The sequence below is a fragment of the Micromonospora sp. DT178 genome, assembly GCF_049841695.1.
In the GTDB taxonomy this organism is placed as follows: Bacteria; Actinomycetota; Actinomycetes; order Mycobacteriales; family Micromonosporaceae; genus Micromonospora.
In genome coordinates this window covers 232,728-289,572 of sequence record NZ_JBNCKV010000008.1, presented here as the reverse complement: position 1 = coordinate 289,572, position 56,845 = coordinate 232,728, and the positions used below count along the sequence as shown (strand labels likewise).

48 protein-coding genes and 2 pseudogenes (1 of these 50 running past the window's edge) are annotated in these 56,845 nt (G+C 71.5%); 23 read left to right on the top strand and 27 right to left on the bottom strand.

The genetic code is table 11. The annotated features are described in order from the left end of the window. Positions 1-1,088 carry the 5' portion of a citrate synthase gene (locus tag ACLQ22_RS17690; RefSeq protein ID WP_425693268.1) on the bottom strand. 70 nt of this gene lie to the left of the window's left edge, so 1,088 of the gene's 1,158 nt are visible here — the first part of the coding sequence; its start codon is at positions 1,086-1,088; its stop codon lies off the left edge, out of view. 68 nt (positions 1,089-1,156) lie between these two features. Here ACLQ22_RS17690 and ACLQ22_RS17685 point away from each other — a divergent pair, with 68 nt between their 5' ends. Further along, positions 1,157-2,356 (top strand): citrate synthase, encoded by a 1,200-nt coding sequence (locus ACLQ22_RS17685; protein ID WP_425693267.1) that lies wholly within the window; start codon positions 1,157-1,159, stop codon positions 2,354-2,356. A 20-nt stretch (positions 2,357-2,376) separates the two neighbouring features. Here the strand turns inward: ACLQ22_RS17685 and ACLQ22_RS17680 are convergent, their stop codons facing one another. Beyond that, positions 2,377-2,868, bottom strand: coding sequence for an FBP domain-containing protein (locus ACLQ22_RS17680; protein ID WP_425693266.1), 492 nt, complete (start codon positions 2,866-2,868; stop codon positions 2,377-2,379). Between the two features lie 71 nt (positions 2,869-2,939). On the opposite strand from ACLQ22_RS17680, the gene ACLQ22_RS17675 reads away from it, so the two are divergent. Continuing rightward, positions 2,940-3,509 (top strand): TetR/AcrR family transcriptional regulator, encoded by a 570-nt coding sequence (locus tag ACLQ22_RS17675; RefSeq protein WP_425693265.1) that lies wholly within the window; start codon positions 2,940-2,942, stop codon positions 3,507-3,509. Positions 3,510-3,524: 15 nt separating this feature from the next. Here ACLQ22_RS17675 and ACLQ22_RS17670 read toward each other — a convergent pair whose 3' ends face one another. Next, positions 3,525-4,268 (bottom strand): N-acetyltransferase, encoded by a 744-nt coding sequence (locus ACLQ22_RS17670; RefSeq protein WP_425693264.1) that lies wholly within the window; start codon positions 4,266-4,268, stop codon positions 3,525-3,527. 483 nt (positions 4,269-4,751) lie between these two features. Between ACLQ22_RS17670 and ACLQ22_RS17665 the strand changes: the two genes are divergently transcribed. After that, the gene (locus ACLQ22_RS17665) at positions 4,752-5,105 is read left to right on the top strand and encodes a hypothetical protein (RefSeq protein WP_425693263.1); all 354 of its coding nucleotides are present in this window, start codon (positions 4,752-4,754) and stop codon (positions 5,103-5,105) included. Between the two features lie 98 nt (positions 5,106-5,203). Here the strand turns inward: ACLQ22_RS17665 and ACLQ22_RS17660 are convergent, their stop codons facing one another. Both ACLQ22_RS17660 and ACLQ22_RS17655 read right to left on the bottom strand, forming a co-directional pair. Beyond that, on the bottom strand, positions 5,204-5,476 hold the full coding sequence (locus ACLQ22_RS17660; protein ID WP_121398573.1) for a GlsB/YeaQ/YmgE family stress response membrane protein: 273 nt from the start codon (positions 5,474-5,476) through the stop codon (positions 5,204-5,206). Between the two features lie 361 nt (positions 5,477-5,837). Next, positions 5,838-6,395 (bottom strand): TetR/AcrR family transcriptional regulator, encoded by a 558-nt coding sequence (locus tag ACLQ22_RS17655; protein WP_425693262.1) that lies wholly within the window; start codon positions 6,393-6,395, stop codon positions 5,838-5,840. 145 nt (positions 6,396-6,540) lie between these two features. Between ACLQ22_RS17655 and ACLQ22_RS17650 the strand changes: the two genes are divergently transcribed. Then, the gene (locus ACLQ22_RS17650) at positions 6,541-7,587 is read left to right on the top strand and encodes an aldo/keto reductase (RefSeq protein WP_425693261.1); all 1,047 of its coding nucleotides are present in this window, start codon (positions 6,541-6,543) and stop codon (positions 7,585-7,587) included. 194 nt (positions 7,588-7,781) lie between these two features. On the opposite strand, the gene ACLQ22_RS17645 is transcribed toward ACLQ22_RS17650, so the two are convergent. Further along, on the bottom strand, positions 7,782-9,044 hold the full coding sequence (locus ACLQ22_RS17645; protein ID WP_425693260.1) for an NAD(P)/FAD-dependent oxidoreductase: 1,263 nt from the start codon (positions 9,042-9,044) through the stop codon (positions 7,782-7,784). A gap of 134 nt (positions 9,045-9,178) precedes the next feature. Between ACLQ22_RS17645 and ACLQ22_RS17640 the strand changes: the two genes are divergently transcribed. After that, positions 9,179-10,756, top strand: coding sequence for a helix-turn-helix domain-containing protein (locus ACLQ22_RS17640; RefSeq protein WP_425693259.1), 1,578 nt, complete (start codon positions 9,179-9,181; stop codon positions 10,754-10,756). A gap of 46 nt (positions 10,757-10,802) precedes the next feature. Here ACLQ22_RS17640 and recD2 read toward each other — a convergent pair whose 3' ends face one another. Next, complete coding sequence (gene recD2, locus ACLQ22_RS17635) at positions 10,803-13,007, bottom strand: SF1B family DNA helicase RecD2 (RefSeq protein WP_425693258.1); 2,205 nt, start codon at positions 13,005-13,007, stop codon at positions 10,803-10,805. A gap of 290 nt (positions 13,008-13,297) precedes the next feature. Here recD2 and bla point away from each other — a divergent pair, with 290 nt between their 5' ends. The 3 genes from bla (at position 13,298) to ACLQ22_RS17620 (ending at position 17,689) form a co-directional block, all read left to right on the top strand. After that, entirely contained in the window at positions 13,298-14,242 is a 945-nt protein-coding gene (bla, locus tag ACLQ22_RS17630; protein ID WP_425693257.1) for a class A beta-lactamase, read from the top strand. 130 nt (positions 14,243-14,372) lie between these two features. Beyond that, positions 14,373-14,834 (top strand): hypothetical protein, encoded by a 462-nt coding sequence (locus ACLQ22_RS17625; protein WP_425693256.1) that lies wholly within the window; start codon positions 14,373-14,375, stop codon positions 14,832-14,834. After that, positions 14,831-17,689, top strand: a complete 2,859-nt coding sequence (locus ACLQ22_RS17620; RefSeq protein ID WP_425693255.1) for a M48 family metalloprotease — start codon at positions 14,831-14,833, stop codon at positions 17,687-17,689. Before ACLQ22_RS17625 ends, ACLQ22_RS17620 begins: the two co-directional genes overlap by 4 nt. 39 nt (positions 17,690-17,728) lie before the next feature. Here the strand turns inward: ACLQ22_RS17620 and ACLQ22_RS17615 are convergent, their stop codons facing one another. The 11 genes from ACLQ22_RS17615 to ACLQ22_RS17565 all read right to left on the bottom strand — a co-directional run bounded on the left by ACLQ22_RS17615 (position 17,729) and on the right by ACLQ22_RS17565 (position 33,375). Beyond that, positions 17,729-20,077: an AbfB domain-containing protein gene (locus tag ACLQ22_RS17615; RefSeq protein WP_425693254.1), complete on the bottom strand. Its 2,349-nt coding sequence runs from the start codon at positions 20,075-20,077 to the stop codon at positions 17,729-17,731. 144 nt (positions 20,078-20,221) lie between these two features. Continuing rightward, the gene (locus tag ACLQ22_RS17610) at positions 20,222-23,677 is read right to left on the bottom strand and encodes a discoidin domain-containing protein (protein WP_425693253.1); all 3,456 of its coding nucleotides are present in this window, start codon (positions 23,675-23,677) and stop codon (positions 20,222-20,224) included. A gap of 287 nt (positions 23,678-23,964) precedes the next feature. Then, complete coding sequence (locus ACLQ22_RS17605) at positions 23,965-25,020, bottom strand: alcohol dehydrogenase catalytic domain-containing protein (protein WP_425693252.1); 1,056 nt, start codon at positions 25,018-25,020, stop codon at positions 23,965-23,967. After that, the gene (locus ACLQ22_RS17600) at positions 25,007-25,708 is read right to left on the bottom strand and encodes a GntR family transcriptional regulator (protein ID WP_425693251.1); all 702 of its coding nucleotides are present in this window, start codon (positions 25,706-25,708) and stop codon (positions 25,007-25,009) included. The genes ACLQ22_RS17605 and ACLQ22_RS17600 overlap by 14 nt, the downstream gene beginning before the upstream one ends. A gap of 8 nt (positions 25,709-25,716) precedes the next feature. Continuing rightward, positions 25,717-26,628, bottom strand: a complete 912-nt coding sequence (locus ACLQ22_RS17595) for a 2-deoxy-5-keto-D-gluconate 6-phosphate aldolase domain-containing protein (protein ID WP_425693250.1) — start codon at positions 26,626-26,628, stop codon at positions 25,717-25,719. Continuing rightward, positions 26,625-27,626, bottom strand: coding sequence for an alcohol dehydrogenase catalytic domain-containing protein (locus tag ACLQ22_RS17590; protein ID WP_425693249.1), 1,002 nt, complete (start codon positions 27,624-27,626; stop codon positions 26,625-26,627). The genes ACLQ22_RS17595 and ACLQ22_RS17590 overlap by 4 nt, the downstream gene beginning before the upstream one ends. Beyond that, entirely contained in the window at positions 27,623-28,444 is an 822-nt protein-coding gene (locus ACLQ22_RS17585) for a carbohydrate ABC transporter permease (RefSeq protein WP_425693248.1), read from the bottom strand. Before ACLQ22_RS17585 ends, ACLQ22_RS17590 begins: the two co-directional genes overlap by 4 nt. Then, complete coding sequence (locus ACLQ22_RS17580; protein WP_425693247.1) at positions 28,441-29,391, bottom strand: carbohydrate ABC transporter permease; 951 nt, start codon at positions 29,389-29,391, stop codon at positions 28,441-28,443. The genes ACLQ22_RS17585 and ACLQ22_RS17580 overlap by 4 nt, the downstream gene beginning before the upstream one ends. A gap of 7 nt (positions 29,392-29,398) precedes the next feature. Beyond that, a complete protein-coding gene (locus ACLQ22_RS17575) occupies positions 29,399-30,694 on the bottom strand; it encodes an ABC transporter substrate-binding protein (protein WP_425693246.1) in 1,296 nt (431 codons plus the stop codon). Positions 30,695-30,721: 27 nt separating this feature from the next. Beyond that, a complete protein-coding gene (locus ACLQ22_RS17570) occupies positions 30,722-31,828 on the bottom strand; it encodes a diphosphate--fructose-6-phosphate 1-phosphotransferase (RefSeq protein WP_425693245.1) in 1,107 nt (368 codons plus the stop codon). Between the two features lie 5 nt (positions 31,829-31,833). Further along, a complete protein-coding gene (locus tag ACLQ22_RS17565) occupies positions 31,834-33,375 on the bottom strand; it encodes an aldehyde dehydrogenase family protein (RefSeq protein WP_425693244.1) in 1,542 nt (513 codons plus the stop codon). On the opposite strand from ACLQ22_RS17565, the gene ACLQ22_RS17560 reads away from it, so the two are divergent. Continuing rightward, positions 33,326-34,612, top strand: a complete 1,287-nt coding sequence (locus ACLQ22_RS17560; RefSeq protein ID WP_425693243.1) for an RNA-guided endonuclease InsQ/TnpB family protein — start codon at positions 33,326-33,328, stop codon at positions 34,610-34,612. The genes ACLQ22_RS17565 and ACLQ22_RS17560 overlap by 50 nt on opposite strands. 14 nt (positions 34,613-34,626) lie before the next feature. Here the strand turns inward: ACLQ22_RS17560 and ACLQ22_RS17555 are convergent, their stop codons facing one another. Next, positions 34,627-35,847: a mandelate racemase/muconate lactonizing enzyme family protein gene (locus tag ACLQ22_RS17555; protein WP_425693242.1), complete on the bottom strand. Its 1,221-nt coding sequence runs from the start codon at positions 35,845-35,847 to the stop codon at positions 34,627-34,629. Between the two features lie 188 nt (positions 35,848-36,035). Continuing rightward, positions 36,036-36,818 (bottom strand): DeoR/GlpR family DNA-binding transcription regulator, encoded by a 783-nt coding sequence (locus ACLQ22_RS17550; protein WP_425693241.1) that lies wholly within the window; start codon positions 36,816-36,818, stop codon positions 36,036-36,038. 126 nt (positions 36,819-36,944) lie between these two features. Between ACLQ22_RS17550 and ACLQ22_RS17545 the strand changes: the two genes are divergently transcribed. From ACLQ22_RS17545 to ACLQ22_RS17500, 10 genes are all read left to right on the top strand, one after another. Continuing rightward, positions 36,945-37,820 carry a hypothetical protein gene (locus ACLQ22_RS17545; RefSeq protein WP_425693240.1) on the top strand — a complete coding sequence of 292 codons (876 nt, stop codon included), beginning with the start codon at positions 36,945-36,947 and terminating at the stop codon, positions 37,818-37,820. A gap of 2 nt (positions 37,821-37,822) precedes the next feature. Further along, positions 37,823-38,551 carry a TSUP family transporter gene (locus ACLQ22_RS17540; protein ID WP_425693239.1) on the top strand — a complete coding sequence of 243 codons (729 nt, stop codon included), beginning with the start codon at positions 37,823-37,825 and terminating at the stop codon, positions 38,549-38,551. Further along, on the top strand, positions 38,545-38,943 hold the full coding sequence (locus ACLQ22_RS17535; protein ID WP_425693238.1) for a YidH family protein: 399 nt from the start codon (positions 38,545-38,547) through the stop codon (positions 38,941-38,943). The genes ACLQ22_RS17540 and ACLQ22_RS17535 overlap by 7 nt, the downstream gene beginning before the upstream one ends. 53 nt (positions 38,944-38,996) lie before the next feature. Further along, the gene (locus ACLQ22_RS17530; RefSeq protein ID WP_425693237.1) at positions 38,997-39,383 is read left to right on the top strand and encodes a DUF202 domain-containing protein; all 387 of its coding nucleotides are present in this window, start codon (positions 38,997-38,999) and stop codon (positions 39,381-39,383) included. An 86-nt stretch (positions 39,384-39,469) separates the two neighbouring features. Further along, positions 39,470-40,090 carry an L-threonylcarbamoyladenylate synthase gene (locus tag ACLQ22_RS17525; RefSeq protein ID WP_425693236.1) on the top strand — a complete coding sequence of 207 codons (621 nt, stop codon included), beginning with the start codon at positions 39,470-39,472 and terminating at the stop codon, positions 40,088-40,090. Between the two features lie 369 nt (positions 40,091-40,459). After that, complete coding sequence (locus ACLQ22_RS17520; RefSeq protein WP_425693235.1) at positions 40,460-41,029, top strand: TetR/AcrR family transcriptional regulator; 570 nt, start codon at positions 40,460-40,462, stop codon at positions 41,027-41,029. A gap of 10 nt (positions 41,030-41,039) precedes the next feature. Further along, positions 41,040-41,396 carry a hypothetical protein gene (locus tag ACLQ22_RS17515; RefSeq protein WP_425693234.1) on the top strand — a complete coding sequence of 119 codons (357 nt, stop codon included), beginning with the start codon at positions 41,040-41,042 and terminating at the stop codon, positions 41,394-41,396. A 72-nt stretch (positions 41,397-41,468) separates the two neighbouring features. Beyond that, positions 41,469-42,458 (top strand): ABC transporter ATP-binding protein, encoded by a 990-nt coding sequence (locus ACLQ22_RS17510; RefSeq protein ID WP_425693233.1) that lies wholly within the window; start codon positions 41,469-41,471, stop codon positions 42,456-42,458. Then, entirely contained in the window at positions 42,455-43,249 is a 795-nt protein-coding gene (locus tag ACLQ22_RS17505; protein ID WP_425693232.1) for an ABC transporter permease, read from the top strand. Before ACLQ22_RS17510 ends, ACLQ22_RS17505 begins: the two co-directional genes overlap by 4 nt. Before the next feature lie 408 nt (positions 43,250-43,657). Further along, on the top strand, positions 43,658-44,026 hold the full coding sequence (locus tag ACLQ22_RS17500) for a HEAT repeat domain-containing protein (RefSeq protein ID WP_425693231.1): 369 nt from the start codon (positions 43,658-43,660) through the stop codon (positions 44,024-44,026). Positions 44,027-44,130: 104 nt separating this feature from the next. Here the strand turns inward: ACLQ22_RS17500 and ACLQ22_RS17495 are convergent, their stop codons facing one another. Both ACLQ22_RS17495 and ACLQ22_RS17490 read right to left on the bottom strand, forming a co-directional pair. Next, positions 44,131-44,442 (bottom strand): hypothetical protein, encoded by a 312-nt coding sequence (locus tag ACLQ22_RS17495; protein WP_425693230.1) that lies wholly within the window; start codon positions 44,440-44,442, stop codon positions 44,131-44,133. Beyond that, positions 44,439-44,678, bottom strand: coding sequence for a hypothetical protein (locus ACLQ22_RS17490; RefSeq protein WP_425693229.1), 240 nt, complete (start codon positions 44,676-44,678; stop codon positions 44,439-44,441). The genes ACLQ22_RS17495 and ACLQ22_RS17490 overlap by 4 nt, the downstream gene beginning before the upstream one ends. Positions 44,679-44,776: 98 nt before the next feature. Between ACLQ22_RS17490 and ACLQ22_RS17485 the strand changes: the two genes are divergently transcribed. After that, positions 44,777-46,165, top strand: coding sequence for an alkaline phosphatase PhoX (locus ACLQ22_RS17485; RefSeq protein WP_425693228.1), 1,389 nt, complete (start codon positions 44,777-44,779; stop codon positions 46,163-46,165). A gap of 165 nt (positions 46,166-46,330) precedes the next feature. On the opposite strand, the gene ACLQ22_RS17480 is transcribed toward ACLQ22_RS17485, so the two are convergent. Together ACLQ22_RS17480 and ACLQ22_RS17475 are read right to left on the bottom strand one after the other, a co-directional pair. Beyond that, entirely contained in the window at positions 46,331-47,092 is a 762-nt protein-coding gene (locus tag ACLQ22_RS17480) for a hypothetical protein (RefSeq protein ID WP_425693227.1), read from the bottom strand. 829 nt (positions 47,093-47,921) lie between these two features. Continuing rightward, a complete protein-coding gene (locus ACLQ22_RS17475) occupies positions 47,922-48,875 on the bottom strand; it encodes a hypothetical protein (protein ID WP_425693226.1) in 954 nt (317 codons plus the stop codon). A gap of 1,405 nt (positions 48,876-50,280) precedes the next feature. Here ACLQ22_RS17475 and ACLQ22_RS17470 point away from each other — a divergent pair. Beyond that, entirely contained in the window at positions 50,281-53,187 is a 2,907-nt protein-coding gene (locus ACLQ22_RS17470; protein ID WP_425693225.1) for a beta-N-acetylglucosaminidase domain-containing protein, read from the top strand. Positions 53,188-53,889: 702 nt separating this feature from the next. On the opposite strand, the pseudogene ACLQ22_RS17465 reads toward ACLQ22_RS17470, so the two are convergent. Then, positions 53,890-54,171, bottom strand: a pseudogene (locus tag ACLQ22_RS17465) (IS5/IS1182 family transposase); the annotation flags it as partial. On the opposite strand from ACLQ22_RS17465, the pseudogene ACLQ22_RS17460 reads away from it, so the two are divergent. Continuing rightward, positions 54,169-54,266 (top strand): annotated as a pseudogene (locus ACLQ22_RS17460) (IS5 family transposase); the annotation flags it as partial. The pseudogenes ACLQ22_RS17465 and ACLQ22_RS17460 overlap by 3 nt on opposite strands. A gap of 29 nt (positions 54,267-54,295) precedes the next feature. Here ACLQ22_RS17460 and ACLQ22_RS17455 read toward each other — a convergent pair. Further along, a complete protein-coding gene (locus tag ACLQ22_RS17455; protein WP_425693224.1) occupies positions 54,296-54,994 on the bottom strand; it encodes an MFS transporter in 699 nt (232 codons plus the stop codon). A gap of 189 nt (positions 54,995-55,183) precedes the next feature. Between ACLQ22_RS17455 and ACLQ22_RS17450 the strand changes: the two genes are divergently transcribed. Further along, positions 55,184-55,924: a hypothetical protein gene (locus ACLQ22_RS17450; RefSeq protein WP_425693223.1), complete on the top strand. Its 741-nt coding sequence runs from the start codon at positions 55,184-55,186 to the stop codon at positions 55,922-55,924. A gap of 278 nt (positions 55,925-56,202) precedes the next feature. On the opposite strand, the gene ACLQ22_RS17445 is transcribed toward ACLQ22_RS17450, so the two are convergent. After that, on the bottom strand, positions 56,203-56,592 hold the full coding sequence (locus tag ACLQ22_RS17445) for a hypothetical protein (protein WP_425693222.1): 390 nt from the start codon (positions 56,590-56,592) through the stop codon (positions 56,203-56,205). Between the last annotated feature and the right edge of the window lie 253 nt (positions 56,593-56,845).

Here is a 56,845-nt window from a genome sequence, read left to right as displayed (position 1 = left end):
GGCCGGATGATCTTCGAGTCCTCGGCCTGTTCCAGCACGTTGGCGCACCATCCGATCACCCGGCTGGTGGCGAACGTCGGCGTGAACATCTCCCTGGGCAGCCCGCACAGGTGCATGACCACACCGGCGTAGTACTCCACGTTGGTGTGCAGTTCCCGGCCCGGCTTCAGTTCCGCCAGCAGCGACAGGACCTGCTCCTCGACGGCCACGGCGAAGTCCACCAGATCGCCGCCGAGGGACCGGGCGATCCCCTTGAGCAGGCGCGAGCGGGGGTCCTCGGTGCGGTAGACGGGGTGCCCGAATCCCATGATCCGCTCGCCCTTCAGGATCCGCTCGCGCAGCCACGCGTCGGCCCGGTCCAGGGAGCCGATGGCGTCGAGGGTGTCGAGGGCCCGGCTGGGCGCGCCGCCGTGCAGCGGACCGGAGAGCGCGCCGAGGGCGCCGCCGACGCAGGCGTAGATGTCGGCGCCGGTGGAAGCGACGACGCGGGCGGTGAAGGTGGAGGCGTTGAAGCCGTGGTCGACGGTCGCGATCAGGTAGCGCTCGATCGCGCGGGCGTGCGCGGCGGACGGTTCCTCGCCGGTGATCATGTACAGGTAGTTCGCCGCGTGCGACAGGTCGTCGCGCGACTCGACCGGCTCCAGCCCCGCCCGCAGCCGGAACAGCGCGGCCAGCAGGCTGGGCGTGAGCGCGCAGAGCGCCATGGCCTGGGCCCGGCGCTGCGCCGGCGAGGTGTCGTACAGCGGGCGGGCCCCGGCGGCGAGGCCGGCGACGGCCAGCGCGGCGCGTAGCCCGCCCATCGGGTCCGGCGACGTCGACGCCGCGGCGATGTGGGGCAGCGCGGCGGCGACGGCGGGCGGGATGTGGCGCAGCGGCGCGATCTCGCGGCGCAGCGCCGTGGGATCGGCGGGCAGGCGACCGTCGAGGAGCAGCGCCCAGACGTCCTCCAGGGTGCGCTGCTCGGCCAGGTCGATCGCGGAGTACTGCCGGTAGTGGTAGAAGCCCTCGGCGCCGCGGACGCGGCCGATCGTGGTGTCGGTGACCACGACGCCGGCGAGCCCGCGCGGAACGGTGATGGTGTCAGGCATGCGGGCAGCGTCACGTCGTCGAACGGGCACAGTCAACGTTGATTCAGTCAATGTGAGACCATGCCCACATGTCCGGGGAACAGCTGCTGACGACCGCCGAGGCGGCGCTTCGCCTGCGCGTCAAGCCGGAGACGATCTACGCGTACGTCAGTCGCGGGTTGATTCCCCGGGTCAAGGTTCCCGGCGAGCGGATCAGCCGGTTCCGGCTGGCCGACGTCGAGCGGCTGGCCGCCCGGACGCAGGCGACCCGGCCGGACCGCGACGCGGCCCCCGCGATGCGGACCGCCACCACGTTGATCGCCTACGGGCGGCTGCACTACCGGGGGCTGGACGCCGGCACGCTCGCGCCGACGACCGCGTTCGAGGAGGTCGCGCACTGGCTGTGGACGGGGGAACGGCACCGGGGCGCCTTCGCGGCGTCCGCCGAGACCCTCGACAGGGCCAGGCTGGCGAGCGCCCACCTGCCCGCCCGGGCGCGGCTGTTCGACCGCCTGCCGGTGGTCGTCGCCGTCGCGGCCGCGATGGACCCGCTGCGCTTCGACCTGGCGCCCGCGACCGTGACGGCCCTCGCGCCGGCGCTGCTGTCCACCATGGTCGACGCCCTGCCCCTGGCCGGGCGGGCGCCCGCCGACGAGGGCCTCGCGGCCCGGCTGTGGTCGCGGCTGACGGGCACGCCACCGTCCGCGGCCGGTCTCCGGGCGCTCAACGCCGCGCTCGTCCTGCTCGCCGACCACGACCTGGCCGCGTCGACCATCGCGGTACGCGTCGCGGCCTCGACCCGGGCGAACCCCTACGCGGCGGTGCTGGCGGGCCTCGGGGCGCTGGACGGGCCGATGCACGGAGCCATCGGCAGCGGCGTCCACCGGATGATCGAGGCCGCCCGGCGGGACGGGGCGTCGGCCGCGATCGCCGAGTGGCTGCGGGCCGGCGACCTGCCCGGGTTCGGGCATCCGCTGTACCCGGCCGGCGACCCGCGTGGCGCGACCCTGCTCGACCTCGTCGCGGACCTGCCGATCGAGGGGGAGCTGCGGCGGGCCGTGGACGACCTGACGGCCACGGCGCAGCGGCGGGGCGCCCCGCCCAACGTCGACTTCGCGCTCGCCGTGCTGTCGCACGCGGCCGGCATGGGGCCCGGCGCCGCCGAGGTGATCTTCTCGGTCGCCCGGACGGCGGGTTGGCTCGCGCACGTCAACGAGGAGTACGCCCAGCCACCCAACCGGTTCCGCTGGAACAGCGGCTACACCGGGCCGCCCCCCGCCGCGCTGTGAGTGTGGATCGCCGCACCGGATCAGGCGGTCACGTTGGCGACGAACGCGGCGACGTTCGCCACGGTCCGCTGGATCTTCTCCTCCAGGGTGAGGGACTCCTGCAGCCGTGCGCCGGCGCCCGCGTCCTTCTTGCCCCGCACGTAGAGCGAGCAGGCGAGGTCGCTGCACACGTAGGTGCCGACCGTGTTGCCCTGCTGCCCGGCCTTGCCCGCCCTGGGCGCGACCATCAGGGAGACGCCCCCGCTCGGGGCGGTCAGGCACATCGAGCACATGCCGCGCCGTGGCTGCGCGGGGGTGGGGCTGGGGCAGCGCAGCGCGAGGGCTCTCGGCCGGCCGTCCAGCTCGGCGACGAGGTAGGCGCGGTGGGGGGACCGGGGATCTCGCCAGCCGAGGTAGTCCAGGTCGGCCCAGGGCCGGTCGGCCAGGTCGCGCGGGACGACCAGGCGCTCCGCCTCGCCCTTGCTGCAGTTCACGAAGGCGGCGCGGATCTCCTGCTCGGTCAGCGGCTTCATGCGGAGCAGGCTAATTTGCCTAAAGGTATTAGGCAAATGCATAATCGGTTATGCCTAGCGGGTGGAGGAGCATGGCACGGGCAGGACTGACCACGGAACGCCTGACCCTGGCGGGGGCGGAGCTCGCCGACGAGGTCGGCTTCGACCAGGTGACCGTCTCGGCGATCGCCAGGCGGTTCGACGTCAAGGTCGCGAGCCTGTACTCGCACCTGAAGAGCTCCCAGGACCTGAGGACCAGGATCGCCCTGCTGGCCCTTGAGGAGCTCGCCGACCGGGCCGCCGACGCCCTGGCGGGGCGCGCCGGCAAGGACGCCCTGACCGCCCTCGCGAACGTCTACCGCGACTACGCCCGGGAGCATCCCGGCCGCTACGCCGCGGCCCAGCTCAGGCTCGACCCGCAGATGGCGGCCGCCAGCGCCGGCGGCAGGCACGCGCAGATGACCCGGGCGTTGCTGCGCGGCTACGACCTGACGGAGCCGGACCAGACGCACGCGGTCCGGCTGCTGGGCAGCGTCTTCCACGGCTACGTCAGCCTGGAGTTGGGCGGCGGGTTCAGCCACAGCGCACCCGACACCGAGGAGACCTGGACACGGGTCCTGGACGCCCTCGACGCCCTGCTGCACAACTGGCCCGCGCCCTGAGCGCGGCGCGACGACCTAGAGCCGGTGACTGACCCAGACGTTGGGCTCGACGTAGACGGCGTGGTCGTGCGCCACGTCGCAGTGCACCGGCACGAGGGCTCCGGGCACGTGGACCGGCCCGCTGGTGTCGAACGGCAGGCCCGTCCAGCGACGCCAGTCGGCGAGGGTCCCGGCGATCGTCATCGACCGGGTGGCGACGCGTTCGATACGTCCGCCCGCGCGGACGTGCACCCGCAGCCAGGGGTCGACCGGCAGGCCGTCCTCGCGGACCTGTGCCGCGTACTCCGTCATCGGCAGTTCGGGCCGGGTGTGCTTGCCGCTCGGTCGGACGGGCGCGACCAGCGTGTCGTAGCCCAGTTTCGCGACGGCCTCTCGCATCGCGGCGAGCATCACGGCGGACAGCCCGGTGCCGCGCCGGTCGGGCCGGATGCAGATCTCCAACGCCGAGACGATGTTCGTGTCGGCGCCGGTCAGGCGGTTGAGGGTGGACCGCTGGACCACCCGGTCCCAACCACCGTCGGGAAGCTCGGGTTCCGTCCAGCGCAGCGGCACCGCGTACGCCCGCGCGACCGCGCGTGCGGGATCGGCGGGGTCGACGGCGGCGAACACGAACTCGGGATACAGGTCGTGGGCGACGCCGTAGTACAGCGCGCCCATCGGGTCCCACAGCATGAACGGTGGCCACGCCCCGTCGAAGTCCTCGTCGAGCGAACGGGCGAGGTCGGGGCGGTCCGCCAGGCTGACGATGTCGAGGGTCACGGTGGAACCGTAGAGCGCCAGGGCTGGCGCGCGCACGTCGGTTTCGGGTGCCTGTGCGACGGGTCACGGCCGCCGCAGCCGCCCCGGCAACCCACGACGGGGCCCTGAGGCTCCGGACGCTGGCCGGTGCGCGGGCGTTCGGTCTATGGTGACGCCGTGATCGCCCCCGGCCCCTCCCGGCAGCCCCGCACCGCGGCGCACCAGGACCTTTCCGCGCCGTCGCGCACGGCCGCGACGGTCGGGCGGCGGACCCGCCTCGTCGCGGGCGCGATCACCCGTCGCCTCGTCGTGCCGTCGGTCGTCCGCGCCCGCCGGGGCGCCGTCGCGCCGATCGTCGCGCCGCCGACCCGGCGGGCGCCTCGCCAGGGCCGCCCGCCGCCACCCGGTCGAGATCCACAGGACCGGCACACGGCGGGCGGAGCGCATCAGCGCTCCGCCCTTTCTTTTCGTTGCGAGCAGGGAGAAGGACCGATCGTGTACGTCGTGAACAGGCAGGACGAGCTGGGAGTGCTCCGGATCGTCCTGGAGGAGCAGTACGAGCGGCACAGCACCCAGTTGGCGCTGCTGGACCGGCAGGCCCGCCAGGTGCGCTCCGACGGCGCCGATCTCGAGGCCGCCGCCGCGTTGACCGCCGCCACGCGACGGGCCCTCGGTGACATCGCCCGGGCGCTGCACTACCTGGAACAGGGCCGCTACGGCACCTGCAAGGGGTGCGACCGCGACATCCCGATCGAGGAGCTGGCGCACCGCCCGTCGGCCCGGTACTGCGCCACCTGCCGGCCCGCGCCCCACCGGCGCGCCGCCCACGGCCGCACCAGCTGCGACTGTCGTAGCTAGGCGCGCCACCCGTCTTCGCCGGCGCGGTCCTTCGGGCAGCGCGGCGGACAGGACGGCGCCGGCCCGCCGCGAGGGTGGGCCGGCGCCGGGCGCGCAGGTCAGCGGATACGTCGGCGACCGTAGGCGCCGGCGGCGATGGCGACGCCGATCGCGGCGAAGACGACCTGGAGGGCCAGCTCGATCCAGTCGATCCCCCGGGTATCGTCGACGCCCAGGGCCCCGGCGACGAGTGTGCCGAGGATCGCCGCCACCACACCGATGAGTAGCGTGAGCCAGATCGGGATGTTCTGCTTGCCCGGTACGACCAGGCGGCCCAACGCCCCGATGATCAGACCGATGATGATGGCAGTGAAGAAACCGGTGACTTCCACTGGAGCCGTCCTTCCGGAGAGTTGTCGTCGAGCGGGGTGTTGCCCCCGCCGGAAGGGCGGCGAAACCACTCACCGTCACTTCCACGGCTTCTTCACACAACTGTCATGAAGCTGCGAACGAACCGTCATCGGTGTCACCGGACGGCTCGCAGCCGAGCTGGCCTGGCCGGGAACCGCGCCGACCGCGCGCCCACAGTGCGGAGGGGGACCGCCGTCCACCGGAGCCGCGGTACCGGGCCGACTGCGGAGCGTAGGCGGATGTCTCGTCGCGCCGGGCGTAGCTCAGGCGAAGGCGGCCTCTTCCCGTTCGTGCCACCTCGGGCCCAGCGATGAGCGCGGCAGGCGAGGATGTGGTGCGTCGTCAGTCGCGACCGTTGGCTGGCGTGTAGACGCCGGCCCGGGCGGCTGCCGCTGCCCCTTCGGCAGCCCGGTCCGCCGCGGCCTCGTCGACGGGATCTCCGCTGACGAGCAGGCGGTAGTAGAGCGGGGCCGAGACGGCGCGGATGACTTCGGCCGCATCCGTGCCCGCCGGCAGCTCCGCTCGCTGCACGGCCTGCTCGACGCAGGGAGCCCACTCGGCGATGCGCACGGCATAGAAGCGATGTAGCGCTTCGGCGGCACGAGGGTCGCAGGTCGCGGCGACGATGACCGCCCGGAACAGCGCGCCCTGGCGCGGATCGACCAGGGTGCGCTGCACGAGCCGGGCATTGGCGCGCAGGTCCCCGATCAGCGAGCCGGTGTCGGCCCGGGGCGAGGACTGCTCCGCCATGTCCGCCAGCAGGTCGGCGACGAGGCCGGCGACCGTACCCCAGCGGCGGTAGACCGTCGTCTTGCCCACCTCGGCGCGGCGCGCCACATCGGCGAGGTCGAGACGGTCGAAGCCGTGCTCGATGAGCGCGTCACTGGCGGCTCGGAGCACGGCGGCGCGTACCCGGGCGGTCCGTCCTCCGGGCCGGATGGCACCGACGGTCATAACGGGTCTCCAGTTCCCTTAACTGCGGATGGCTGCTATCGTACTCAACAGCTTAAAGGAACCGCAGTTCCGTTAACAAAGGGGTGTGATCGTGGAGTACCGACGACTGGGGGCATCCGGCCTCACCGTGCCCGCGCTGAGCTTCGGCGCCGGCACCTTCGGCGGTTCCGGACCGCTCTTCGGCGCCTGGGGCAACACGGACGCGCGCGAGGCCAAGCGCCTCGTGGACATCTGCCTGGACGCCGGGATAACAATGTTCGACACCGCGGACGTGTACTCCGACGGCGCGTCCGAGGAGGTGCTGGGGCAGGCGATCAGAGGCCGACGCGACGCCGTCCTGATCTCCACCAAGAGCGGCCTGCCGACCGGCGACGGACCGAACGACGCGGGGACCTCACGGGCCCGGCTCATCCGATCGGTCGACGCAGCGCTGCGCCGACTCGGCACCGACTACATCGACCTGTTCCAGCTCCACGCCTTCGACGCCGCAACGCCCGTCGAAGAGGTCGTAGCGACACTGGATGACCTGGTGCGGGCCGGCAAGATCCGCTACGTCGGCGCATCCAACTTCGCCGGCTGGCAACTCATGAAGTCCCTCTCCGCCGCCGACCGGGACCACCGTTGCCGGTACGTGGCGCACCAGGTCTACTACTCCCTGGTCGGCCGGGACTACGAATGGGAACTGCTGCCCCTGGGCCTCGACCAGGGCGTCGGAGCCGTCGTGTGGAGCCCGCTCGGCTGGGGACGACTCACCGGCAAGATCCGCCGCGACACCCCGCCACCGCCCGCGAGCCGGCTGCACGCCACCGCCGCCTACGGCCCGCCGGTCGACGACGAGCACCTCTTCCGCATCGTGGACGTCCTCGACGAGCTGTCCCGCGAGACCGGCCGGGCAGTGCCGCAGATCGCGGTCAACTGGCTGCTGCAACGACCCACCGTGGCCACCGTCATCATCGGCGCCCGCAACGAGGAGCAACTGCGGCAGAACATCGAAGCCGTCGGCTGGTCACTCACACCCGAACAGATCGCCCGGCTCGACACCGCCAGCGCCCGCACCGCGCCCTACCCGTACTTCCCTTACCAGCGGCAGGAGGGCTTCGCCAGGCTCAACCCCTCGCCGATCGCGACCGCCTCCTGATCTCTGCGACTCGCCGACCACCAGGTCTTCCTCGACGGGGGCCGGAAGCCCGGGGCTGCTGGCGCGTCCGGCTGTGCTGATCCGGTGGCCGCAGGCGGGAGACGGGCGGCTCGCCCGTCTCCCGCCTGCCTGCGGCATTCGTCCGGCGCTCAGCGAGGCCCAGCCGGCGGCTCGTCGGTCCCGGGCGGAGCCCGTCAGCGCAGCGGGTCGAAGGGGCGCAACTCCACGGGCTGCCCGCCGCCGGTGATCTGCTCGGCGAGCAGTTCGCCGGTGAGCGGGCCGAGGGTGATGCCCCACATGCCGTGGCCACCGGCGGCGTAGACGCGCGGCGACCTGGTCCGGCCGATCAGGGGAAGGCCGTCGGGGGTGCAGGGCCGCGAGCCGACCCACTCGTCGGTGCGGGCATCCAGGTCGGCGCCCCGCAGCAGCGGTCGGGCGGCCTCGGCGATGGCCGAGATGCGGCGCCGGTCCAGCGGCGCCTCGGCGCTGCGGAACTCCATCATCCCGGCGACGCGCAGCCGGTCGCCCAGCGGCGTGCAGGCCACGCGCTGCGCGGGGAAGTAGACCGGGCCGGCCGGCAGGTGCTCGATCGCGACGCTGAAGCTGTAGCCGCGGCCGGCCTGCACGAGGGTGCGGACGCCGAAGCGCCGGGCCAGCTGGCCGAGCCAGGCGCCGGTCGCCAGCACCACCGCGTCGTAGCGCTCGTCCGTGCCAGCGGAGGTCAGCACCCGGACCCCGGTCGCCTCGTCGCGGACGTCCACGACGTCCACCCCGGTCTCGATGGCCCCGCCCCGCGCGCGGACGGAGTCGGCCAGCGCGTGTACGTACTGCCCCGGGTTGACGTAGCGCTGGTCGTGCAGGCGGATGGCGGCGCCGACCGCGTCCGACAGGGAGGGCTCCACCTCCCGTGCCTCGGCCCCGGTCAGGACGTCGAACTCGATCCCCTGGCCGGCGGAGTGGATGTGCGCCAGCTCGTCGAGCAGGACCGACCGTTCGGCCTCGGTCCGGTACGCGGCGAGGAACGACTTCGCCTCGTGCGTCGGCGCCGCGACCCCACCGGCCGTCAGCGCGTCGAACGCCGCCAGCGCCCGCCGGTTCACCGGGATGAGGGCCCGCATCGCGCTCTGCCACCTCGACGCGGTGCTGTGCCGCGCGAAGCCGGCCAGGAACCGCAGCAGCCGGGCGTCGGCGCGCGGCGGGACGTAGACGGGCGAGGACGGGCTCAGCACGGCGCGCACCCCGTACCGCAGCACCGCCGGCTCCGGCAGGGGAGTGGTGATGCCGGGGGTGAGCCAGCCCGCGTTGCCCCACGACGCGCCCGCCGCGACCCCCGTACGGTCCAGCACGGTGACCCGGACCCCCCGCTCCTGCAGGAACCAGGCGGTGGCCAGCCCGACCATCCCCGCGCCGACGACGGCGACGTGCTGGGGGGCGGGCACTGACTCGGCGGGGGACATGGCGTCTTCTCCTTCGGGCGCGACAGGGATCGCGGCAATCCTGTCCCCGCCGGGCCGGGAGGTCATTGTCCGTTCCGGCCAACGATCGCCCAGGTCATTGGCCCTGGCGCACAAGGTCGGGGCACAATCGCGGCATGCTCACCGTGGCTGGCGTGGTGGAGGCGGCCGGCGCCGCGTTGCTCAAGGTCGTCGTCGCCGCCGACGAGGCGGAGGTACGCGACGTGACCCTCGCCGAACCCGACGACGCCACGACCGGCCAGAGCGGCGACCTCGTCCTCGGCGCGGGCGTCGCGACCCCGGAACAGGCCCTCGCCGTCGTCGCCCGGTGCCAGGAGGCCGGGGCGGCCGGCCTGGTGCTCAAGCCCCCGCTGGCCGCGCACCCCGACGTGACGTCGGCCGCCGCCGAACGGCGCCTGACCCTGGTCGAGCTTCAGCGCCACGGCTCCTGGGCCCAGCTCGTCTGGCTGCTCCGCGGGATGATCGACCGGGCCGTCGCGCCCGGCTCGCCGGAGACCGGGGAGCCCGGCGTGTACGACGAGCTGTTCGCCCTCGCCGACGCGACCGCCGCCGTGGTCGACGCGCCGGTGACGATCGAGGACGCCCGGTCCCGGGTGCTCGCCTACTCCTCGCGCCAGGACCGCACCGACCCGGCGCGCGTGTCGACGATCGTCGGTCGTCGCGCCCCAGGCAACGTGATCGCCCACTTCCGCTCCCGGGGCGTCTTCCGCAAGCTCGCGACGGGCAGTGAGCTGATCTTCGTACCGCAGGGCCCGGACGGGACGTTGCCCCGCCTCGTCATCCCGATCCGCGCCGGAGGCGAGCTGCTGGGCTCGATCTGGGCCGTCGTCGAGGGCCCGGTGCCGCAGGGGCGGCTGCGCGACCTCCAGGGCACCGCGTCCGTGCTGGCCCTGCACCTGCTCCGCCTGCGCGTGCAGGCCGACGTCGCGCGCCGGGTGTCGGCCGACCGCCTGCGGGCAGTCCTGCGGGCCCCCGGGAGGACGGGCCGGGAGGAGCTGGCCATCCCCGAGGGGCCGTGGCGGGTCGTCGCCCTCGGCGCGCACGGCGGGACGGGGGAGATGGTCGACAACCTCGCCCTGTGGGAGTCGATCACCCGCCGGCACGGCTGGCGTCAGCCGCTGCTCGCGGACGTCGGGGACGTCCTGTTCGCCGTCCTGGTCGACGAGGGGGCCTCGCCCGGGTCCCGGCGGTGGATGGAGAAGCTGATCCACGACGTCGCCGTGCAGGACCCCGGGCTGTACGCCGCGTCCGGCGGTGTCGCCCGGAGCCTGACGGACCTGCCGCGCTCCCGCGCCGAGGCGGCGGAGCTGCTCGCGTTGCGCGGTCCGACCGGGCAGCGGGGCCCGGTGCTGCGGTTCGAGGACCACTGGGCGGAGGTGGTCGTGCACCGGGTGGTCGGCGCCGTGCCGAGCGCCGACCTGCTGGTGGGCGGTCCGCTGCCCGATCTCGTGGCCCACGACCGGCAGCACGGCACCGACTACGTCGCCACGGTGGCCGCCTGGCTCGACCAGCAGGGTGACCCGCAGCGGGCCGCCCGGCAGCTGCACGTGCATCCCAACACGCTCCGGTACCGGTTGCGTCGCCTCACCGAGGTCGTCCCCGTGGATCTCGACTCGCCGCGCGCGCGGCTGGCGTTGCAGATCCAGCTCGCGGCGCTGCGCCCCGCGCCGACCGCGCCCCGTCCCGTGGCGTAGGGGGCAGGCGGCCCCGGAGCCGGACGCTGCGGAGGCGGCGAGGCGCTCAGGCGAGGCGGTGGTCGAGGGCGGTGTGGCGGCGTCCGGCGCCGACGGTACGGACGGCGGCGGCGAGGGCGCGGCGGGAACCGACCAGGACGACGAGCTTCTTGGCGCGGGTGACGGCGGTGTAGAGCAGGTTGCGTTGCAGCATCATCCACGCGCTGGTGGTCAGCGGGATGACGACGGCCGGGTACTCGGAGCCCTGCGAGCGGTGGATGGTCATGGCGTACGCGTGGGCGAGTTCGTCGAGTTCGTCGAAGTCGTAGTCGATGCTCTCGTCCTCGTCGGTGCGTACCGTCAGGGTCTGCTCGTCGGTGCTCAGCGCCGTGACGATGCCGATGGTGCCGTTGAAGACGCCGGCCTGGCCCTTGTCGTAGTTGTTGCGGATCTGGGTGACCTTGTCGCCGACGCGGAACACCCGTCCACCCAGGCGGCGCTCGGGTTGGCCCTCGCGCGCCGGGGTGAGCCGCTGCTGGAGCAGCGTGTTCAGGGCCGCCGCGCCGGCGGGCCCGCGGTGCATGGGGGTGAGGACCTGGACGTCGCGGCGCGGGTCGAGGCCGAAGCGGGCGGGGATCCGGGTGCAGGCGACGTCGACGGCCAGGGCGGCGGTGGCGTCGGTGTCGTCGCTGGCGAACAGGAAGAAGTCGCTGAGGCCTTGGAGCAGGGGCGGCTTGCCGGCGTTGATGCGGTGGGCGTTGGTGACGACGCCGGACTCCGCGGCCTGGCGGAACACCTGCGTCAGCCGGACCCGGGGGATGGCCGGGGCGGCGAGCAGGTCCCGCAGGACCTCGCCGGCGCCGACGGAGGGGAGCTGGTCGACGTCGCCGACGAGCAGCAGGTGCGCGCCGGGCGGGACGGCCTTGACGAGCTTGTTGGCCAGGATGAGGTCCAGCATGGACGCCTCGTCGACCACGAGGAGGTCGACATCGAGGGGGTTGTCCCGGTCGTGGCTGGCCTCCCCGCCGGGGCGCAGCTGCAACAGCCGGTGCACGGTGGCCGACGGGTGCCCGGTCAGCTCCGACAGCCGCTTGGCGGCGCGGCCCGTCGGCGCGACGAGGGTGACCTTGGCCTTCTTCGCGGCGGCGAGTTCGACGATCGAGCGTACGGTGAAGCTCTTGCCGCAGCCGGGCCCGCCGGTCAGCACGGCGACCCTGGAGGTGAGGGCGAGGCGGACCGCCTGTTCCTGCTCGGGGGCCAGCTCGGTGCCGGTGCGTGCCTTCAGCCAGGCCAGCGCCCTGCCCCAGTCGACGCCGGTGAAGTGGGGCAGCCGGTCGGCGCGGTCGCGCAGCAGCCGCAGCAGGGATCCGGCGAGGGACTGCTCGGCGCGGTGGAACGGCACCAGGTACACCGCCGACGCCGGCTCGCCGTCCGGCCCGGGCAGCGTCTCGCGGACCACCCCCTCCTCGCCGACGAGCTCGTCCAGGCAGGTGGCGACGAGGTCGGCGGGCACGTTGAGGATCTTGGTGGCGTCGGCGACCAACTGCCCGTCGGGCAGATAGCAGTGCCCGTTGTCGGTAGCCTCGGACAGGGTGTACTGCAGGCCGGCCTTGACCCGCTGAGGGCTGTCGTGCGGGATCCCGACGGCCTGCGCGATGGTGTCGGCGGTCTTGAAGCCGATGCCCCACACGTCGGCCGCCAGCCGGTACGGCTCGTTCCTGACCACCGTGATGGAGGCGTCGCCGTACTGCTTGAAGATCCGTACGGCCAGGGAGGTCGACACGCCGACGCCCTGGAGGAAGACCATCACCTCCTTGATGGCCTTCTGCTCCTCCCACGCCGCGGTGATCTTGGCGGTGCGCTTCGGCCCCAGGCCGGGCACCTCGACCAGGCGGGCGGGCTCCTCCTCGATCACGCGGAGGGTGTCGAGGCCGAAGTGGGCGACGATCCGCTCGGCGAACACCGGACCGATGCCCTTGACCAGCCCGGAACCGAGGTAACGGCGGATGCCCTGGATCGTGGCCGGCAGGACGGTCGTGTACGAGTGCACCTCGAACTGCCGGCCGTACTGCGGGTGCGACGACCACCGACCGGACAGGCGCAGGCTTTCCCCCGGCTGGGCTCCCAGCAGCGCACCGACCACTGTGAGCAGGTCACTGCCGTGGTCGGTGGCCACCCGGGCGACGGTGTAGCCGGTTTCCTCGTTGACGTACGTCAACCGCTCGAGCACCGCGTCCAACACGGCAGACGGCGGGCGGGTGGGGGCAGTCACCCGCCCATCCTGCCTCCTGCCGACGCGGGGGTGCCGCCGGCCCGGTCACGCGCCACGGCAGGCGGCCGGATCCGTCCCGCGCGGCCGGATCGTCGATCCCTGCCGTGGACGCAACCGCGGGCGGTGGGCGGCGCGTTGACTCATCGGGCGGCCGGGTCGCGAAGCGCTCCGGGCTGGTTCAGGCAGCGCCCGTCGACGTCGCGTCGCCGCCGGGGGTGCCCGGCGTCGAGGGCCGGCGTCGCCGGACGCGACCCCGCCCATCCTCGTGACCTGACAACGGAGGGAAGACCATGCCTTCGACGCATCCGACCGTCACCCGTCGCGCTCTGCTGGGGGCGGTGGCGGCGCTGCCGCTGGCCGGCTGCGCGAACGACAGGACGCCTTCCGCCGCCACCTCCTCGGCTGTCCCCGCTTCCCCCTCCGCCGAGACGGGTGGTCACCACGATCGCCTGGCGGAGCTGGAGCGCAAGTTCGACGCGCGCCTGGGCGTGTACGCCCTGGCCACCGGCACCGGCGACACCATCGTCCACCGCGCGGACGAGCGCTTCGCGTTCTGTTCCACGTTCAAAGGGCTGGCGGCCGCAGCGGTCCTGCACCGCCACCCGCTGTCCCACCTGGACACCGTCGTCAGGTACACCGCCGACGACCTCATGAAGAGCTCCGTCATCACGAGGCGGCACGTGGCCTCGGGGATGACGATCCGCCAACTGTGCGACGCCGCGGTGCGCCACAGCGACGGTACGGCCGGCAACCTCCTGCTCCGCGATCTGGGCGGGCCGGCCCAACTGACGGCGTACGCCCGTAGCCTCGGCGACGCGGTCACCCGGATGGACCGGACGGAGCCGGCGATCACGACCGCCATCCCGGGAGACCTCCGCGACACGTCTTCTCCGCGAGCACTCGGCACCACCTACCAGCGGATCGTGCTGGGCGACGCCCTGCCGCCCGAGAAGCGCGCCGTCCTCCGCGACCTGCTGGAACGCAACGCCACCCGCGCCGGCACCCAACGCGTCCGCGCCGGGGTGCCCCGGGGCTGGACCGTGGCCGACAAGACCGGGACCGGCGACTACGGCACCGTCAACGACATCGCCGTCGTGTGGCCCCCGACGTCCGCGCCCCTCGTCATCGCGATCCTGTCGAGCAGGGCCACCAGGGACGCGGAATACCAGCAGGCCCTCATCGCCGAAGCCGCCGCGTACGTGGCAGCCACTCTCACCCAGGGGCGTACGTCATGAGGGGAACTCGCCCGGGACCTTCACGTGGCGTGGCGCGCCGGTCTCGAACTCCGTGACGGGCGACAGATCCTGGTGCCGGAAACCTTACTGTCGGGTCTGCGGGCTGGCGCCGTAGCGGCACGATGGCATCGTGACCGAGCCCCAGAACGTCGCCGCCGATCTGGTCGTGGGCGCTGCCCACGCGGCGGTGCGTCGAATCGCCCCCGAGGAACTTCCGGTCTTCGACGAGGTGGCCGCCGGCTGGCGGCGGAAGCTGTCGAAGGGACGCGTCAGCTGGTCCGTCCCGCAGGGTGGGGTCGGCTTCGGCATCGACGTCACCCTGCTCACCGAGCTCGTGCTCCAGGTGGTGGCCGCCGCCGTGGGCGAGGTGCTGGTCATCGGTGCCACCACCGTCCGGGCCGGCCTGCTGCGTCGCCGCCGCCGGGAGCTGCCCGCCCCGCCCGACGCCCGACCGGGGCTGGACCCCGAACAGGCACGCCGCCTGCGGGAGGCGTGCCACCGGCACGCGGTGGCGCTGGGCCTGGACGCCGGTCGGGCGGAGCTGCTCGCCGACGCCGCGGTCGGCGCGATGGTCGATCCGCCGGACGCATGACCGGGCCCGGTGCCGGCGGGGCCCACCACGACGGCGGTACGGCCGCGGACGGCACGACCGGCGGCGATCGTGGCGTCGGCGCCGCCGGCCCCGGCGCCGGCCCACCCCTGCCTCCGGAGCGGCTCGGCTGGCTCTACGCACTCGTGCTGGCGTCCCTGATCAGCGTCGGGATCAGCGCGGGTGGCCTCTACTTCGTCGCCGACCGCTCGCTCTCCCGGCCCTGGGCGGCCGCCGTCGACGCCTGCACCCGGGCCCATCCGGTGGCGGCGGAGCAGTCGGCCGCCCGCGACCGCTGCCTGGCCGGGCAGTTCGGCCGGCGTGGAGTGGTCATGCTCGCCGGGGCGGGGATCGCGCTGGGTGCGGCGGCGGCGCTCGTCCTGGTCCTGCCGCTGGCCGACCGGCATCGGCTTCGTCGCCGGCTCACCGTGCCGGGCGCGCAGGAACGCTTCGGCGATCTCTGCGACCGCAACGGGTTGGTCGGGCGACGCCGACCGAGGTTGGTCGTCGCCGCCCCGCCCGTACGGCAGGCGTACACCACCGGTGGTGTGCTCGGCCGGCCGACGGTGGTGCTCCCGGCGGCCGTCGCGGTGGCCCACGCCGACCCGGCGCGGTTCGACCCCGTGGTGGCGCACGAACTCGCGCACGTCCTCGCCCGGGACGTGGCCTGGGCGTCGGCCGTGCGTGCCCTGATCTGGCTGCCGGTGCCGGCGGTGCTCGCCGCCGGCCTGCTCGAGGTGGCCCTCTTCGGGCCGAACGTCACCTACCTGACGGCGCTCGGCCGGGCGACGGTCGTCGCGGTGCTGACCGCGCTGCTGGCGGCCGGGCTGCTGCGGAGGCGCGAGCGGGAAGCCGACCGGTACGCCGCCGGCGCCGGCCACGCCGAGCGCCTGGTCGCGCTGCTGCGCGCCGGGACCGCGGGGGGTCCCACGCGACGGCGTCGGCTGCTCGCCCGGCATCCGGATCCGGCGACCCGGGCGGCGGCGCTCGGCCGGCCGGCGGACCCGCCGGGCGGCCTGACCCACGGGCTGGCGGTCGGCGCGGTCGCGATGCTGGCGACGGGCGCCGCCGACGCCCTCGCGCGCGACCTCTTCCTGACCGCGCAGGCGGCCGTCGGCCCGCCCGTCGCGGTCTGTGTCGGCGCCGTCCTGCTGAGCCTCGGACTGCTGCCCGCGCTGGTCCGCCGGGCCGCCGCCGGCGCGGGCGGCTGGTGGCGACCCGTTCTCGGCGCGGCCATCGGCTTCGCGGTGACGGCGTTCATCGCCACCGCACTGCCGGTTCCGGGAAGCTCGGGCGTCTCCGCCCGGCCGGACGTCTCCGTCGCGTTGCTCGTCGCCGCGCTCGGGGGGCCACTCGCCGCGTCGGTGGCCGGGCTCTGCGTGCTGCTGGCGCGACTGGTGGTCGCCCGCCGGCCCGGGTCGGTCGGCTGGCGTTCGGCCACGTACCTGGTGGCGGCGGCGGCCGGTGTCGCGCTCCTCTGGCCGTTGCCGGCGGTGGCGTCCGTGCCGACCGACGGCCACGCGGCCCGCAACTGGCTGGTCTTCGCGCTGCCCCGCAGCGGTTGGCCGCTGCTCGCGCTGCTGGTACCCGTGCTGGTCGGCCTGCTGCTGCGCGGGGCCGGGGAGGGGCACCGACGCCCGCCGCGCCGGTGGGACCGGGGGGTCGTGGCGGCGGTCCTGACCGCCGTGCTGATCGGTGCGGGGGCCGCGGTGTGGCGGACCGAGCTGTTCCCGCCGGGCACCCTGGCCGAGGCGGGCCGGCAGGCCCAACAGCGCTGGCTGCTCTGCGCGCTCACCGGCTGGGCGGTCCTGGTGGTGCTCGCGGTCGGCCGTCGTGCCGGTGTCGGCCGGGCGCTGACCGCGGGCTGGGCGGCCGGCGCGGCGGCGGCGCTGCTGCAGTACGCACACGCCCTGCTGACCGGACGGGCGGACGGGCTGGACACCGCCGAGGCGCACCTGCTGGCCCCGCTGGCCTGGCTGGGCTACCTCGTCGCGTTCACCCTGCCGTTCCTGGTGTCCCGGCCGACCGTGCCCGGACCGGCCCCGTCCGCTCCGGCCGGCGTCCGGGGGCCCGTGGCGGCGGTCGCGGTGCTGGCGGCCCTGCTCGCGGTGGCGGTACTCGGTCCGGGGATCCCCGGGGCGTACGCCCCGCTTCCGGTGGCGGAGCCGGCCAGGCTCTCCGCGCCGTCGACCGCTCCGGTCGTCCCGCCGGTGCCCGACGAGACCCCGGGGCCCACGCGGTCCGCTCCGGGACGACCCGACCCCGGTCGGCCGCTCACCCACCCGCAGGCCCGCCGGGCGGCCGGCGCGGTCAGGGCGGTGCTGCCCCCGGGCTGGCGGGTGCCGCCCGACCGGGCTGAGGGCGGCGGCTCCCGGATAGACCCGTCGGCCTGCCGGCCCCTGGCCGAGGACTCCTACCTGGACCGGCTCGGCGGAGTCGAACGGGTCCGGGAGCGGGCCCGCTTCGCCACGGTGCCTGGCCCCACCGCCACCGCGTCGGCCGAACTGGTGGTCGAGATCAGGTCCCACGCCGAACCGGTGCCCGCCTCGGTGCTCGCCGAGGCGGAGTCGGCGCGCCGGGCCTGCCCCCGCTTCACCGCCCGGGGCTCGGGCGGCCCGGCGGTGCGGTTCACGGTCGACGCGCAGCCGCCACCCGCGCTCGGCGAGCAGTCCTGGCGGGTGGACTACCGGCTCAGCGCGGGCAGCGGGCGGGCCCGGATCACCGGGCGGTCGGCCTTCGTGATCGTCAGGGCGGGGCACAACCTGGTGACCGTCTACGCCAGCGCCGTCTCGGAGCCCCTGGACGAGCGGCTGCTCGGTGCGGCGGTCGAGGTCGCGGTGGCGGGCCTGGGCGGCTGACCGACGTGGACGGCGGCGCGGCCGGCTCGCGTCCGGTCCTCACGGCGCCCAGGGCGCGGCGACGTTCCAGGTGCTGTCCGCGCTCCAGAGGGTGGGCGTGTCGTACGCCGCGCCGCCGGCGCCGTTGCTGAGCCACACCTCGGAGTTGAAGTGGCGCAGGAACGAGCCCCGGAAGTTGTACGACTCCAGCGAGACCCCGCTGCCGGTCAGCCCGGTGCGGGCGCACCAGGTGGCGTCGGCGCGCATCAGCGCCGAGCCGTCGTTCGGCGAGTTGCGGACCCGGGACCCGGCGTGCCGGAGGTACTGCCCCGGGAAGTTGACCGACTCGAAGGAGTAGCAGCTCGCGTCGGCCAGCCCCGCCCGGATCGTGTAGGTGGCGTCGTTCTTGAGCAGCGCCGTGCTGCCCGCGTCGACGATCGCGGTGTAGGCGAGGCTGTCCTGGTGCCGCAGGTATCTCCCCGTGTGTCCGGGCGTGGTCACCTGCAACGACCGTCGCGTGTTCAGCGGCAGCGCCACCGGCTGGTTGTCGCCGAGCGACCTGGACGCGTCGATGAGCGCCTGGTTCGCCGCCCGGACCCGGGACTCGACCATCTTGACGACGCGGCGGTCGTAGGTGAGGAAGCCGTTCAACTCGCCTTCGAGGTCGGTGATCTCGGTGTACACGGAGGCGCTGAGGCCCTTGCCGAGCATCAGGTTCCGGGTGCCCTGCACCAGCCCGACGTACCGGTCGGTGAGGGCGGTGGAGTTCGGCTGCCACTCGTAGGCGAAGAAGCTGCCGCTGGGGCTGTACTCGTGCCCCGGCGTCCGCAGGCCCAGGCCGCCGAACTCACCGAGCACGGCGATCCGGGAGGCCGACGGGCTCGGCGACGCGGGGCCGAGGTAGACGTGCCAGTCGTCGATGTCACCGTTGCCCGGGTCGCCCAGCGACTGGCAGCAGTTGTGGCCGCTGTGCACGTTCACCAGGCGGGTCGGGTCCTGGTTCTTCACGTTCTGCCCGACCCGCCGGGTGTCGGCGAGCGCGCGCTCGCCCCAACCCTCGTTGTAGACGGTGTACGCGACCACCGCCGGGCTGCTGCGGTGTTCGTCGACGACCTCCCGCGTCTCGGCCTCGAACTGCGCCTGCTGGGCGTCGTCGGCGTTGACGTCCTGCGCGGTCAGGGACGGGACGTCCTGCCACACCAGCAGGCCGAGGCGGTCGGCGTGGTAGAACCACCGCTGCGGTTCGACCTTGATGTGCTTGCGGACCATGTTGAACCCGAGGTCCTTGTGTTTCTGCAGGTCGAAGGCGAGTGCCGCGTCGGTGGGGGCGGTGTAGAGCCCGTCCGGCCAGTACCCCTGGTCGAGGGTGCCCGCCTGGAACACGAACTGGCCGTTGAGCTTCGGGCGCAGCACCCCGCCGACCATCCCGGTGGTGATCTCCCGCATCCCGAAGTAGTGCGTCGTCCGGTCCGTCCGGGCGCCGTCCGGGTCGCGCAGCGTCACCCGCAGGCCGTAGAGGAACGGATCGTCCGGGGACCACCGGCGGGCGTTCGGCACCGGCACGCTGAAGTCGGTGAAGCCACCGGTGGCCGACCCGACCACCGCGGTCCCGTTCAGCGCCTCGGCCAGCACGCTGTGCCCGGCGACGTTCCCCCGGGTGAACACCCGCACCCGCAGCGTGTTGCTGGACAGGTTCGGGTACACGTCGACGCTGCTGATCGACGCGGCCGGCACCGGCTCCAACCAGACGGTCTGCCAGATGCCGGAGTTGGGGGTGTAGAAGATCCCGCCTGGGCTCTTGGTCTGCTTGCCGATCGGCGGCAGGCTGCCGTCCTGACGGCTGTCCGTCGGATCCCACACCTTCACCACGATCTCGTTCGTGCCGCCGTTGAGATGCGGCGTGACGTCGAACGTGAAGGCGTCGTAGCCCCCGGTGTGCCCGCCGACCTGAGCGCCGTTGACCCACACGGTGGCCTGCCAGTCGACCGCCCCGAAGTGCAGCAGCGTGCGGCGGCCGGACCAGTCGGCCGGCACGGTGAAGGTGCGTCGGTAGAACAGGTGGTGGCGGTTGTCGTTCGCGGCGCGCTGCACGCCGGACAGGGCGCTCTCCACCGGGAACGGCACGTTCACCCGCTCCGGGAGGTTCGTGCCGAACTGCGGGGCGTCGTCGGTGGCGGACTGGCGGAGCTGCCACTCGCCGTTGAGGTTGAGCCAGTCGGGCCGGGTCATCTGCGGTCGCGGGTATTCCGGCAGGGGCGTGCCGGTGAGGGCCTGGCTGGTCCACGGCGTGGTCAGTGGGGGCGTCTTCGCGGGGGCCGCCGGGGCCGGGGACACCGGCGCGAGCAGGGCGGCCAGCAGGGTGAGGGCGGCCGTGAGCGGCAGGGTGCGGATGCGGGCGCGACGTGTCATGCCGTCTCCGATGTGGACGGGTCGGCGCGGGCGCGGGGACGCGCCCGGGCGACGGGACGGGGGTTCTCCGGGATCGGGCGTACGGCGGCGGTGCTGGGCCGGGGCAGGACGACCCGCGCGGCCGCCCTGCCCCGGGTGGCGCGGTCAGCTCAGCGGCTCGACCCAGATGTTGCGGTAGTGGACGTTGAGGCCGGGGTCGCCGTGGTCCTGCAACCGGATCGGCCCCACGGAGGGTCCCTCCGGGGCACCGTTGCCCGTGGGCCCGTTGATCACCGCGTTGTCGTGGACGGTGACGCCGTTCCACACGACCGTGACCCGGGCGTTCTCCGTCTTGACCCCGGCGCTGTCGAAGCGGGCCGCCCGGAAGGTGACGTCGTAGGTCTGCCACGTCTCCGGCGCGCCGGCCGCGTTGACCGACGGCGCGATCTTTCCGTAGATGGCGCCGCCCTCGTCGTTGGCCGGGGTGGTGTCGCCGAAGGAGTCCAGGACCTGGAGCTCGTAGCGGTCCTGTAGGTAGATCCCGCTGTTGGCGCGGGCCTGGCCGGTGACGTCCGGCGGAAGGTTGGGCAGCCAGAACTCGACGTGCAGCCGGAAGTCACCGAAAGCGCGCCTGCTGCGGATGTCGCCGCCGAGGACCTCCACCCCGCCCTTGGCCAGCGGCCACGTCGCCGGTGTGCCGTTGGTGTACTCGAAGTTGTCGAGGTGGGACCCGTCGAGGAGCGTGACCCGGCCGGTGTCGCCGCCGGGGCCGTGGGCCTCGAACTCGTAGATGCGTGCCGCGTTGTCCGAGGTGTTGGTGGCCTTGGTGACGTTCAGTCGGACGTGTCTGGCCTGGGTGGGGGAGATGTCGTGGGTGGTGGTGTTCGCCGTGTTGGCGGTGACGGTCGCCGCTGTCGTCCAGGAGGTGCCGTTGGTGCTGGTCTGGATGGTGAAGTCGCGGGTGTTCCAGGCGGTGTTCTCGCCGCCGGCGCCCGCGTGCCGTACGACGAAGCGGCTCACGCTCCGGGTGGTGCCCAGGTCGACCTGGAGCCACTTGTTGGCGCCCGTCGAACACCATTTGTCGCTGTTCCCGCCGGACACGCTGCCGTTGACGGCCCTGGCCGGGCCCTCGGTGGCCGAACAGGAACTGTCGGCCGTCGCCGCCCTGCCCAGCGCGACGTTCTCGGTGGCGGCCTGCCCACCGTAGGCCTCGAACTCATAGATGCGTGCCGCGTTGTCCGAGGTGTTGGTGGCCTTGGTGACGTTCAGTCGGACGTATCTGGCCTGGGTGGGGGAGATGTCGTGGGTGGTGGTGTTCGCCGTGTTGGCGGTGACGGTCGCCGCCGTCGTCCAGGAGGTGCCGTTGGTGCTGGTCTGGATGGTGAAGTCGCGGGTGTTCCAGGCGGTGTTCTCGCCGCCGGCGCCCGCGTGCCGTACGACGAAGCGGCTCACGCTCTGGGCGGTGCCCAGGTCGACCTGGAGCCACTTGTTCGTGCCCGTCGAACACCACTTGTCGAGGTTGCCGCTGGTGACCGTTCCGTTGATGGCCCTGGCCGGGCCCTCGACGACGGAGCAGGAACTGTCGGCGGTCGCCGCCCTGCCGAGCGCGAGGTTCACGGGCGGCTGCTGACCGGGGATGGCGTTGAGCGTGTACCACACCTCGGTGCTCCAGAGCGACTGACCGTTGCTGGCCGCGAACGGCCGGGGCGACCGGACGTGCACCACCCGACCGGCCTTGAGGCCGTTGATCACCAGCGTGACCGTCTTTCCGTCCTGCGACAACGTGGCCGACGAGACCGACAGGGTCTCCTCGTCGACCTTCGGCCCGCCGTACGCGGCCGTCGCCACGTAACGCCACTGCTTGACCCGGTACTTGGAGGCCAGTGCCGCGGCGGTCGTCGCCGACAGCGGCTGGGTGTATTCGATCTCGAAGCCGTTGGGCAGCGCCCGCATCGCCCGCATGTCGAAGTTGTTGCTACCGTTCGGGGCGATCTTCTGCAGGCCGTAGCTGAGCTTGCCCTCCTGCCCCCAGTTGCCGCCGCCGTGCAGGCCGCCGGTGTAGATGGCGCCGTCGGGCCCGACGCTGACCTCGGACACTCCCGCCTCCAGGCCCTGGGTCAGTCTGAACAACGCCCCCTGGTACTCGCCGTTGACCTTCTCCAGGAAGGCGCGCTGGAGCCCGCCGTAGGTCACGTCGCCGATGAGCATCTGTCCGGCGAAGGTGCCCTGGGTCAACATGACCGGGGTGCTCGGCGAGTTGCCGATCTCGTTCTGCGGCATCCAGAGGACCGGCTGGACCACCGGGTTGTTGTCGAACGGCCCGGGCGGGTTCATGTAGTGGTTGAAGAAGCGGCCCTGCTTGACGTGCACGAGCTTCGACGACGGCAGCCAGCCACCCTGGTTATCGGTGACGAAGATGTCGCCCTCCGGGCCCCAGCCGATGCCGTGCGGGGTGCGCAGGCCGCCGGCCACGTAGTCGACCGCGCCGGTGCTGCGGTTCACCCTGATGGTCGTGCCCCGGTTCGGGGCCGGTTGCGGGTCGGTCGTGGCCCCGCCGTAGTTGATGGACACCGAGAGGTTCAGGTAGAAGTACCCGTCCCGGTACAGCAGGCCGAACCCGAACTCGTGGAAGTTGCTGCCGAACGGCCAGGTGGCCACGGTGCGGTACTGGTCGGTCACCCCGTCGCCGTTGGTGTCGTTGAGTTCGGTGAGCTTCGCCTTCTCCGCGACGTAGATCTTCCCGTCGACGATCTTGATCCCCATCGGCTCCTGAAGCCCCGTCGCCACCCGCTGCCGGGTCACCTGGCCGGCACTGGTGCTGCCGGTGACGTTGCCCAGGATCCACACCTCGCCCACGCTGGTCAGGGAGCCACCCCAGGTGGACACGGCCAGCCGGCCGTCGGGGAACCAGTCGAACCCGGTGACCTGCGGCTGGAAACCACTCGGGCGCAGGTCGGTCAGGGTGTAGTTCGGGTGCACCGACGTGAGCGGCAGCCCGTCGCCGGGGGAGTCCCCACTGGCCTCGCACTCCTTGCGGCCGGGTGCGGTCACCCGCACGACGCCGGCGTCGGTGCTCAGCGCCGAGTTCGGCACGTCCACGAACGTGCCGGAGCCCGGCGTCTGCCACTGCAACGTGAGCTGCTGGCCGCCCGTACGCTCGAAGTGCTCGATGCGCAGGGAGTGGTATCCGGCGGTCAGGTCGACCGCGCCGTCCTTGGCCTCCGGGCCGTGCACGCCGTCGTGGTCGACGATCAGGGTGTCGTCGATCAGCAGACGCGACCCGTCGTCGCTGATGAGTCGGAAGGTGTAGCGCCCGGCCTGGGTGATGTTGACGTTGCCGAGGGCGTGGACCAGGAAGTGGTCCTCGATGCCGAAGTCCGCCGCGCTCGTCCAGTTGACCGTCGGCATGAGCTTGTCGACGTTCGGGGTCTGGCCGGCCTTCAGGGTGCAGAGGTTGTTCAGCGGCACCTGCAGGTCGAACACGCGCAGGGTGACGCCGGGTTCCTGCGGGGGCGGAGCGGCAGCCGCGCTCGGCGGGGACAGCCACAGGCCGGCGACCGCCATGACGGTGGTGATGGCGCTCGCGATGGGCACGCGTGCTCGTCGGGACGATCCGAGCATTCTTCTCCTCCAGGGGAGCGGGACAACGACGTACGTCGTCGCGCGGCGCTCGGGCTCAGCGGCGGGCCCGGACATCGAACGGACATCGTTGTCATGTCCTGATGGTTGGCCTGGCACGCCGCTGCCTGGTGAGGCAACACTAGGATTCTTAAATATAAATGTCTAGATGTTCGTGCGAGATCGTCTGAACTTTCGTCCGGACGGGCAAAAGTCGTCGACGCCGTGCGGCGCCACCGTGGACCGGCCACGGTGACGCCGGACGGGGTGAACCCGGTCGGATCCCCGGGCTACCGGAGGGCGGCGTCGACGCCGTGCGGGGCGACGAAGACCTTGTCGGCCTGTCCGACGGCCTGGGCCTCGAGCGCCTGCGAGACCTCCTCGAGCGGGAAGAACGCCGGCCGCAGCCGGTCCAGGCCGAGCGTCGGCAGCATGCCCACCGCGCGGTGATGGGTGTACGGGTTGATGACCGCCCCCACGATGGTCAGCTCGCGCGCGAAGACCTCGTTGGGGCGCACCCGTGCCTCCTCGTCCGGCCGGGCGACACCGAAGACCAGGATCCGGCCGCCGCGGCTGGCCATGCCGATCGCGGACTCCAGCAGGCGCGCCGAGCCGACGGCGTCGACGACGTACGGGAAGCCGAGGCCGTCGGTCAGGGCCCGGGCCGCCGCCCCGCTGGCCGGGTCGGTCGGGTCGAGGGCGGCGTCGGCTCCCATGCGCAGCGCGAGGTCGCGGCGGTCCGGGCGGGGATCCATGACGACGACGGGGGCGAGCCCCCGGGAGCGGGCCAGCGCCACCATCATCGCGCCCGCCGGGCCGGCGCCGTAGACCAGCACGGGCAGGCCGGAGCGGGGCGCGAGCTGGTCCATGCCGTGGATACAGCACGCGAGCGGCTCGGTGAGGGCGCCGATCCACGGTGGCGTGTCCGGGGGCAGCCGGTAGGCGATCCGTGCCGGCACCACCATGCGCTCGGCCATCCCGCCGTCGAGCCGTACGCCGTAGCCCCGCTTGGCGTCGCAGAGATGCTCCTGCCCCAGCCGGCAGTACGCGCAGGCGGTGCAGTAGTCGTGGGGCTCGACGGTCACGAGGTCGCCGGGCGCGAGCCGGTCGACCCCGGGGCCGACCTCCCGCACCCGTCCGCAGACCTCGTGACCCAGCACGACCGGGGCCGCCGCGGGGAAGCTGCCGCCGACGATGTGACTGTCCGTGCCGCAGACCCCGACGGCCAGGGGTTCGATGGCCACCTCGCCGGGGCCCGGGGCGCGCTCGGGCAGGCGCTCGACGCGTACGTCGCCCGGACCGTGGCACCGGACGGCGGTGATCGTGCGGGTTTCAGTAAGCGGCACGAAGCAGCTCCTTGAGTCGGCGGATGTGCGCCCGGGCGGCCTCACCCGCGGCGTCGGGATCACCCGAGCAGAGCGCCTCGAAGATGGCCTGGTGGTCGGCGACGGCCTGGGCCATGCCTCCGGTGAGGCTGGTCGAGCGCATCGCGATCAGGACCCGACTCTGGACGCCGTCGAGCATCCGGGTCAGCACCGGACTCTGCGCGGCCTGCCGGATCTCCCGGTGGAACGCGGCGTCGAGTTCGATGTGGCGGGCGAAGTCGCCGTCCGCCGCGACCTGCCGGTGCTCGGTGAGCAGGGCGAGCAGGCGGCGGCGCAGCGCCGGGCTGTACCGCTGCGCCGCCAGCCGCGCCACCGCCCATTCCAGAGCCTCGCGGGCCTCGTAGAGACTGACCAGCTCCTCGCCCTCGATGCGGGCGACGACCGCGCCGCGGTTGAGGGTCTCGCGCGCCAGCTCGTCCTGCACCAGGCGGATCACCGCGTCGCGCACGGGGCTGCGGCTCACCCGGAACTCCTCGGCCAGCGCCGGGACGCTCAGCCGGGTGCCGGGTCGCAGCTCGCCCGAGATGATCCGGTCTCGCAGCGTCCGGTAGAGCAGCTCGCCGACCCGCTCACCGGTCTGGGGATCCGCTTCCTGCGCGGGCACCGGCAGCGTCGCGGCGGGGGGCCGGGGCGTGGAGGGTGGCGTCACTGGTGTCCTCACTCGTGCGGCTCGGGCCCGACCGGCACCGCGGCGAGGAACGCGGCGGCGAATCCGCGATAGTTCGCGGCGACCGCCGCCACCGCCTGAGGGCGGGCCAGGTCCCCGGCGAGCAGCCCGCGCAGCGCGTCCCACCAGATGCTACGCCCGATAGCGAAGCCGGTGAATCCGGCGGTGGCGGCGTCGGCGAGCCACCCCTCGACCCGTGCCGCCGGTGCGTTGGCGCCGAGCAGGATGCACTCGCCGCCGGCCTCGGCCGCGATCCGGGCCGCGGTGCGGTAGTGCTCCTGCCGGTCGAGGTGCTCCAGCTTCCAGACGTCCACCGGCACCTCCTCGAGCAGCTCGGTCATCGCGCGGTGCACCAGCGCGGGACGCAGTTCCCGCTCGAACCGTCCCGGGTCGCCGCCGACGGCGTCCAGCTGCGCGGGCGTGGGGGGCACGAGCAGCTCGAACAGGAAACGGCCACCGGCGTCACGCACCGCCGCCGAGACCTCGGCCAGCCGGGCGCGCTGGACCCGGTTGCCGTCGACGTCGCCCTCGACGTTGTAGCGGACCAGGACCTTGGGCAGCTCGGGCTGGTGGTGCTCCAGGTGGGACTTCAGGTCGGCCGGTTCGGACTCGTAGATCTCGCAGCCGCCGCGCTCCAGCGGCATGCTCACGGTCACGCCGTTGGCGTGTGCCCGCTCGGCCACGCCGGGGCCGAGCGTCGCGTCGACGAGGATGCCGGCGTGCGCGGCCAGCCCCGGCTCGTCGGCGAGCGCCGCGAGGAGCCCCTCGACCACCATGTGCTTGCCGTCGGTGATCGCCGCGCGTTGGCCGCGCGTGGCGGTGCCGGTGTGGCCGTAGAGCGCCTGGGTGAGCCAGGGCCGCTGGTCGACCGCGAGGATGAGCAGGTGCTGCGGCTGGTTCATCGGGCGTCCTCCGACACGATGCAGGGTTTGAAGTAGTCGCCGGCGACGAAGCGGGCGAAGGCGTCGGGCAGTTCGGCGAGGGTCACCGGCACCGTCAACCGGTCCCGCAGCGCGGCGCCGTGGTCGCGCAGCAGGTCCCAGTTCGCCTCGACCTCGCTGGTGGGGAAGTAGAAGGAACGCACCGTGTAGCAGTCGGTGCGCCGCCAGCGGGGCGTCGCGGGCATCGTGTAGGGCTCGTCGGACTCGCCGAGGGCGATCACCGCGCCGCCGGGCGCGACCACCCGTTGCGCGGTCTCCCGGGCCGCCGCAGCGCCGCTGACCTCGACCACCAGGTCGTACTGGTTCTCCGCCGCCAGGTCGCCCGCGGCGCGGGCGCCCAGCTCGACGGCGGTGGACAGGCGACCCTCGTGCGGGTCGAAGGCGTCGACCTCGCCGACGCCGAAGGCGCCGGCCACGGCGATGACGCCGAGGCCCAACGGTCCGGCGCCGATGACCAGCGCCCGGTCCACGCCGTCGGGTTGGGTGCGCTGCCACAGCCGCAGGGCGTGCGCGGCGGTGCCGACGGTGTCCAGGCCCAGCACCGCCGTGTCCAGCGGCACGTCGTCGGGCACCGGCAGCAGGCAGCGGGCGGGCACGTCGACGTGCTCGGCGAACCCGCCGTCGCGCTGCCAGCCGATCAGCTCCCGAAGGTGCAGGCACTGGTTGGTGCGCCCGGCGGCGCAGCGCCGGCACGTACCGCAGAAGACCGGGATGTAGACGATGCCGCGCGTCCCGACGGGCACGGCGACGTCCGCGCCGACGTCGATCACGGTGCCGGCGATCTCGTGTCCCGGCACCACGGGCGAACCCGACCGCAGCAGCCGCTTGTCCGAGCCGCAGAGGGCGCAGACGTCGACGCGGACGCGTACCTGCCCGTCCGCGACCGGGCCGAGCATGGCCCGCTCGAAGTCGATCCGACCGTCGCCCAGGAAGCGGGCTCGAAGACTGGTGGTCGTCACTTGACGGCACCTCCGGTGATTCCACGCACCAGCCACCGCTGCGCGAAGATCGTCAGCAGCAGGGCCGGCGCTGAGATGAGCGTGCTGGCGGCCATCAGCCCGCCGAAGTCGTTCGATCCCTGGCCGATGAAGTTGAAGGCGATGACCGTCAGCGGCAGCGTCCGGTCGTTGGCGAGCGCCAGGGCGAACAGGAAGTAGTTCCAGGAGAAGACGAAGCTGAGCGTCAGTGCCACCGAGACGCCGGGCAGGGCCAGCGGCAGCACCACCATGCGGAACCGCTGCCAGGTGGAGGCCCCGTCGATGAGCGTGGACTCCTCGATGCTGATCGGGATCTCCTCGAAGAACGGGATCAGTAGCCAGATGCACAGCGGCAGGGTGACGATCAGGTGCGCCACGACGAGCAGGGCGTAGTTGAGCCCGGTGTTCGACGGGGCGTCGATGCGGATGGAGAGCACGAACAGCGGAAGGACGAACAGCACGCCGGGCGCCATCCGGGCGAGCAGGGTGACGAAGCCCAGCGTGTTCAGCTGCCGCCGGACGATCACGTACGCGGCCGGGGCGCCCAGCACCAGGCCGAGCAGGGTGGAGCCGCCGGCGACGATGAAGCTGTTGGCGATGTAGCGGCCGAACTCGAACCGCTCGAACAGGTTGGTGAAGTTCTCCAGCGTCAGCGGCGAGGCCACGTCGAACAGGGAACCGGTGATGTCGACGTTGCGCCGCAGCGACGACCAGAGCATGAACAGCACCGGGCCGAAGAAGACCACGGCGAACAGGAAGTACGCGGTGTAGACGCCGACCAGCCGCTTGCCCGCGCTCATTTCGCGGCCCTCCTTCGTACCAGGGTGAAGACGGCGGCGATCAGCACGACGAGCACCAGCAGGGCGATCTGCAGGGTGGCGGCGTAGCTGGGTTCCTGGTCGATGAACGCCTCGTTGTAGCCGTACACGTTGAGGCTGTTCGTCGAGTCGACCGGCCCGCCCTGGGTCATGATGTAGATGGTGTCGAAGAACCGGACCAGGTCGACCGTGCGCAGCAGCATCGCGACGATGAGCACCGGCCGCAGCAGGGGCAGTCCGATGTTCCACGCCGTACGCCAGCCGCTGGCCCCGTCGATGGCCGCCGCCTCGAAGGGCTCCTCCGGCAGCGACCGGATGCCCGCGGAGATGATCAGCGCCATGAACGGCGTCCACTGCCAGATGTCCACCAGCGCGATCGACCAGGGAGCGATCGACGGGTCGCCGAGCCAGACCACGGGGTCGATCCCGACGACGGCCAGCAGCTCGTTGGCCGCGCCCAGCGACGGATCCATGATCAGCAGCCAGAGCAGGCCGACCGCCACCGACGCGGTGATCGCCGGGATGAGCATCATGCCCTGGAAGACGCGCCGACCCGGCACGTCGAGGCTCATCACGTAGCCGAGCGCGAGGCCCAGCACGGTCTCCACGGCGAGGCACACCACGAAGAGGAAGAGCGTCACCTTCAGGGAGTTGTAGAAGGCCGGGTCGGCGAACATCCGGGCGTAGTTGTCGAACCCGAGGAAGCCCGCGTTCGTACCGTCGGAGAGCCGGTCGGTCACCGACAACCAGACGGTGTACGCGATCGGCAGCAGGACCAGCAGGGCGGTGACCACCGCGGCCGGCACCACGAAGGGCCAGATTCCCCGGGCCGTCGGATGCACCGTCCTTCTCGGCCGGCGCCCCGCCCCCCGCCCCGTGGCGGCGGGGCGGGGGCCGGTGGGGCGTTTCGTCATCGTGTCGGTGCTCATGAGGCTCCTACTCGCGGTTCTTCGCCAGCAGCGGGGTGAGGCCGTCCTGGATCTGCTTGGCCGCTTCCTCGGCGCTCGCCCGGCCGAGGATCACCGTGCCCACCGCGTCGCCGATGACCTTGCGCATCTCGGCGGCCGCGACACCCACCGGGCCGACCTCGGTGTCACCGTCGGTCTGGGCCTTCGTTAGCACGGTGTTCCACTGCTTGAGCGTCTCGGTGTTGAGGGTGGCGGTGTAGGCGGGATCCTTGCTGACCGAGGTGCGCGGCGGGGCGATGCCGGACTTGGTCAGCTCCAGCTGGGTCTTCGCGCTGGTGGCCCACTGCACGAACTTCCACGCCGCGTCCTTGTTCTTCGAGAACGAGGAGACCGCCAGGCCCCAGGAGAGCACGGTGGTCTTCGAGCCGGCGGCGCCGGCCGGGAAGTCGAGGACGCCGATATTGTCGGCGACCTTGGAGGTCTTGGGGTCGATGATGCTGCTGACCTCGTTGCTCGACTCCAGCTCCATGGCGGCGTTGCCGGCGGCGAAGAGGGCCGAGGACTGGGTGAAGGTGTTGTTGACGACGCCGGGCGGGCCGTAGTCGCGGGCCAGGGTGGCGTAGCGGTTGATCGCCTCGACCGCCTTGGGGTCGTCGAAGTTGGGCGTGCCGTCGGGCTTGGTCCAGCTCACGCCCTGCGAGTGCAGGAACGGGCCGAAGGTGAACGGCAGCGCCGCGGACTGTCCGCGCAACGCGATGGGGGTGACGCTGCCGCCGGACTTCTGCTTGATCGTCTCGGCGGCGGTGGTCAGCTCGTCGAGCGTCTTCGGCGGCGTGACGCCGTACTGCTCGAACAGGTCGGTGCGGTAGTACAGCACCACGCCCTCGACGTTGATCGGCGCCGCGATCAGCTTGTCGTCCACGGTCATGCCGGCCCGCACGGCGGTCGGGAAGTCGTCGACGGCGTAGTCCGCGCCCGCCTTGCTGACGTGCTCGTCGAGCGGCTCGTAGTAGTTGGACTTGGCGAACTGCGGGCCCTCGCGGGAGGGCAGCGTCATGAACACGTCCATCGAGGAGCTGCGCGACTGGAGGTTGAGCTGCACCTTGTCGCGCATCTGCTGCTCGGCGAACGTCTGGACCTTCACCGTGACGCCCGACTCCTTCTCGAAGTCGTCGATCAACGGCTCGATGGCCCGCTGCCAGGGGTGGTTGGACATGATCAGGTTGATCTCGTTGGCGGAGCCGGCGGAGTCCGAGCCGCAGCCGGCGGTGAGCCCGCCGACCAGGGCCAGGGCGAGCGCCGCGCTCAGGTACCTGTGCCGCATGTGCCTGCCTTTCGATGGAGGGGTCACTCAGGCGATGAGAGGGGTGAGCCAGTCGTGGAAGTCGTCGAGGTCGGCGGGATCGGTCGTGCGCCACCGCGCGGGCACCGGTCGGGTCCGACCGGCGACCTCGGCCAGCGGCACCGGGTCGTACCCGGCGGTGTAGGGCTCGGTGCCGACGCGGTGCAGGCCGACCATGAGCCCGCTCCGCCGGTCCGCGAGCAGCCGCGCGGCCTGCCGTCCGGCCTCGGCCGCCTCCCGGCGGTCGACGTCGCCGGCCAGGGCGCCCGCCGAGCGCTGCACCATGCCGAGGACCTCGCCGCGGGCGGCGACCCCGAGTTCGGCGGTGACCAGCGCGGCGAGCCGGCGGGACACCCCGCCCAGCAGGATCCGGGTGTGGTTGGCCGCCTCGAAGGGCTCGTCGGTCAGCTCGCGGGCGGCGCCCTCGCTGGTCACCACGAACGCGCGACCGTGCGCGTCGATGGCGTCGGCGACCCGGCGCAGGAAGTCCGCCCGGTCGAACGGCACCTCCGGCAGCAGGACGAGGTGCGGTGCGTGGGCCGGGTCCTCCCGGTGCCACGTCGCGGCCAGCGCCAGCCAGCCCACCGACCGGCCCAGGGTCTCCACGATGCGCACCGGCTCGATCGCCCGCATCGCCGCGTGGTCGCGGGCGAGGTCGGGCACGACCCGGGTCAGGTAGCGCGCGGCGGAGCCGAAGCCGGGGCAGTGGTCGACGCCGACCAGGTCGTTGTCGACGGTCTTGGGGATGCCGGCGGTGCACAGGGGTAACCCGGACTGCTCGGCGCGTTCGGTGAGGGCCCGCAGCAGCGCCATCGTGCCGTTGCCGCCGATCAGGGCGACCCCGTCGACGCGGTGCGCGGCGAGTGTCGCGACCGCCGCGTCGAGGTCGTCGCCGGTGACCGCCCGGCGGCCGGCGCCGAGCCATGATCCGCCGCGGCTGGTCCACGCGGGCGGGACGTCGGCGAGGGTGACCGGGGTGAGCCGGCCGTCGACGAGGCCGTCGGGGCCCCCGCGCAGGGCGAGGACCTCGTGCCCCTCGGCGCCCTCCAGGAAGCCGCGCAGGCTCGCGTTGACGACGGCGGTCGGCGCGCCGGTCTGGCCGATGAGCAGGCGCATGACGCTCAGGCCCCCGCCGGCCGGGAGGCGACGCTGAGGTAGGTCTGGAACGCCTCCAGGCCCGGCCGGCCGCCCTCGTAGCCGATGCCCGAGTCGCCGAGTCCGCCGAAGGGCACCCACGGCGTGTTCGGTGTGCCCGTGTTGATCCCGACGATGCCGGCGTGCAGCCGGTTGGCGACCGCCCGCGCGGCGTCCAGGTCAGTGCCGCACACGTAGCCGGCGAGCCCGTAGCCCGTGGCGTGGTGCACCGCCAACGCCTCGTCGAGGTCGTCGTAGACGTGCACCGGCGCGACCGGTCCGAAGATCTCGCCGGTCATGGCGCGGCTGTCCACGGGCGCGTCGAGCAGCACCGTCGGGGTGGCGTAGTGCCCGGCGGCCGGTGCCGCGCCGCCCGGCGCGACGGCGCGGGCGCCCTTGGCGACGGCCTCGTCGACCAGGTCGGCCATGCGCGCCGGGTCGCCGGCCGGGGCGAGCGGGCCGATGTCGGTGTCGGGGTCCCGGGGGTCGCCGACGCGCAGGGCGCGGCTGGCCGCGACGAACGCCTCGACGAAGTCGCCGGCCACCTCCCGGGCGACCAGGATCTGGTTCGCCGCGATGCAGGACTGGCCGTTGTTGCGGTACTTCGCCACCATCAGCGTCTGCGCCGCGGCCTGCGGGTCGGCGTCCGGGAGGACGACGAACGGCGCGCAACCACCCAGCTCCATGACGGTACGCAGGAACCGCGGCGCCGCCTGGGCGGCGACCAGGCGACCGACCCGGGTCGACCCGGTGAACGAGACCGCCCGCACCGCCGGGGCCGCGAGCCACGGGGAGACCACGTCGGCCGGGGTGCCGAGAACGGTGCCGAGCACCCCGTCGGGCAGGTGCCGCTCGCACACGGCGGCGAGCACCATCGACGACAGGGGAGCCAGCTCGGAGGGCTTGAACAGCACCGGGCAGCCGGCGGCGAGTGCCGGGGCGATCTTCCGGGCGGGGATCGAGACCGGGAAGTTCCACGGGGTGAGCACGGCCGCGACTCCGACCGGCCGGGCGGCGACCCGGTGCTCGTGCTGCGGCACCACCGTCAGCCGCTGCTCGTCCTGCCGTTCGACGAGGTCGGCCATGACCCGGAAGTACGTCACGGTCAGCCCCAGCTCGGCGGTGGACTCGGCCAGCCGCTTGCCGGTCTCCCGGGTGATGAGCGCGGCCCAGTCCGCTCGGGTGGCCAGGGCCTCGATGTCGTCGGCGATGGCCCGCAGGGCGGCGGCGCGCTGCGTCACCGGGGTGGCCGCCCAGGCCGGCAGCGCCCCGGTGGCGGCGGTGAGCGCGTCGGCGGCGTCGGCCGGGCCACCCGTGGCGACCTCGGCGAAGGCCGTACCGGTGGAGGGGTCGACGACGGGCAGCGCGGGCGCCCGCGTGGCGGCGTCCGGGACCGCCCGGCCGCCGATGCGCACCGCGCTCCGGGTTGCCAGGACCTCGTCGACGATCGGGGAATCGGTCACCAGATCACCGGCCAGGATGGCCCATCCTTCAGGGCGGGGAGGAATGGCGAATGCGCTGTCAGCCATGACTGTCCTTTCTGGTAGGACTGGTCCTGTGCGAACGGCGTACAGGTGTCGGGCGTACCCGACGCCAGAGCAGGCGGCGGTGCTGAACCGCACGTTCGGGTGTGTACGCGTCGTCTGGAACCGCACCCTCGCCGCCCGCCATGCCCGCTATCACGCTGAAGGCAAATCGACCTCGTACGCGGAGACGGATCGGGCGCTGACCGAAATGAAGAAGCAGCCCGACCTGACGTTTCTGGGTGAGGTGTCGTCGGTACCGTTGCAGCAGACCCTGCGGCACCAGCACACCGCCATGACCGCCTTCTTCGCCAAGCGGGCCCGGTATCCGCGGTACAAATCGCGGCGCGGCCGCCAGTCCGCGAGTTTCACCCGGTCGGCGTTCCGCCTGCGGGGCGGGAACCTGTCGCTGGGAAAGACACCCGGTGTGCTGCGGTTCGTGTGGTCGTGGCCGAACATCGACCCGGCTGGGTTGGCCCCGACGATGGTGACGGTGTCGCGTGACCCGGATGGCCGCTGGTTCGTGACCCTCGCCGTCGACGTCGACACACCCACCGCTCCCGAACCGACGGGCGAGGTGGTGGGCGTGGACCTCGGCCTGACCGATTTCGCGGTGCTGTCCACCGGCGAGCGCATCAGGCATCCGAGGCACATGGAACGCCGGGAACGGCGGTTGAGGCGCTACCAGCGGATGATGGCCCGCCGACAGAGGGGCTCGGCCAACCGCGCCAAGGCCAAGCAAAGGGTGGCCCGTGCGCATTCGCGGGTACGCGACGCCCGCCGGGACTTCCTGCAGCAGCAGTCCACGGCCCTGGTGCGCCGCTTTTCCGCCATCGCCGTGGAGGATCTGGCGGTGGCGAACATGGTCCGCAACCGATCCCTGGCCAGGGCCATCTCCCGTACCGGCTGGGCCGAGTTCCGCGCTCTGCTCGCCTACAAGGCGCACCGCGACGGCCGCGCCCTCGCCGTCGTTGACCGCTGGTATCCATCGAGTAAGACGTGTTCGGCGTGCGGGCATCTGCTCGCCGAGCTTTCTCTCGGCACACGCTGTTGGACGTGTCCGAGTTGCGGCATCCGGCATGACCGGGACGTCAACGCCGCCAAGAACATCGCCGTCGCGGCCGGGCTGGTCGAGACGCAAAACGCCTGCGGAGCGGACGTGAGACACGAGGGACCTCCTTCCGTGCGGTCTGCCGTGAACCAGGAACCCCAACCCGTGAGGGTGGGACTCACCCGCCTTTAGGCGGGGGGAGGATGTCAAGACAGCTGCTCCTCGTACGGGTCGAGCTGGTCCGGATCGAGGTCGATACCGAGACCGGGGCGGTGGGGCACGGTGACCGTGCCGTGTGCGGTCAGGAACTCGTCGGCGGCCCGGCGCAGCGGGTTGGAACGGACGTCCCACTCGACGAGGGACGTCGCCGCGCTGCTGGCGGCCACCTGCACGGTCGCGGCGGTCGCGATCGCGCCGTTGTACAGATGCGGGTTGACGGTCTTGCCGGAGGCCTCGGCGGCTGCGAGCACCGTCAGGTACTCGCTGATCCCGCCGACCTTGGTGAGGTCCGGTTGCAGGATGGTGACGCCGCTGCCCCGCAGGTACGGGGTGAAGGCCGCAGCGCCGTAGAGGTTCTCGCCGGTGGCCAGGGCCATGCCGGTGCGGGCGGCGAGTTCGTCGAGTTCCTCCGGGCGGTCGCCGGCGAGCGGCTCCTCGACCCAGGCGACACCCAGGTCGGCCAGCGCCGGCAGCATCCGCAGCGCCTCGGGCAGCGACCACGCCTGGTTGGCGTCGGCGAAGATCTGTGCCCGGTCGCCGAGGACGCGCCGCGCGGTGCGGACGTTGTCCAGGTCCCGGTCGCGGCCGAAGCCGACCTTGACCTTCACGGCGGTCAGCCCGAGTGCCCCGCAGTGCGCTGCGGTTTCCGCGACCCCGGCGGGGCCGAGGCTGGAGCCGTAGACGGGCAGCTCGGTGCGGGGGTGCGTGCTGAGCAGCGACGCCAGGCTCCGTCCGGCGTGCCGGGCGGCCAGGTCCCACAGCGCGATGTCGACGGCGCTCACGGCCTGGTGGATCGGGCCGGGGGCGCCCCACTGGCGGCCCAGCGGACCCAGCTTCGCCATGAGCGCCCGCTGCGCGTCGGCGGGGTCGGCCGGCCGCGTGCCGAGCAGCAGCGGCGCCACGCCCTCCCTGAGCGTGGCGACGCGTTCGCGCCAGGCCCAGGACGGGTAGTTGGCCCAGCTCTCGCCGACGCCGACCGAACCGTCGGCCAGCTCGACCTCGACCAGCACCATCACCCGGTGGGTCAGGGGGGCGAAGGACATCGCGATCTGCTCGGCGGGCCGGGCGCGGAACACCCGGCAGCGCACGTCGGCGACGGGGACGTCCGGCAGCCGCACGGTGTCCACCGGGCGGCCGGCCCGGTCGGCGCAGGGGCCGGCCTGGTGGACGGCGTCCGGGGCGTGCTGCAGATCTCCGCTGAGTCCCATGAGGCCTCTCTCACACTTGTGAAGAACTGCATGCAGTTCTAGCCGCCGTTCATCAGCCCGTCAAGGGCTGGAAACAAACTGGGTCGACCCGGCGGCGGGCGGTGGAGGGCGAAAAAGGACGACGCGCCCCGCAACGGGACGCGTCGCCGCGCGGTGTGGCGGCCGGTGGCGAGGGTGGGGCCGGGAGATCAGGCGGTGATGACGCGGATGCCGTTGCGCCGCACCGTCGCCGCGACCGCCTCGGGCAGCGGCGCGTCGACGACCATGCTGTCGATCCGGTCGAGCCCGCAGACCTGCACCGGGGCGGTGGCGGTCAACTTGCTCGCGTCGACCACCAGGACGATCTCGTCGGCGATCTCCATCAGGGCGTGCTTGGCGCTGAGCTCGATCTCCGAGCGCACGTAGACGCCGCGCTCGTCGACGGCGCCGGCGCCGAGGAACAGCATCCGGATCCGCAGGCGGCGGGTCAGGTCGAGGGCCGCGAAGCCGACCAGCGCCTGGTTGTCGTGCAGCAGTTCGCCGCCGATCCCGATGACGCGGGCCCGCGGACGCGACAGCATGTGCCCCAGCACCGGCACCGAGTGGGTGACCACGCATCCCTCGAACTCGGCGGGCAGGGCGTGCGCCACCTCGGCGGCGGTGGTTCCGCTGTCGATGCCGATGGTGTCGCCGGGCTGCACCAGGCCGGCGGCGGCCGCCCCGATCGCCAGTTTGGCCTGCGTGTGGGTCTGGGCCCGGGAGGCGAAACCGGGACCGGCCACACCGCCGGGCGGCAGGCTCACCCCGCCGTGCACCAGGGTCACCTCGTGCGACTCGGCGAGCTGGCGCAGGTCGCGGCGGACGGTCATCTGCGAGACGCCGAGCTGGGCGCTGAGGTCCGCCACGGAGAGGAAGCCCGCCCGCCGCAGCGCCGCCATGATCTGCGTGCGGCGCCGGGGGGCGCTCTCGTAACGGGACGTCTGCACGCTCACGCCGGGCCCTCCTGCCGGATGTCACCCCACGGGGTTCGGTGGAGAGTTTAGAGCAACCGAGGGATGTTATTTTTCTACCATCCGGTGGTACGTTGCCAACGTCCTTTGGTAATTCTGGGAGGTACCATGACCGTCGCCACCGTGTCGCCCACCGTCCTGGCCCGCCCCTCCGGCGGCTACGCCATGCTCGCCGTCGACCAGCGGGAGGCCCTGCGGGCGATGTTCGCCGCACACCAGAGCCAGCCGGTGACCGACGCGCAGATCACCGACTTCAAGGTCGCCGCGGCCCGCGCGCTGAGCCCGTACGCCTCGGCGATCCTCGTCGACAAGCAGTTCGGCTGGGACGCCGTCATCGCCCAGGAGGCCGTCGCCGCCGAGTGCGCCCTGATCGCCGCCGCCGACCGCTTCACCGCCAGCGCCACCGAGTTCGTCGCCGACGTCGCCATCGACGACGACGTCGACCCCGCCGCCGTACGCGCCCAGGGCGCCAAGGCGCTCAAGCTGCTCGTGCTCTGGCGCCCCGACGAGGACCCCGCCCCCCGGATCGCCCTGGTGACGGACTTCGTGCGGCGGTGCCGCGACAACGGACTCGTCAGCATCATCGAGCCGGTGTCCCGCGCCCCCCGCCAGGGCGGCGCCTTCGACCACGACGCCGGCATCCTCGCCGCCGCCAGGGAACTCGGCTCGCTCGGCGCCGACCTCTACAAGGCCGAGGTCCCCACCGCCGGGCAGGGCACCCCGGCGGAGATCGTCGCCGGCTGCTCCCGGCTGAGCGAGTCCGTCACCGGGCCCTGGGTGGTGCTGTCGTCGGGCGTACCCGCCGAACTCTTCCCCGACGCCGTCCGCCTCGCCTGCCAGGCCGGCGCGTCGGGCTTCCTGGCGGGCCGGGCGATCTGGGCGTCGGTCGTCGGCAGCCCGACGATGGCCGACGACCTGCGGACCATCTCCGTGGACCGGCTGCGCCGCCTCTGCGACGTGGTTGACGACGCCGTGTCCCGCTGACGGTGGCCCTCCTCGGCGCCGCCCTCGCGGTGGTGGCGGTCGCCCTCGGGGCGGCCATGCAGCGGGTCACCGGGCTCGGTTTCGCGCTGGTCGCGGCGCCGTTCCTGGTCATCATCCTCGGCCCGTTCACCGGTGTCGTGCTGGCGAACCTGCTCTCCGCCGCGATCAACCTCGTCGTCCTGGCCTCGACCTTCCGGGCCCTGCACCGCAGGCTGGCCGTGGAGATGATCGTCGGCGTCGTGGCCGCCGTCCCCCTCGGCGCCTGGGTGGTGGCGTCCCTGCCGGGCCCGCTGCTGCTCATCGGCGTCGGCTCGATCACGGCGATCTCCGTCGCCTGGGTCGCCCGGGGCAACCCGCTGCGGTTCCTCCGCAGCCGTGGCGGGCCGGTGCTGTCGGGCTTCACCTCGGGGTTCTTCAACACCACCGCGGGCACCGGCGGGCCGCCCCTGGCCGTCTACGCGGTGAGTACCGACTGGGGCCAGCGCAGCTTCGTGCCGACCGTGCAGATCGTCGGCCTGGTCACCAACGTGCTGTCGCTGGCGGCCAAGGGCACGCCGGCGCTGTCCTGGCCCCTGCTGCTGGCCTGCGGCGTGGCGATGACGGTCGGCATCGCCGCAGGCCAGGTCCTGTCCCGCTGGCTGCCAGAGGAGCGGGCCCGGCGGTCGGTCATCGGCCTGGCGCTGATCGGCAGCATCATCGCCGTCGGAAAGGGAGTGACCGCTCTGTGGTAGCCGACACCGGCGACGACACCTCCTCGCGGACGGACCGGCGACGCCGGTGGCCCGGCCGGGTCTTCGACACCGGCGTCGACCCCGACCCCCGGTTCAGCCTCGCCAACGAGCGGACCTTCCTGGCCTGGATCCGTACGTCGCTGGCGCTCTTCGCGGCCGGGATCGCCCTGGAGGCGCTGGCCCTGCCCATCGCGCCCGGCCTGCGCCGGGCTGCGGCCGTAGTCCTGATCGCGCTCGGCGCCGCGGCGCCGGTGCAGGCGTGGATCGGTTGGCTGCGCACGGAGGCGGCGCTGCGCCTCGGCCGGAGCCTGCCGCCACCCGCGTTGGCGATGCCGCTCGGCCTGGGCCTGGTCGTGGCGGCCGGACTGATCCTGATCGGCCTCGTCCGGTGAGCCGTCCCGCCGGCTCCCGGGACGTGGAACCGTCGGCGCCGGCAGGTCCACCCATGACGTCCCCTCGCCTGGACGGCGACCCCGGCCTGCAACTCGAGCGGACCATGCTGGCCTGGCGGCGCACGGCGGCGGCGTTCCTGGTGGCCGGTGCCGTCGGCGCGCGACTGCTCACCCCGCTGCTCGGCGGCTGGGCCTATCCGGCCGTGGCGGCACCGGCGCTGTGCGTGGGCGCGGTCGCCCTTGCCAGGTGCGTCCCATCGCGCCGCACCACTGGGTGGCGGCCGGCCACGACGGCGCGCGGGAAGCCGATGCCACCGGGGCCGACGGTCGTCACCCCGGGGGCGGGCTGGATGGCCGGCGTCGCGGCCCTGACCTGCCTCCTCGGCCTCGCCGCGGCGGCGGCCGTGCTGACCGCCACGACGCCGCCGTCGACCCCCTGACCGTGCGAACCGCGGCGACCGCGTCGAGGTGGCCGTACCAGAACTGGGGGAGGCGCGCCGTCCGGGCAACACCTAGTCTCGGGCGTATGGCGAGGTACTACGACGTGCACCCGGACAACCCACAGCCCCGGGTCCTCCGGCAGGTCGTCGACCTGATCCGCAGCGGCGGCTTGATCGCCTACCCGACGGACTCGTGCTTCGCATTCGGCTGCCAGCCGGGCAACCGGTCCGGTCTGGATCGGATCCGGGAGATCCGTCGGCTGGACGAACGGCATCACTTCACTTTGGTGTGCCGTGACTTCGCCCAACTCGGCCAGTTCGTGCAGGTCAGCAACTCGGTTTTCCGGATGGTAAAGGCGTGCACCCCGGGCAGCTACACCTTTATCCTGCCGGCGACCCGCGAGGTGCCGCGCCGGCTGCTGCACCCCAAGAAGCGCACCGTGGGCGTACGGGTCCCCAGGCACACGGTCGTCCAGGCGCTGCTGGCCGAACTCGGCGAGCCGTTGGTGTCGAGCACCCTGATGCTGCCTGGCGAGGACGAGCCGATGACCCAGGGGTGGGAGATCAAGGAACGGCTGGACCATCTCCTCGACGCGGTGATCGACGCTGGCGACTGTGGAAAGGAGCCGACCACCGTGGTCGACCTGTCGCAATCTGAGCCCGAGATCCTGCGCTACGGGGCCGGAGACCCGGGCTGCTTCGAGTAGCCGCATCGTTGGGGCGACGGTCGTTCGGGGAAATTCTCATCACAGCGCACCGATCCCGACCGGCGGCTGGCCGGGGTGTCGGCCCGTCTCCGGCAGGTGACCGACTGGCAGCGGGGACCTGCGTGGCGTCCGGGTGACAGGGCTGCGGCGGTGTCCGCGACACGGGTGGGACTTGGCGGCTGTGCGGGTGTCGGACTCGGTGTGCGGGACGCATCGCGGGGGTGGCGGGGCCCGCTGGCGTCGTCGGGGCGCGGGCGCGGGTTGCCCACGGTCACCTGCCGCTTACCTTCCGTCATCAGACATCTCTTGGCGGAATTTAGGAACGACTGTTCTTGACTGACCGTTCCTAAACCGGCTACCGTGGTTGACATGGGAAGACCACGCGGGTTCGACGAGGAACAGGCTGTTCAGGCGGCTGTGGAGGTGTTCGCCGACCAGGGATACGACGGCACGTCCGTCGATGACCTGGTGGCCAAACTCGGCGTCCATCGCAACAGCCTGTACAAGACCTTCGGCAGCAAGCGTGGGCTCTACACAAGGGCGCTGCGCTGGCACGTGGAGCACCAGGTGCGACCACTCGTCATGGCCGTCTCGGCGGCCGACGACATCACCGAGGCGCTGCATCGCGCACTTGCCGCCGACGCGGCGCAAACCGGCTTCGACCTGCTCCTGAGGGCCGCGGTTGAACGCGCGCCCATCGACGCCGAGGTCGCCGAAATTGTCGCCGGCTGCTTGCAAGAGTTCGACGAGGCCCTCGGCCGGGTTCTGATCGCCACGTATCAGGGCGCTGACGAGACCGCTCGCGTCGCGGCGCCGGCCACCGAGCTGACCGCCGCTGTGCTGGGTCTGCGCCTGCGGGCCAGGGCCGGCGCGTCCGGAACGCACACCACCGAAGCCGGCGGCGCTGTGGCCGACCAGCTCAGCCGGCACGAGATCTGAGGAGAGAGACATGGCACGCGTGCACATTGACGGCGAGGCCCTCGTCGTGGAGATCGAAGGTTTGGACAAGCTCTGGGCATTGAAGAGCCGACTCACGATTCCGCTGGTCAACGTCAGGGGCGCGACCGCAGACCCGGGGATCGTCAAGGAGTCGAAGGGGCTGCGAGCGCCGGGAGCGCACCTTCCCGGGGTCATCGTCGCGGGCACCTTCCACCTCGACGGCGAGCGGGTGTTCTGGGACGTTCGCGACCCGGCCCAGGCCGTCGTCATCGAACTGACCGACGAACGCTACAACCGCCTCGTCATCCAGGTCGGCGACCCCCGCGCGACGGTCCGGCTCATCGAAGAGGCCACCCGGAAGTCCTAACCGGTTCGTCCGTCCTTCCCCGGCCGGTGGCCACACCGGCCCCCGCCGACCCACCACGAATGGCGATGCCTCATGCCCGCGATCCGGAAACTGATTCCCGATGACCACGACGAGCCGCTCACCGGCATCACGAAGACGTCCGACGGTGTAAGGGTGCAGGTGCGCAACCTCACCAAGCGGTTCGGTGCCGTCCCTGCGGTCACCGACCTGAGCTTCACCGTGGAGCCTGGGCGGGTGACTGGTTTCCTCGGACCGAACGGCGCCGGGAAGTCGACCACCCTGCGGATGATCCTGGGATTGATCCGGCCCACCTCTGGCGACGCCCTCATCGGTGGCCGACGCTACGTCAATCTGCCGCAGCCGGCTCGTACCGTCGGCGCGGCTCTGGACGCATCGAGCTGTCACCCAGGAATCAGCGCCCGGGACCACCTGCGGATCTACTGCGACATGGCCGGGCTGCCGGTACGGCGCGCGGACGAGGTCATCGAGGCCCTGGGCATGTCCGGATTCGCAGGCCGGAAGACCGGCGAGTTCTCCACGGGTATGCGCCAGCGGCTCGCCCTCGCCACGGCCCTGCTTGGCGATGCTCCCGTGCTACTCCTGGACGAGCCGACCAACGGGCTCGATCCCGGGGGGATCGCCTGGCTACGCCGGTTCCTGCGCCAGTTCGCCAACGAGGGGCGCACCGTCCTGGTCTCCAGTCATGTGCTCAGCGAGGTGGAGCAGATGGTGGATCGCGTGGTTGTGCTCGACGGCGGGCGCCTGATGGCCGAAGGCACCCTCGACGAACTCGCTGCGGTAACCGTTCCCGCCGTCGTGGTCCAGTCTCCGGACGCTGACCTCCTCGCCGTGCTATTGGGCGACGTCGGGACGACCGACGGTCGCCTGCCCCAGATCGAGAACACCGGTCCGGGCACCCTCCGAGTCCATGGCCTCAACGCCGAACGGGTGGCTGACACCGCGGCGGGCGCGGGCCTGCGGGTGTACGGACTGACTCCGTACCGCACCGACCTGGAACAGGCATTTCTGCAGTTGACCGGGGAAAAGAGGACCACCAGATGAGCCACCTCGTCCGAGCCGAGTTCCGCCGGCTGGTCGCCACCCGCCTCTGGATTTGGGCGGTGGTCGCCGCGGTCGTCTTCGGAGGCGGCCTGGTCGGGCTGCTCACCGTAATCGGCCCGGAGAACGTCAACCCGCCACTGCCCGGGATGGACACTGAGGCCGGCATCCGGGCGGTACTCGGCCTCGCCGGGTTCGGAGTGATCGTCCCTGCGCTGTTCGGCGCAACGGCGGTCACCTCCGAGTACCGGCACCGCACCATATCGACCGCATTCCTGTTCGCACCTCGACGCTGGAGCGTGCTGGCCGCGAAACTCCTCGTCTACCTCGTCGCCGGAGTGGCCTATGGGCTGATCACCACGACCACGGCCGGCATCGCGCTTTACGCCGGGATGGCTGTCCGGGACATCCCCGCCGGCGCAACACTCGATGTCGTCGTCGGTTTGCTGCTGCGCCTGGTCGTGGCGATGGCCGCCTACACGGTACTGGGCGTGGGCATCGGCGCACTGGTCCGCAACCAGGTGATCGCGTTGGCCGGCCTGGGCGCGTATCTCTACATGGGGGAAAACCTGCTGCTCTTCATTCCCGAGGTGAACACGGCTTACCCGTTCCTGCCTGGCGGCGCCACCGCCGCGCTGACCAATTTCACCGCGCTCACCCAGGCGGCCCAGGGCGCGGCCGGGGCCGCACCGCAGCTCCTCTCCCCGCCGGCCGGGGCCGGGCTGCTGATCGCCTACGCGTTTGCCGCCGCGCTACTGGCCATCGTCCTGCCCCAACGTAGGGACGTTGCCTGACCGGGGCGGACCACGGGGTCCTCCGAAGAGGGCACATGAGCGGGGGCCACCGTGCCGCCGCGTCCGGCGGGGAGCCCCGGCGGCTCGGGCTGCTCCGGGACCGTGACGGTGGCCGCAGGAAAACTGCCGTAGGCCGTTTTTCCCGGGTAGATATTATCTTGACCTATCGTCGTACGACTACCTCGGCTTTCCGCTTCCGATGCGGGCTGTTGGGTGGCTGGGGCGCCGTTACGGGGTGCAGGGCGGCGGCGCGCCGATGACTGGTGCCGAGATGGAGCGCCTGCGGGTTACCTCCCGGCGGCTCGGCAGCGTCACGCTCGGCTGGCACGACTGTGACTTCTGCGGGCCTTCGAGGGCAACGGCGAGTACCGCTACTACCTGCCCGACGGGCAGATCTACGTCGCGCCGATGATGATCTTGCATTACGTTGAAGAACACGGATACCGACCGCCCGGGCAACTGCGCGACGGTTTGCGGGCGGCCGGGCGGCCGCGGTGGGACTGGCGCGCCGAGCGCCTGCACGCGGTGCTGCTGGACCAGTCGGAGGACCCGGACCTCCGGTGCCAGGCCGCGATCGACTTCGCGAACTGGGACGACCCGCGCGCGTTGGACGCGTTGCGGCGTGCCGCACACGATGAGGACCTGGCTGATGTGGCGGGAGACGAGATCGGCCGATCGTTGGCAGCATTCGTGGATCGTGGCCTCGCAAGGGATCTACTCGCCGAGGACTTGCACGTCATGGTGCGGTACGGCGTCAACGAAGCATCGGGCCGTTGACCCGCATTGCTGCGGTGCTGGCGCAGGATGGGTGCGGCCCGAAGTGGAGGGAACCCGTCGCCGCGGTGCTGCTGTGGCGGGCGGACCGGACCGAGTTCTCCCAGTCAGTTGACCGGCGGACGGTCGAGGACCTCGACGAACATGATCATGTTGTCGACCACGTCAAGGACGAGTATGCCCGCCCGGTGAGGGCTGAGACCGACGTTCCGGTGGCCCGGACCGTAGGCGCCGGCCGGTGGTGGTTGCGTATAGAAGCTCTGGCAGAAGTCGTCGCCGCAACGGCACTCCTGGAGCACTCGGAGACTGTCGACCTGGTCGACCAGGTCGCTCTCGTCCGCCTCGTGAAGCGCGGTCGCAAGCTCCGCAGCCAAGCGTGGCCATTTGTTGGCCAGAAGTGGTGGTTGCTCAAGCGTCATCGTTGACGACGGTAGCCAACGACGGAGGTTCGCAATTGCACGTGCTCATCGGGCGCGGCGTGGAGCCCGGGGACGGCCGAGCGAGCGTCACCGTCGCCAGTGGCCTGCGACCGGAACATCCGGGTGCGCATCTCCGGCGTGAGCAGCACGCCGCGCTCGATCGAATCCACTGTCGATGCCACTGCCTCGGGGTGACTGCCGATGTCATCCTGCCCGGTCCACTGTCTAACCGTCATCTACTTGACGGTTGGGTCGGGATGTGACGTAGTGGATCGAGCGATTCGGGTCGATGTCGGCCGGACGCGACGGTCCGTGACGTCTAGGAGGCTTGTCCGTGTCTTTGTCTCGCCGCCAGTTCCTGTCCCGCTCGGCCGGAGTCGGTCTCGCCGTGGCCGTGGCCGGTTCGGTCGACGCCCTGTTCACCGCGGCACCCGCGCTGGGGGTGTCCGGCCCGGAGGCCGGGTACGGTCCGCTCGTGCCTGACCCGGCCGGCATGCTCGACCTGCCGGTGGGCTTTCGCTACACGGTGCTGTCGCGCGAAGGCACCGTCCGGCCCGACGGTGGCATCGTGCCGAGCCGGTTCGACGGTATGGGTTCCTTCGCCGACAAGGCGCGCGGCACCCGCTTGGTCCGTAACCATGAGTGCTCCCCGACCGCGAAGATCACGGTCGTGGCTCCGCCGGAACGCACGTACGACCCGGCCGCCGGGGGCGGGACCAGCACCCTCGCCGTCGACGCGTCGAACCGCGCCGTCTCTGAGCACGTCAGCCTTGGCGGCACGGCCATCAACTGTTCCGGCGGCCGGACGCCGTGGCGCACGTGGCTGACCTGTGAGGAGACCGAAGACAAGGCGGGTGCCCGCGGGTACGCGAAGGACCACGGGTTCATCTTCGAGGTTGACCCGTACGACGATGCTCGCAACATCGATCCGACACCGCTGACCGGGATGGGTCGGTTCCAGCACGAGGCGGTCGCGGTCGACCCGCAGACCGGCATCGTCTACGAGACCGAGGACGCGTTCGTGGCGCCGCTGGGCAGCTTCTACCGTTTCCTGCCGAACCGGCCGCTCGGCGGTCACGGGAGCCTGCGGGCAGGCGGCGTGCTGCAGGCCCTGCACGTCCCGGATCTGCCGGACCTGTCGGTGGTGACGACGGCGGGCACGTCCTTCTCTGGCGTCGAGTGGCTTGACGTGCCTGACCCGCTGGCGACGACGGAGTCGGTCCGTGCCCAGGACTACGGCAAGCCGATCACCGGTGGGTACAAGATCGAGGGCGCCTGGTGGGGGGAGAACGACGGCTGCGCCTACTTCGTCTCGTCGTTCGCCCGGCGCGCGCAGGGCTCGGCCCGCGACCACGACGGTCAGGTCTGGCGGTACGACCCGCGAGCCAACACGTTGCGCCTGGAGACCATCTTCACCCGCCCCACCCCGGCACCGGAGAACCCGGAGTTCGACGCCCCGGACAACATCTGTATGTCGCCGTACGGAGGCCTCATGATGTGCGAGGACGGGATCGGGGACCAGCACATCCTTGGTACGACTGCCGCCGGGGAGGTGTTCGTTTTCGCACGTAACCGGGTCGATGTCGGCACCGCCGGTGACCCGGAGTTCGGCGAGTTGGCCGGCGCGACGTTCTCCGCCGACGGCCGGACCATGTTCTTCAACGTCTACAACCCGGGCATCACGTACGCCGTCACCGGCCCCTGGAACCGCCGCCAGCGCTGACCCCGCAGCCACGTGCGGTGCTTGCGTGGTCCCCGTGTGATCGGGGCGCCCCGCCCCGCCTCGCCAGGGCCTCGGGGCGCCCACGACCGTGCGGCTGATTCACGGGTGGCTGCGCCGACCTCCCCTGCTCCTGACCCGGTCTTTCGCCCTTGCGGTGGACGCGTTTCAGACCAGGCCGGCGACGGCGCCTATCGCGGTGATGGCGACTGCGACCTGCTCGGTAGGGGCACCGTCGACCGGCCACGAGCCGTCCGGGCGCTGGGTGGCGGTGAGCCGCCGGACCACGACGCGGAACACTGGATGCTCCGGAGGCAGCAACGTCGCCCGTAGCGCGCATCCGGCGCGGGCGATGTCGGCCGGCGGGGCGTCGAGCAGCCGCCGCGCCAGGATGTCCAGCCCTCGGTCTGCCTCCTCGCGCAGCCCCGCCGCCCACAGCAGGGCGGCGGCGAGCCAGGTGGTGGTGAGGCACGACGGCCAGACCCCTGAGGCCTCGACGGCGTCGCGCACCGCCCGGGCGGCCGGCCCGGCCGCCTCGGGCCGGTCCAGGACCGCCAGGCACCAGCCGACCTTGGCGGTCAGGTAGAGCGGGTCCCGCGACGGCAGGTGCCCGGTGTCCACGGCGGAGCGCACCGCGCCGTCCGGCGCGACCAGCGCGGCGAGCCAGTCGGCGCAACGATCCACCCGTGAGCTGTACCGCAGGTCCAACTCGATGATCCGGTCGAGCCGTTCGCACGTCGCCGCCACCGAGGGGGTGCCGGGTGACCAGGGCGCCGGGAAACCGCCCTCGGGAGACTGGTCGGCGAACAGGGCGTCCGCCACATCCAGCGGCGCCGGCCACACCCCGGTCAGCACCGTCGCCAGTCGGTGCCTGTCGGACTCGTCGCCGTGCGCGATCACCCACTCGACCGCCGCAGCAGTGTCGATCATGTGCGGAATTTAGCAAGCGCGAAGCGACGAGCAGAGGCGCACCTTCGGAGATCCTCGCCGGTGGCCAGCGGAACGAGCGCACCGGCCCTGCGGAGCGCGGCCTGCATCTGACCGTGGTGCCGGCCAGGCCGGCCGGCCACGCGGCGACCAGCGGTACCAGCACGGTGTCCGGGTTCGGCTCGACGAGGGTCGTCGCGGTCCACAACTGCGGGAAGCCGTGACGGCCGTGTCCGCCGCGACGTCGGGCCAGCGGGCCAGCGGCCTGGTCGGTCTTGATCGGGATGCCACTCCGGCGTAGTTCCGCCCGCGAACAGACCGAAACGAAGATCCACGACCTGTGGGTCTCCGCCTGAGGTACGGATGGCGATGCTGGCCGCCGCGCCGACATCGCGGTACGGCCCAGGCGACGACGGTGCGGGCGGCCTCGTGCTGGGCCTGCCGCACCCGCCGCCGGTGCCGACCGTCCACCACCCGCGTCCGGGCCCGGTATCGGCCCACGATCGAACATCCCAAGCCCGAGCCCGACGGTCCCACTACCAGAGCAGACTCAGTCACCAAGCCAGCCGAAAGATCAAGTGACGTTGGTGTACTACATGAACTGGTCGAGGCACGACAGCAGAGCGGCCATGTCCTCATGTTCGGCCGTGGTGAATCCAGCGTCTGAGTGGTGGCCGCGAACAGGTCCAGGTTAGCGATTGGCACGCCGAGCAGGGCGCAGATTCTACGGGTGGAAGTGGCACAGCGCCAAGCTACGCCCGCTCGGCAGCCGTTCTACCGAGGTGCGTCATCAGAACAATACTCTCGCCCTTGGCATCGACGTCCATCGCGGCTACGGGCAGTCGTAGAATAGTACCGTCTCGTCAATGACGCCTCCACGGTTGATGGAAGGTTCATGGCGCTGGAAGGGGCGAGCAAAATAGGCCTCCATCAACTGCATGTCCTGGCTGCTCAAATATTTCGCATAGAAGTTCTCTGGAGTGCCGAGCCATTCTGGCCGAAGGGCGCGATTGACAATGATGTCTTGGCAAAGCACCATGAAGTGATATGCGCGCTCGGCTGGCGACGCGGAGGGGGGCGACTGAAGATCCCCTTCCTCCAGTATCACCACAGTTCCTCCGGGGGCGACACGTCTCAGGAAAGCCCCTATCTCGGACCACCGATATTCAGGAAAGACGTGGTGCAGTGTCCAGAAGGCCAGAACTATATCGAATTTCGTGCCGCCCATCCCTTCCATCTCGGTGGATTGCAGGTCATTGATGTCGGGATGCTGGAGGCTGCTAAAAGGATTGTAGCGAAAAATGGTGGCCTCCTTGCAGATCCCCCGCCTGATGAGTCTCTCGGCGATCCGACGTTCATCCGCACACGAGTCAGCTCCATAACCGAGAATATTGATCGAATCCCGAGGGGGTCGAGCTGAGAGGTGTCGCATCATAGTGGCGTTAAGGGCGCGGTCGCGGGCGGCCGTTATCTCAAAAAAATTCTTGGCCGACACTTGTGACGGATAGTTGAGATAGTTTCGAATGAGTACGTGGATCACCTCCTCCTCGACGGCTTCGCCAGAGAGGAGTCGCGTCATCAACTCGCCATGCGCGGCGACAAACTCCCTTGCCATGACGCAGTATTCATCGCCAATGATCGGATATGATCGGAAGATTCCAAGCTTGCGACACCTGCTTGCCATGTCCGGCGCCGAGAGCATTTCGATAACCTGGCGAGACGTGATGCTGTTAGAGCCAAAAATCAGTTCCGAATTGCTCGTTGTTCTTCGCACAACTCTGACCACCTGCTCCTTGTCATCCTCTAGGTCCTGGCGTAACAGGGACTGCGCCCTCCTGGACCCTTGCCGGGGTCGACCAGGAGCGGGCATTGCCTGTCCTGTTCATGAACAGTCGTAAACTACCGACACCTGATCGGTTCGCGATTCCGCAATTGGCAGCTGTTGCACCTCCTACTCAAGCTTCGCTAACTGCAGTGGGCTTACAGCGGTGATCAGTGCCTAAGCAAATACTTTCCCTGGCCTCGCCCACGTGTGTCAATCCCCTGGAATTGTGGAGGGCGTCGTTATGCGGCCCAGGCCTCCGGTGCGCGGGTCTCTGACCGTTCTCAGTCGATGGGTGATCGCCGGTCGCAGACGGAGTGCCGGCGGCGCCGGTTGTAGAAGTCGGTGATTCAGGTCGCGATCTTGCGGCATGGAGTACGCCGACTGGAAATCGTTGCCCACCGACGTCGGGCTTCGAGATCGCCCCCGCGAGCGGAGCGTCCCGCAACGACTGGGTCGTCACCAACCGTCTCGCCCCGGTGGTCGCCCTCAGCACCCCGGCCGGCGAGCCGCTGGACTGGCTGGTCACCCACGTGCGCCTGGTCGCCCGCGTCCGGTCAACACCTGACGCTCGGTAGCCCGGTCGGGGGAGGACCGCGATGTCGGCGGTCGGCCCAGTGCCGACCACCTTCGCGTGCCGTCGGCTCGCGGAGATCGTCAGCCGCTTCGCCGAGGCTCACAGGTGGGTTCCGCCGGTGGCGTCGATGGTCTGGCCCGTGATCCATCTGCCGGCGTCGCTTGCGAGGAAGCGGACCGCGTCGGCCAGGGCGGCGGCGACATCATCGCGTACGCCCGGCGCCCGGCGCCCGGCGCCCGGCGCCCGGCGCCCGGCGACCCGAGGTCCACTGGGCCCGGGCGGTGGTGGACGGCACGTCCCCGCGAACAGCACGTGCGGTGTGGGGGCGATGAGCGTGCCGCTGCCTCTCGGCCCGGTGGCTTCGTGCATCGATGAGACATCATGATCGCCGTGGACAGATCGTTGGGACGACGGTCGGCGCGCTTCTCGCGGCGGTATGGGCGACCGGCGCCGCCTTCCTGCTCTGGACCGTGGCGGTGTTGTACCTGGTCGCCGCGACCGGCTTGGGCCCCGCCGCCAGGGACACGCTTCGACTCGGCGGACTCCTGCACGAATACGCAAAACGCCGTCTGACCAGCGCGGACGAGGTTTTCGGCACCCGCAGGGCCCCGGGGCGCCCGCTGCGTGCGGGGTCCGTCACCCAACGGACCCCGCGGATCCAGTCTGATCCAAGATCATGACTGCTTGGCGGCCGCAGCCATTGACGAGGCCGTCTGGTCTAGTCCAGTATCTCCCTGAGTCGCTAGTGCCACCGGCTCCAGTCATGATCCTCAAATGCCTAGGAGTACGCCCATGCGAAGCAGTTACCGTCAGGGACGCTGGCGCTTTTCAGGCCCAGTGGCCGCCTACGCGTTAGCCTCGCTCCTCGGTGCGGTCACGCTGATCGGCTCACCGCCCACGGCCAGTGGCGCTGCAGCCACCCCATCTCTCAGTCCCAAGCCACGGGAATTGTCCGTTACCGGAACCGCACTTGACCTGCCGGCCGCTCTGACAGTTGTTCGTGGCACGGCTGCGGACCAGCCGGCCGTTGACGCCGTGGTGGCTGCATTCACCGCGCACAACACGAGCGTCACCATCACCGGCACCGATCCGGGCGCCGGAACGACCGTTTACGTCGGGGGCGAGCAGGAGACACCCGCCAGCGCGGCGGCCCTGAACGCGATCGGTGTCACAGCGCCGAGCACCTTGCCGGATCAGGGCTATCTGCTGGCCACCGGTACGGACTCTGCCGGCAGGCAGCGAGTCGTGCTCTCCGGCGGCCAGAAGGTGGGCACCTTCTACGCCGCACAGACCCTGAAACAGCTCCTGACGTCGGACTCTTCTGGCGCGAAGATCGCGCGGGTCACGATCAAGGACTGGCCAGCCTTCACATTCCGCGGTGGGATGGACTCGGCCAACCCCCCACCCCCAGGGGTGGCCCGGTGGACGAAGGCTGACCGGCTGGAACAGGTGGAGGTCCTCGCTCGGAACAAGATGAACCGCTTCTTCTACGGGCCCGCGGCTGACCCGCGCACGGGCGGTAGCGGAAGCAACAACTGGCGCACCCCGTACACGAACGCGGAACTTGGCGACCTGCGTGAAGTCGTCACCAAGGCCAACAGCCTGCATGTCGCGTTCGTCTACCGGATCTCACCCGAAATGCCGCTGGACCAGGCCAGCGGCATCTGCCACTCCTCCGCCTCGGAGCGCAACACCCTCCTCTCCCGGCTCGATCAGATGTACCAGATCGGGGTCAGGCACTTCGTCATCGCCTGGGACGACGTCTTCCCGACGCGGCCGTTCTCCTGCGTCAGCGACGGCCAAACGTACGGAACCGGGGTCACGGCGTGGGCCCGGGCGCAGGCCGACGTCACGAATTTCGTCCAGACGAAGTTCGTCCGAGCCCACGCCGACATGGGCCAGCTGTACACGGTCAGCAGCGAGTACGCCGGGATGGCGGTGAGCAGTTACCGGACCGAGTTCGACACTCGGCTCGACACCGCCGTGGGCGTGTACTGGACCGGTCCCGAGGTGCTGTCGCCGAGTATCACCCGGAAGAACCTCGACGACGCACAGTTGGCGTTCCCCAGGCACCGCCTCGCCATCTGGGACAACTTCCCGGTCAATGACCAGGTCTGGGATCGGCTCCAGATGGGCCCGCTGGCCGGGCGCGAGGCTGCGCTTTCCGCTGCTCCGGGAATCCTGTTCAACGAGATGACCCAGCAGGGCCCTTCCCAGCTGCCCCTGCTCACTGCCGCCGACTTCGCCTGGAATCCGGGACACTATCAGCCAGAGGACTCCTGGTCCCGCGCCATCAACACCCTGGGTGGATCGATGGCCAGCCAGCTGCGAACCTTCGCCGAGATCAACCGTTCGTCCGTCGTCGACCACACCGACTCGGTGGCGCTGGCCGATGCCATCAGGAGCTTCCGCAATGCCCTCCGTACCGGAAGCGGGGTGGACAACGCCGCCGCCGCACTCAAACAGAGGCTCTCTGGTCTCAGGACGGCCAGTACGGCCCTGCAGACCATGAACACCAGCCTGACGACCGAGGCGGGACCGTGGTTGCAGCAGACGGTGCGCCTCGTGGACGCGGCGACTCGCGCCGTGGATCTCCTGACCGCCGAGCGCGCCGGACAGACCACTGTGGCAAACAACCTTCGCCAGGAGATTCGTGACCTTCTTCCCGCCATCGCCGCCCATCCGGAGTCGGTGGCCCACGGCGTGCTCCACCCGCTGGTGACCTTTGCGCTGCGCCGGGGCGTCGACAGCGTGGATCTGAGCGGAGACGGGCGCTCCGATGTGCTGGCTGTCAGGGCAAACGGCACGCTGAACGCGTACGAGAACCTGCGCACCACGATGAACTGGCCGGAGTTGGGCCCTACCCAGACGGTCGGGCAGGGTTGGTCGGCCACGCAGCTGCCTATCACCGGTGATCTCGACGGTGACCGGCTCGCGGACCTGCTGACAGTGACCAGCACCGGGGCCTTGGTGCAGTTCAGAAACACCGGGTCCTTCACGGGTGACATGTTCGCGGCAGGTGTCCAGGTCGGCAGCGGCTGGCAGGGGATGCTGGCGGTGCACCTGACTGACCTCGATGACGATGGGCGCGCTGACCTGCTGGGAGTGTTCCCGGACGGCACGCTCAAGGCGTTCCGTAATACCGGCATGAACAACGGTGCTGTCACCTGGGGTCTGGCCGTCCAGGTCGGCCAGGGGTGGAGCACCGCCGAGCGTCCCATCGTCGGTGATCTCACGGGTGATGGAAGAGCCGACCTGGTGTCCATCAAGTCCGATGGATCGCTGTGGCACTACCTGAACACCGGCAGCTTCACCGGCGGAATGTTCGCCACCGGTCAACGGATCGGTGAGGGCTGGACCGGTTACCTGGCCGTGCACGTCGTCGACCTCGACGGCGACGGACCTGCGGATGTGCTCGGTGTGCTGGTGGACGGGACGCTTGCCGCCTTCCGCAATCAGGGCATGACGAACGGACGTGCCAGCTTGGGACCCCGAGTTTCTGTGGGTCAGGGTTGGAACGCCAACATGCTGCCCAACCCGACCGACCTGAGCGGGGACGGTCGCGCCGACCTGGTCTCGATCAACGGTGAGGGCAGGCTCATCACGAACATCAACGCAGGCCGCTTCGCTAGCGGATTGATGTTCCCGACGATGGCAGCACACGGCCCAGGATGGCAAGGAACCCTCTTTCTCCGCTGACGGGGCTCTGAGCCGGCCGCCGGCCGGCAATGCCGACGGGTTCCATGCGTGGTGGCGCGGCACCGCCTGGCCGGGGTGGCGGGGTGCAGGTCGATCGAACTGCACCCCGCGGCCAACCTGAGAACCGCAGGCGCGGGTGTGCTCGATGCGGTGAGCAATAGTGTCGAACCCCAGCCATCAGGCTTCAAAAGCCAAGGACAGCCCAATCGAGAGTCGCACTGGCAATCGTTGGGCGACGCTGCTTCTGCAGGCACGGCGCCGCTTCCTCACCGAACTGGCGCTGCCTGGCCTCGATGTCGTCCCAGTGGTCGAGCGGCCCAGACCCGACGTGGACCGGGATCGGGAGCTGTGTCATGCCTCAGCTCCGGCAGACGGACCAGCGAAGTGAACGGCGAGCTGCTGCATCCTGCGCAGGTACATCGGGGCGATCGTCAGGTGGACCCGCGTCGTGTCCTCGTCGATCTGCCGCCCGGTCGGGTGACCCAGCTCGTTGCGGGTCAAGCGGATCAAGTCAGCGAGGAGCAATTGTCAAGACTTGTGGGTCGGCCGGTTGCTGGTCTTGAGACGGCGGATCTCCGAGATCAACCTGGGTATGTCTTCACGGCCGTGTGCGATGAACAGGGCGTTCTCGTCCCAGCGCTCGTCGGCGCAGTCGATGTAGCGGTGAGGGAACTGGACGAGGATGGCAACGACCATTTCACCGGTGGCGATCGCCCGCTCGCCCCGGGCGCGGATCCGGGCGTGTCCGCGGTTGACGGCCCTCTGCCGGCGCGACACCGTCGGCCGGTACCGGTGGCGCTTGAACGGCGTGCGCACGCTCCCGCCGGTTCCCTGGTAGCCCTTGTCGACGAAGGTCATCACGTCGGCGCTGAGGTCGTGGGTGGCCCCCGCAGCGCATCCGACGCCCAGATGAGCCGCCCCGTCGTCCTCGATGAGCTGCACGTTCACGCCGTGCCGTTTGTGCTTTCCGGAGTAGCAGGGCTGGTAAAGCGCCGGTGGGTCGTCGAATGCACATCGGCTGGATCATGCACCACCGACGCCTGGCCCGCGACTACGAAGCCCTACCCGACAACTCCGCCAGAATTCAGACGCCTCTAAGTTGTTCAGGTCAAGTTGACGGATTGTCAGCGTGCTGGCCGCCGACCCGGGTCTCGTCGGGAAGCCGCTTCGCCCGGGCAGGCGCGGCCGGCGGGCTCGGCCGGGACAGACGCACGACCCACATTGCGATGCCGCCCGCTATGGTGCCGGCCAACGCGAGGACGACCACCAGCACGTCGAACAGGAACACCGACCGCCAACTCAGCGCTTGCGCCACCACGCCGCTCGCGACAGGTCCGAACAGGAGAGCAGCACCGAGCGCGACGCCGAGCACCAGTCGCGCCCGGGAACGCCAACGGCCCAGCTGACCGGACAGGGCGAGGGCGACACCAACTACGGTTCCGGCACCCAGCCCGACAACCACCCGCCCAACCGCCATCAGCGCCGCCCCCGGCGCGAGCGCACTCACCACGCACCCAACGACCAGGAGCACAAGCGCCGGCACCCCGGCTGCAGTGGGCCACCGCCGCCCGAGCAGATATCCGGGCACGACCAAGGCCGCCGTCGCCACCACGCCCGACGCAACCACAGTCGCTGCCATGGCTGCGGTGGAAAGCCCAAGATCACGCCCGATCGCGCCACCCAGCGGGCCGATCGGCGCGGTGAGCAGTCCGGCGGCGACCATTGCACCAAACGCCGGACCGGCAAGCGACCAGAGCGGGCGGACCACCGGCGGTCGGGCCGGGGCGGGGTATCCAGGTGAGCTCATCCGCCGAGTGTATGCACCGGGCGAAGCAGCCTGGAACGGATCGGGTTGGGGCTTAGGCGGTGTCTTCAATGGGTCTTGCGGTGCACTCGCTCTCGTCGGCAGCCGATCCCGCCACCGCCTCCTGTCGTGGCCTGGCGGGGCGCCGGAGCTTGCGCTGGGCCCGCTCTGCCGGTGCGGCAGGATGCTGGTGTGGGCGCGGAGGAAGACGACGAGTTCGAGGAGGTCGCCGATGTCCTTCGAGGGCGGGCGACCGTTGACGCGCAACTTCGCCCGGCACTTGAGGCGCTTGAGGCTCGGCTCGGTCAGCCCCTCATTGCCCTTACCTGCGGGTCCATGAACTTTGTGGCCGGCCACGGAGTCCCGGGCGTGGAGGTTCCGACCATCACCGCCTGGGTACGCGGCGCGGCACCCGACCATGATCGCCGCCTGCCGGCGGACGCGGTCCTCGATCAGATCGTCGCCGAGTTCGGTCCGTGGCGGTGGCGGCAGTTCACGGCACGGGCGTTGCGGATCGGGAGACTTCCTAGTTCGCGGGCCCGGCGCATCGCAGCACTTGCCGGCGTCGAGTACGTAACTGGTCCGGTTATGGGCGGGCTGGGGTACTTCGATGAGGAGGCCACGGCACGCGTCATGGCAGCGATACCGCAGGAGCGGTGGGACCAGTCCCGCGACGACTGGGGAGACCGCGTCTGGACCGTCGCGGTGAACGCGGATCTTCACCGCGTCTCCGTGTTCGTCCACACTGCGGCTCAGGTCGCGCAACTGCAGCAGACACCGCGATGGCATGAGTGGGAACGACAACTTCGCGCGCTCATCGCCGAAGAGGACGAGTTCGGGTCGACCAGCATCATCCCGGTGAATATTGCTCTCGAGAGCCGGGAATCATTCGAGTCCGACTGCCAGGGAAACTGGAGCTACTACTGGTACTGAAGTTCGTGCCAAGCTCGGGTTCGCGCCGAGCACAACACCGACGGCCCGCCATCGCAACAGGCTGGCGTCGACCACCGGCTGCGCCCGGTCTCGGGATCGGGGGAGGGTCGCAACGGCTCCTGGGCGAAAGGTGGGGGAGTGGATCGGCGGCGGTGTTGCTGCCAGCCAACGTGGTGTCGGTAGGGCTGTCTCGTTGCCCTCATCTGGCCGGCCTGCGGTCGTAGCGCCAGTTGACGAACAGCCGGTGAGAGTGCGTCGCTCGACCGGCAGCCTTGCGATCAAAGCAGCTCGCCGGCGCAGCATTCATGCTCGCCGCAGCCGTAGCAGGTGTATCGCATGCAGCCGGTGCAGATCCCGAGGTTCTCCAGTCGGTACCGGTCATGGCAGGTGGAACAGATCTCGCGGCTGTTGAGCATGGCGTTCCAGCCGGCGGACCCGCCATTGAGTTCGTGCGAGGCGGCGACGAAGTCGGCCAGTTCGGCATCGTAGGCCGGAGCTGTCGGGTCGCCGATCTTGTAGTTCAAGCTCCAGCAGTAGACCGCGAAGAACGCCGTGCCGGTGACCAGGAAGGCGCGACCTCGTCCGTCCCGGACCCAGGCGTCGTGGAGGTGCTGAACGCGTTCCCGGATAGGCCGCGAGCCGTCCAACATGACGCGTTCGCCAGTCATCATGGCATTATGCGGGCAGAGCCAAGTGGTGGTGCAACGGCACTGGTGCGCCGTGAGCTCGTCCCACACCGGCGGTGTCAACTGTTCGATCCGCTCCCGGACGCATGTCGGGCACTACCCGAGCTGCTCAGGATGGCGGCCGGGGTGTGTCGCCGACCGGCCGCCCTGCCCGCCGCTGGCCCGGCGCGACCCCCGGGGTGGGGCTCACCCCGGGCGGCCCGCGGGGGGGGCGCCCGCCCGGGCGGTGCGCCGG

What these genes read in the sequence shown, in the direction of transcription:
- ACLQ22_RS17615 (WP_425693254.1), bottom strand. Translation starts at nt 20,077, where the DNA reads ATGACACGTCGCGCCCGCATCCGCACCCTGCCGCTCACGGCCGCCCTC.
- ACLQ22_RS17685 (WP_425693267.1), top strand. Translation starts at nt 1,157, where the DNA reads ATGTCCGGGGAACAGCTGCTGACGACCGCCGAGGCGGCGCTTCGCCTG.
- ACLQ22_RS17495 (WP_425693230.1), bottom strand. Translation starts at nt 44,442, where the DNA reads ATGACGCTTGAGCAACCACCACTTCTGGCCAACAAATGGCCACGCTTG.
- ACLQ22_RS17610 (WP_425693253.1), bottom strand. Translation starts at nt 23,677, where the DNA reads ATGCTCGGATCGTCCCGACGAGCACGCGTGCCCATCGCGAGCGCCATC.
- ACLQ22_RS17570 (WP_425693245.1), bottom strand. Translation starts at nt 31,828, where the DNA reads ATGCGCCTGCTCATCGGCCAGACCGGCGCGCCGACCGCCGTCGTCAAC.
- ACLQ22_RS17545 (WP_425693240.1), top strand. Translation starts at nt 36,945, where the DNA reads ATGACCGTCGCCACCGTGTCGCCCACCGTCCTGGCCCGCCCCTCCGGC.
- ACLQ22_RS17675 (WP_425693265.1), top strand. Translation starts at nt 2,940, where the DNA reads ATGGCACGGGCAGGACTGACCACGGAACGCCTGACCCTGGCGGGGGCG.
- ACLQ22_RS17565 (WP_425693244.1), bottom strand. Translation starts at nt 33,375, where the DNA reads ATGGCTGACAGCGCATTCGCCATTCCTCCCCGCCCTGAAGGATGGGCC.
- ACLQ22_RS17520 (WP_425693235.1), top strand. Translation starts at nt 40,460, where the DNA reads ATGGGAAGACCACGCGGGTTCGACGAGGAACAGGCTGTTCAGGCGGCT.
- ACLQ22_RS17505 (WP_425693232.1), top strand. Translation starts at nt 42,455, where the DNA reads ATGAGCCACCTCGTCCGAGCCGAGTTCCGCCGGCTGGTCGCCACCCGC.
- ACLQ22_RS17620 (WP_425693255.1), top strand. Translation starts at nt 14,831, where the DNA reads ATGACCGGGCCCGGTGCCGGCGGGGCCCACCACGACGGCGGTACGGCC.
- ACLQ22_RS17645 (WP_425693260.1), bottom strand. Translation starts at nt 9,044, where the DNA reads ATGTCCCCCGCCGAGTCAGTGCCCGCCCCCCAGCACGTCGCCGTCGTC.
- ACLQ22_RS17585 (WP_425693248.1), bottom strand. Translation starts at nt 28,444, where the DNA reads ATGAGCGCGGGCAAGCGGCTGGTCGGCGTCTACACCGCGTACTTCCTG.
- ACLQ22_RS17500 (WP_425693231.1), top strand. Translation starts at nt 43,658, where the DNA reads ATGATGATCTTGCATTACGTTGAAGAACACGGATACCGACCGCCCGGG.
- ACLQ22_RS17555 (WP_425693242.1), bottom strand. Translation starts at nt 35,847, where the DNA reads ATGGGACTCAGCGGAGATCTGCAGCACGCCCCGGACGCCGTCCACCAG.
- ACLQ22_RS17525 (WP_425693236.1), top strand. Translation starts at nt 39,470, where the DNA reads ATGGCGAGGTACTACGACGTGCACCCGGACAACCCACAGCCCCGGGTC.
- ACLQ22_RS17560 (WP_425693243.1), top strand. Translation starts at nt 33,326, where the DNA reads ATGGCCCATCCTTCAGGGCGGGGAGGAATGGCGAATGCGCTGTCAGCC.
- ACLQ22_RS17680 (WP_425693266.1), bottom strand. Translation starts at nt 2,868, where the DNA reads ATGAAGCCGCTGACCGAGCAGGAGATCCGCGCCGCCTTCGTGAACTGC.
- bla (WP_425693257.1), top strand. Translation starts at nt 13,298, where the DNA reads ATGCCTTCGACGCATCCGACCGTCACCCGTCGCGCTCTGCTGGGGGCG.
- ACLQ22_RS17510 (WP_425693233.1), top strand. Translation starts at nt 41,469, where the DNA reads ATGCCCGCGATCCGGAAACTGATTCCCGATGACCACGACGAGCCGCTC.
- ACLQ22_RS17580 (WP_425693247.1), bottom strand. Translation starts at nt 29,391, where the DNA reads ATGAGCACCGACACGATGACGAAACGCCCCACCGGCCCCCGCCCCGCC.
- ACLQ22_RS17595 (WP_425693250.1), bottom strand. Translation starts at nt 26,628, where the DNA reads ATGAACCAGCCGCAGCACCTGCTCATCCTCGCGGTCGACCAGCGGCCC.
- ACLQ22_RS17480 (WP_425693227.1), bottom strand. Translation starts at nt 47,092, where the DNA reads ATGATCGACACTGCTGCGGCGGTCGAGTGGGTGATCGCGCACGGCGAC.
- ACLQ22_RS17470 (WP_425693225.1), top strand. Translation starts at nt 50,281, where the DNA reads ATGCGAAGCAGTTACCGTCAGGGACGCTGGCGCTTTTCAGGCCCAGTG.
- ACLQ22_RS17530 (WP_425693237.1), top strand. Translation starts at nt 38,997, where the DNA reads ATGACGTCCCCTCGCCTGGACGGCGACCCCGGCCTGCAACTCGAGCGG.
- ACLQ22_RS17455 (WP_425693224.1), bottom strand. Translation starts at nt 54,994, where the DNA reads ATGAGCTCACCTGGATACCCCGCCCCGGCCCGACCGCCGGTGGTCCGC.
- ACLQ22_RS17515 (WP_425693234.1), top strand. Translation starts at nt 41,040, where the DNA reads ATGGCACGCGTGCACATTGACGGCGAGGCCCTCGTCGTGGAGATCGAA.
- ACLQ22_RS17640 (WP_425693259.1), top strand. Translation starts at nt 9,179, where the DNA reads ATGCTCACCGTGGCTGGCGTGGTGGAGGCGGCCGGCGCCGCGTTGCTC.
- ACLQ22_RS17490 (WP_425693229.1), bottom strand. Translation starts at nt 44,678, where the DNA reads ATGACGGTTAGACAGTGGACCGGGCAGGATGACATCGGCAGTCACCCC.
- ACLQ22_RS17445 (WP_425693222.1), bottom strand. Translation starts at nt 56,592, where the DNA reads ATGACTGGCGAACGCGTCATGTTGGACGGCTCGCGGCCTATCCGGGAA.
- ACLQ22_RS17575 (WP_425693246.1), bottom strand. Translation starts at nt 30,694, where the DNA reads ATGCGGCACAGGTACCTGAGCGCGGCGCTCGCCCTGGCCCTGGTCGGC.